Consider the following 53695-nt stretch of genomic DNA (forward strand, 5'->3'; position numbering starts at 1 on the left):
TCTGATTGCCGGCATCGTGGTCGCGGTTTTGGCCGCAGGCAGCATCTGGCTTACCCACAACCACCCGCTGTCGACCACCTGAGGCAAAACGAGCGGGCCCGGAACTCCGGGCCCGCTTCTTTGTTTGCATTGGGCTGGGCGGCATTGAGCTCCCGTCAAATCCAAGGAGCAAACCATGTTCGATATCCTCCAGGGATTTCATAGGATTGCCGCGTCGGTCGTGATCGCCTTTGCAGCAATCCTGCTTACGATAGCGCCGGTCACCGCGCAGACGCCGGAATCCGGCACCGCTTCGGCGTCACCTCCATCTCTGGCGCCGATGCTTGAACAAGTCACGCCGGCCGTCGTCAACATCGCGGTCGTCTCCCGCGCACCGTCGCGAGACAATCCTCTCTTCAGCGATCCCACCTTCCGCCGGTACTTCAGTCTGCCGCAACAGCAACGACGATCGAGGATGAGCGCAGGATCCGGCGTCATCGTCGACGCCGCAAAAGGCTATGTTCTCACCAATCATCACGTCGTCGACGGCGGCAGCGAGATTTCAATAACGCTGAAGGATGGACGAGAGCTTTCGGCCAAATTGATCGGCAGCGACAAGGAAACGGACATCGCTCTGTTGCAGGTCAATGCTGCAAATCTTACCGCTATCCAGATCGGGGATTCCTATGCGCTTAAGGTTGGCGACTATGTCGTGGCGATTGGCAATCCGTTCGGGCTTGGCCAGACTGTTACGTCAGGCATCGTCAGCGCGCTGGGGCGAAGCGGCCTGAATATCGAAGGTTACGAGGACTTCATTCAGACAGATGCCTCAATCAACCCCGGAAACTCAGGTGGTGCCCTGGTGACGCTCGACGGCAAATTGGTCGGCATCAATACCGCAATTCTAAGCCCCGCCGGCGCCAACGTCGGTATCGGCTTTGCCGTGCCGAGCAGTATGGCGGCGACGGTCATGAACCAGTTGATCGCGCACGGCAAGGTGGAGCGCGGTGAGCTCGGCATCGGCATTCAGGATCTGACGCCGGAGTTGGCGGAGGCTCTCGGACTCGGTGACCTCCGCGGCGCATTGATCGCCAACGTCCAGTCGGGCTCGCCGGCTGAACAGGCCGGACTGAAGACCGGAGACGTGGTCACCGCAACCGACGGACGCCCGATCGGTGGTGCGACTGATCTCAGGAACCGCATTGGCCTCATGCCTGCCGGGAGCAAGGTGAGCCTCACAGTGAAGCGCGGCGACGAGGAGAAGGTGATCACGGCTACCATTGCCATGGACGATCGGTCATCCGCAGCTCTCTCCGGCACGCCGCTCGAGGGCGCTATGATGAGGAATGCTTCTGGCGAAGAGGCGCAGCAAGCCGGAGGTCACGGTGTGGTGATCGAAAAGGTGGCTTCCGGCAGCGCGGCTGCCGGTGCTGGCCTCCAAGCAGGTGACATGATCGTCGCGCTCAATAGAGTTCCGGTCGCTTCCGTCACCGAGTTGCAGCGCAGGATTGCCGAAAAACCCGGCGTATTGGCGCTTGAACTGATCCGTGAGGGCGCGCGACTCCTTCTGGTAATCCGGTAGGAGGACCGTCAGGCGCTCCCTCATGCGGGGCGAGCGCCCTCTGTGCGTTCATTGACTGTATCCTTATGCCATGCAGGTCATCACTCGTTATGTTTCTGCATGGGATCGGTGCATCCGGCGCGCAGCCTATGCCGCTCGCCTCCTGGCACGCGAGCCTGCCGATCACCCGCTTCGCAGCACCGGACGCTCCCTTCCCACATCGCTATGGCCATCAGTGGTTCAGCACGGATGGAAACCCGCTCGATCGATCCCGGATCCGAGCAGCTCGCGAAGCACTCGACGGACTGATGGACGACGCCAGGATCGCATCATCGGCCTCTCGCAGGGCGCGATTGTCGCGCTGGATGCGGTAGCGTCCAGACGATAGAGGATCGGCGCGCTGGTTTCCTTCGCCGGACTTCTGCCGCCTCAGCGGATATCCTCCGCGAGTAGGGAAACTCGGGTGCTTCTGGTGCATGGGCAACATGACACGACGATCCCTGCGGCCGCCCTCGACGCTTGCGCTGCCAGCTCGGAGCGGCTGGCATCAAGGTGGATCTGCATATAGAACCAGTAGTCGGTCACACGATATCCTTTTCAGGGCGGAGAAGACGCTCGCGTTTCTGAAGCAGACGATCGCGTAGTTCGGTTGCCTACTTCCGCCGGACCGGGACCGTGCTGCGGCAACCTGCCGCGGCATACATTCATGGAAGCTACTCGGAATGCTTTGATTCCGCCGAGCCGGAAGGCTCCGCCTCAAAAGAGTTGCATTCCGCACCCGGCCAGGTCGTACCCTGCTGCTGTGCGGCCCATCAGGTGTCGCGGCTTTCTCTCCCCTTATTGTTGTTGCGTGTCCGGTTGCGCACAGACGTCGACGGAACGGGAACTGGCGCGAAACAGGAAGGTTCGTTTAGCTGGCATCATACGCAGAAGGAGGCCCGTCAATGGAGACGGTCATCAAAGCTGACCCGCACATCAGATGGGGAGTTCCCGTGTTCGTTCGCATAGGCAATGGCTTCCTTGAGCGTATCGACGGACCTAAGGCCGCACTGGAAGCCTTGACTCATCGTTGGCCATCGCAATCTCAACCGCAATTCGCGGCTGCGAAGTGCAGATGCGCAGACGCCATCATGCACCACGGAAACGCTGAACTCGCTCGCAGGACGTTCATAGATGCTGCTGTCGCAGCCAAGGTGCTATCATGAGCGTTCGTCCGATAGATACCGTTCAATCGGCGATGATCCCGGGATCGCTGGTGTTGGATCGCGGCCGGGGAAGACCACTATGGCGACAGTCTCTCGGGGCCGGCAATAGTTGGCTGGGCTCTCTAACCATAGACCGGCAAGCACTCATCGAATTGACGTCGCACGTAAGCATTGCAGCTGAAGCGACACCTCGCTGTCTTCCGAAAATAGCCTCTACCATCCTCCCACGTTTCGGGTTGGTCAACCGCCGCGTTTAGGGTCGTAATGACACGGCTGATATGACTGCGATCGACCCCAGCATGCCGGCCATTCTTGACGAAAGATCACCTCCCTTAGCTTCCAAGGAAACATTGGAATCCCCGGAGATCGCTCCGAGAGACTCGGAGGGAACCGAGCTTTCGAGCCTTGAGGATGCACGGTTCGACGCCAGGGAGGATGCATCGATGGCCTTTCCACGAGCGTCTTCTTCGTTCCGCGGCTGATCTTCTCTGCACGACGAAAGCCTGGCTTGCCGGGCTGGCTTCGATGGAATGCGATTGTCAGCCGCGTCACTGGGTCGCGGCGTTCGGATCAGGCAGCGGCACCGGCGAATCGGCGAGCGTGCGCAGGTAGAGAATGACGTTGGCGCGGTCCTGATCCTTCGCCAAACCGGCAAAGCCCATGGCGGTACCGGGAACATCCTTTTTGGGCGCCAGCAGGAACTTGTTGAGGTTTTCGAACGTCCACTTCTCGCTGCTGCCCTTGGAGAAATCCTTCATGGGAGCGGAATAGGCGAAGCCTGCATGCGAGGCGATCGGGCGATCTACGACACCAAAGAGGTTGGGACCGACCTTGTTCGGTCCCCCTTTGGTGCCGTCATGACAGGCCTGACACTTCTTGAAGACCGTTTCACCGGCCTTGGCATCCGCAGAAGCGAGCAATTGCGCGATCGGAACGGCAACGGCAGGCGCAGCCTCGCCGCCAGCGGCGGGCGCCTCTTCGACAACGATCGCGAAACCTTCCTTTTCCGGTGCTTCGGAATGGAAGATCCCTTCGGACGCGATGGAGACCGACATCAGAACGAAAATCGTTCCGAGCAGCGCCCCCACGGCCGTATTGACGTATGAATTCATCTGCAATGCTCCCCTTGCAGCCGGCAGACCATAAACCGGACGATCTTCAAATCGCGCGGAAGCGTCAAAAAGAGCCCCGCTTTGCTTGCGGGGCGAGTGAGCGTACATGAAAGGGATCGACGAAGGCCAAAAAACCTTAGATCCGACGCTCGAACGCATCGAAGTCGGAAGAGTTCCCCGAGCCTCCGAAAAACACTAAAACGAGGCGCGGATATATCGTTTTCACCTGGCGAACGAATCAACAGCCTGCTAATCAGCTGTGACTAATGATGGCTCGGGGCGAAGAGGATTTTCTTGCATTCACGAAGGTCAATCGCGGAACGCACTATCGCGCGGGCGCGGGAGCGCGGCATGCCAATTGACGACGACGTGGAGTACATGACCCTGGTTGAGCTCTGGATCGAAGGCGAGATCGATGTCCAGGGCATGCGTCACCGCTATAACGAGCTCGTTGCCCGCCGGTCCGCGGATCGAAGAGCGCGAAAATCCTCCTTCCCAAAGCTTTAAGCCGGTTCCGGTGTTATGCTTCATGTTCCCGCCCTGGGTCTACCCCTTCAGGAGCTGGGCGCTGCCATCCGCTACGGGACTCGATTAAGCGACCGCGTCCGCGAAATTGCAATCCTCTGCGTTGCCGCCGAAACCGACAGCGCCTTTGAACGATATGCCCACGAGCGGGTTGGGCGCGCTGTTGGGGCCATGGTGAAACCGAGCTGAATGACCTGGCCGCAAGCCGCTTTTCGGCACCAAGTTCCTCGCCGGCGAGCTGCCGATGTCTGATGAGGAAGTCGCTGACAAAAGGCATAGGCCGCTGTTTCGACTGGAAAGGGCAAGTATTTCACCGGACGGACGGTTATTACTGGATCACCGGCCGCGTCGACGACGTGCTGAACGTCTCCGGCCACCGGGTCGGCACGGCGGAGGTGTAATCCGCTCTCGTCTCGCACAATCTGGTCTCGGAAGCCGCGGTCGTCGGATCCGATCAAGGGCCAGGGTATTTATTGCTACGTGACGCTGATGGCCGGTCACGAGGGATCGGATATGCTTCGCCAGGATCTGGTGAAACATGTGCGTTGCCGAAATTGACCAGATCGCCGCACCAGACAAGATCCAGTTTGCGCCCCGGCCTGCCGAAGGCCCGCTCCGGCAAGATCCTGCGCCGCATCCTGCGCAAGATTGCCGAAGACGACTTCGGTGCTCTCGGCGACACTTCGACGCTTGCCGATCCGGCAGTCGTCGACGATCTGATCGCCAACCGGCAGAACAAGACAGGTGGCGGCGCGTAACACAGGCGATGGAGCGATGTCGACCGGCTCAATTACATCGCATCGAAGTTCCACAAATACCCCTTACGCCACCGACCAATAGCGGGGTCAATGATTCTGGCAGGGCGAGAGCTTCGAGGCCGGCGTCCGACTTGTTGCTATGGGGTTCACGTTGCAAACCAGGCAGATCGCATAATGGATTGACGGGAACTCACGATCTACTCGTGGTGATCAGGTGCAAGGCAGAATTGCCCCTTGTAACCGCTGCTGCTGACAGCTTGCGATCGAATGTTGCCAGCTGGCGTCAGTTACCTGCCCCGATGTTAGAATTTTCGCGGGAGCGATATCACCTGACCCGACAAGGCTCACATCGTCCGGCCAAAAACTGTGACCGGGGAGCGACCGCAATTTGCGGACAATTTCCGTCACGAGTGACGGTGAACCGGGAGAGTTGGGATATTTGGGGTTGCCGACAATCCGGATGACACCATTTTCGGTAATGGGGCAGGTAGCCCACGCGCTCTGACCTATCGCCGCGAACCATTCGTGCGCATCATCATGGGCTACATGGCCCGGATCGATTAAGGCAATCAGCACATTGACGTCGAGCAGGAAAGTCACGGCAGTTCGTCACGCATGGCGTTCACGATTTCGAGCGTCACTGGCGGCGTATCCGGCCGTGTTGACAAGAGAGGAATGCCATTGCGCTCGCCGCTGCTCGGCGGTCGGCGCAGAGAACGTCTCGCCAGCTCGGAAATGACCTCGCCGACGCTCCGGTGCTGCTGGGTTGCCATCGCTTTTGCGGCGGTCAGCACATCGTCGTCGATTGCCAAGGTCGTTCTCATCTTCGTCTCATCGCGCATCAATCATCACGCATCATATAAAGCAAGTGGTCGGTCTTCTCAAGGTGGGTATCGAAAGAACGCACCACTACGCCAATCTGTTCACCTGCGAAAACGGTTGCAATCAGGTTCTCAAATGCGCGCAAACCACGGGTCTCCGGTTCGAACCTGCTCAAGCCGCCCAACCGCCCGTAGCCGGAACCGTCTCCTTCAGATTCTTCCGGTGTAGGATGAAGAGCCCCGCAACTGAAATGATTGCGGCGCAGATGATGATCCGTGCACCGGGAATATCGTTGAAGAAGAGGTAGCCGAGGACGATCGCCCAGAGCAGCACCGTACATTGCAGCAAGTGGCGAGGCCGTTGACTTCGGGCATCGCCTTGTCTTTCGTCGTCTGGTAGAGAGGCAGCATCACGTGACCTTGGGCTTTTGCTGAAGGCATATCCTCCTCGTCACGGAAGGCGAAGGTTGAGAACGAACGGAGTTTCAACTGTGGTACGGCGCTATTGTGGACTTCCCATCGTTAAAGGCGCTCGCGATCTTCGAGGCATCCGCCCGCCATTCGAGCCTCACCGTGGCGGCAAATGAGCTCGACATCACGCCGGTGGCCGTCAGCCGGCAGGTCAAGGCGATAGAGGACGAACTCGGCGTCCAGCTATTCATTCGCAAGGGACAGTAGTGACGTTAACGACCCATGGGGAGGAGCTATACAATGTGCTGGCAAGCGCCTTTTCCCGGACCTCCGCGTCGTCAAATCGATAAAGCGCGGGGATAGGGCGCGCAACGTGACATTCGCTTGCAGCGACGTCTTCGCCACCAAGTGGCTGATCCCGCGAATGCCCGACTTCTGGCGCAGCCATCAGGAGGTGATGGTAGACCATCTCATTTCGACGACGTGAAGAACTTTCGCCGGGCCGAAGTGGAGTTGAGGGTGCGGTATGGCCTTGGCGCCTGGGTCGACGAGACGGCAGAATTCGTGTTCGATGACTGCGTCTATCCCGTGTGCAGTCCGAATTTCGCTGAACAAAATCGGCAAGCGACGAGAACCGAACTCGGCGAACTGCCGCTACTGAATGTTGACTGGCTCGGCCCCGACTGGGTGGGCTGGGAACAGGCACTTCTTCGAGCCGGTGCTCCTCATCGCGGCCAGGTCGGCCGCAGATTTGGAAAGTTCAATGTGGCGCTGCAAGCGGCAATGGCCGATCAAGGCCTGGTGATAGGTTGGCATCGCTCGTCGGCCACCGGGATCGAGATAGGGCGGCAAAGATCGTCGGGCTGTCGAAGTTCGGCCAGCACATGAAATCGATGGCGCCGTCCTTGGCGACGAGCGCCAGAGTTGCGAGATCGCCGAGCACCCCATGATCGGCAATAGAGCGAGGGATCCCGCCATCTTCAGCCGAAACGCGACTTGAGGCACCAGCTTCCGCCTGCATATTCATAGGATACTCCGTCCTTGGGATTTCGGACACGTAGGGGCAGTCGGCAAGACGCCGCAGCGTTTCCGATCCCGGCATTCCTGTGTGCCTTGCCGCTCGAGCCTCAAGGTCGATGGGCTATTAGTCCTCACGCATCCTGCAAGCTGTTCGCTATTCGCAAGTTCTGCTTAGCCAAATGGTCGTGGGAATGTATCTCGCCGGCAAGCAATTCCGCGTGGGCACGCAGTCTCTCCGATATGAACTCCGTGAAGAGGCGAACACGCTTGGTCTTGCGCGCCTCACCCTGTGTCAGCACCCATAGGGTTCCATGGGGGCCGAGACGTGTGCCTGGAACCCTGACGAACAGCGGCTCAGCGTCTCCCACGAAGCTGGGGAGCGCCGATATCCCCAGTCCCAGGCGCATCGCCTCGAGGTGGGCTGCATCTTCCAGGACACGGAACGGGGCGCCGGTGACTTCGACAACATCGCCGTGAGCCCACTCCGGCACGCCTTCGATGTTCTTCGAGATCCACCTGATGTCGCCAGACGTGCCGGCTTTCCAGGCCGCAAGGAGGTCGCGGGACATATAGACACCGACAGAAAGATCCGGCCCTTTCACGCCGTGGAGGTTCTGCGGCAACGAGTTGCGATTAAACACGACCCTCAAGGCGACATCGGCTTCGCGATTTGTCAGGTTGGCGTTTTCCAGCGAGGAGTGGATCTCCATTTCGATTTCGGGGTGCTGTCGCCCGAAATCTGCAAAGTCAGGCATCAACAGATGTGTCGCCAGTGTGGGCGCCATCGTGACGCGCAGCGGACCCCGCACGGCCTGATCACGACCGGACACGCGGCTGACCAGCAGATTGGACGAAGCCTCCATCTGTTCCGCCAGTTCCTGCACCTGTTCGCCCGCCTCGGTGAGGCGATAACCTGCAGGCAGTTTTTCGAACAGCTGCGAATGGAGCCGGGTCTCAAGCTGCGCGATGCGTCGTAGGATCGTGGTATGATTGACGTCGAGCTGGGCCGCGGCGGCGCGAACCGAACCGTGTCGTGCCACGGCGAGAAAATAACGAACATCATCCCAATCGATTGTCATTGTCGTTTCCTCATCGCAATGCTGATGCCTTCAAGCGGTGCTATAGCACAGAACCTACGCAGTCAGCGGTGCATTTCTGCACCACGGTTGTGCGGCTTTCCCCACTGATAGGCTCGACCGCGAGCCCCTACTTCAACGAAGCGGGTCGAGGCACCGACCCAAAACAATTTTCTGTTTTCCGCTCAACGTAAATGAAGGACGTATTCCATGACCAGACTGAATGGAAAGACCGCCGTGATCACCGGTGGTGCAACGGGTATTGGCCGCGCTGCTGCAAAGCGTTTCGTCGAAGAGGGCGCTTTTGTCTATATCTACGGTCGCCGGCAGGAGGCGCTTGACGCCGCTGTCGCCGAGCTTGGCCCCAACGCCCGCGCGGTGAAGGGCTCGGTCTCCGATGAGGCCGACCTGGATCGGCTGTACGCCACGGTGAAGGCAGAACGCGGAACGCTCGACATCGTCTTCGCCAATGCCGGCGCCGGAACCCCGCTTCCGCTTGGCCAGATCACCGGCAAGCACATCGACGGGACCTTTGAAACCAACGTGAAGGGCACGATCTTCACGGTCCAGAAGGCGCTGCCGCTGATGGGCAAGGGGGGTTCGATTATCCTCACCGGATCAAGTGCCGGCACCACGGGCGCACCAGGATTTACCGCCTATAGCGCAAGCAAGGCCGCCGTGCGCAACCTCGCTCGGACTTGGGCGGAGGATCTGAAAGGCACGGGCATCCGCGTCAACGTGCTATCGCCGGGGGCGACGGCGACCGAACTCGCTAAAGAAGCGCTCGGTGAGGAAGGCCAGAAGGCCTATGGCGCAATGACGCCGCTCCAGCGCATGGCCGATCCGTCGGAAATTGGTGCGGCAGCTGCCTTCCTGGCATCGGACGACAGCAGCTTCATGACTGCCAGCGAAGTCGCCGTCGACGGCGGCCTTGCCCAGCTCTAACCCGCAGCCATCTTCGGTGCCCCATTCAGTCGCGGGCGCGCCGCAGACCGTGATACACCCAAGGAGAATAAACATGAGCTACGCAATCATTGGCTTCGGCAATATCGGCCAGGCACTGGCCAAAGCATTCGCCCGCAAGGGAATCGAAGTGTCCGTTGCAACCACGCGGGACCCGAAAAGCTTTTCGTCCACTGCGGCCGCAATCGGACCAACCATCATTCCCACCACACTGGCGGAGGCCGCCAAGGCGGATGTCTTGTTTTTGGCTGTTCGTTTTGAGGCCGTCCCGGATGTCGCAAAGGCGCTTCCGACCTGGGATGGCAAGACCATCGTCGATGTGACCAATGCCTACGGTGTGCCTCCAGAGGAACTGGGCGGACAACCGTCTTCAAAATTCAACGCGCAGGCCTTCACTGGTGCACGTTTAGTCAAGGGCTTCAACCATCTGGGCGCAGCCTCCCTTGCCCAGGATCCCGCTGTGAAGGGCGGCAGGAGAGCCGTGTTTCTGGCAAGCGACGATGACGCTGCCGCGGCGGCGATTTCCACGCTTGCGGAAAATCTCGGCTTCGCTCCGATCAAGCTTGGCGGGCTTTCGGAAGGCGGGTTGCTCGTGCAGGCGCGTGGAAACACATGGGGCCAGCTGATTTTCAAGGACCTGATCAAGTTCGATTGATCAATCGGGATCGCAGATGAAATGCGGTCCCGCCTCGAGCCCAACGACAGACAGTGAAGGAGAGATACGATGAGCGTCGAAAAGAATGTCCAGATTGTGAAGGATTTCTTCACAGCGATAGGCAGCTACAAAGAGCACGATCTGCTGGCGCTGGTCGCAGACGATATTGAGTGGATCATTCCCGGTCGGAACTGGCCCTTGGCCGGCACACACCGCGGGCATGCGGAATTGGCGGCGGTGCTGAAGAAGGCATCCGAAGAAGTGGAAATGGCCTATCCGAAGCCACCGGAATTCGTGGCCCAGGGTGACCGGGTCATGGTGATCGGCGTCGCTACGGGAAAAATCTACGCAACGGACAAGCCGTACAACGACGATTGGGTCTTCAACATGACCGTGCGAGATGGCAAAATTACGAAGATCCGTGAGTACATCGACACACAGGCACTGGCGCGAGCCTCCGAGACTGATGGCCCCGTTACGTGAGCACCACAAGCCGTCGCGAGACGGGCTTCTTCGTCGGGGCGGTCGGTAAAGCTATCCCAGTATGTTTCGCACGGTCTGCACGAAAATCTTCGACCCAACTGGAATGAGTTCGTCTGGGAAATCGTAGTCGGGATTGTGAAGCCCGGCATAGGTTTCGCCCGCGCCCAGGAACAGCATAGCAGATGGTGCGTAGCGTCCGAACACACCGAAATCCTCCCCCGGTCGCATCGGAAGTATTCCGTCGCCTTCATCGAATGTCACTCCGACGTCGCGCATCGCTCGGCGAAGTTCTGAAACGGGCTCGGGTGCATTGCTGCAATGTTCGAAAATGCCAATACGACGAACGCGGGCTGGCTGGTCGCCGGCATTGCCACCGGAACCTGGGCGGAACTGTTCGGCTATCATTCCGTTTTCGGCCTCTGCGCTGCTCTGAGCTTTTTCGGCGGCACGCTGCTGGTCTCAGGTTCGTTCCTGGGTGCCGAAACGAAATCATCTCGAGCGTGGTGAGGCGTGGCCGACAAGGTATCGCTGGCGAACTACTATTCGGGGGGGTCATGAGCGCGCCCGATGAAGGCAATATGTGCTCGACCAAAGCCGTCGGATTTCCTCCGCAATCCAGTGCCGCAGCGCGGAATGGCAGCGGTCTCGGAACACAATCGATAGACGCGCGAATGAGCCGAAAGATATGCCCAGGCTCAGAATATACAAAAAAGGACGCGTTCAGTTCATCCACGTGAAGGTTGCGAAGCCAGGCTCGCCCCTTTCAACCAAAGTCCCAATTTCGACCCACATTCGAGAGCGCGAGCTAAATGGATCCATTAGAAACACATGGCCCGTTTCGGTTCCACCTCATCAAAACGGCCAAGGACCGGAAACCTGCCCTGCCGACGGCGCTACACGGGACTGTCCTGCCGTTCAGTAGTCCGCGCGTTAGTAACGCTGACTGCTGTCGAGGTGGCTCGCTTCCACGGTCAACACCTCCTGATGTCTGATCGACTCCCGAAGCCGCGCCTCCCGCTCTGCCCGTTCATCGCGACCCCGAGCATGGAGGCGAAGCTTTCAAGGAACGCAACGTCCGATTTGTCGAACTGGCCCTCGCCGGGTGTGTCCACTTTGGAGGACGTCGTAACGCCGCTCCTCGCAGCGGATAATCACGTCGTTTAAAGCGCGCTTGATACCATGTTCCACGTGTAGCGCCGGCGTTCGAAATCTCTCCTCGTTCGAGAGATCACCGCCTTCTCCGTGTGAAAAGCATAACCCGCCGGGCTTTCCATATCGTCGCCAACCCTCGCATGTCCAACCACGCTGGGCTCCCAACCGACGCCTGCGGCTCAACGACAAGCCCGCCGATCGAGCCGGTAGCCATCGCTGCGACGAAAGCGGATATTATAGGCAGGAACATGGGCAATAATAAACATATGTCTCTCTTGCAGCGACCGCGAAAGCGTTCAGTTCCCGCGCATCGGCCTGGAGACGAATCCGGCCGAGCGAAGGTGAGCCTATTGCTATCATCGCCCCGGTCACGAGGTCGACACCACTTTGATGTCGCCCCGGCGGTCGATGACCTCGACGACAACCTGCCGCCCCGACCGGCGCAGCGCGACATCAACCGTGCAGTTCGAAAGCCGCAGGTTCCGCAGCGTGACATCATCAACGAACGACGGCAGGGTGGGCTCGTCAAAGCTGATCTGCCGACCGTTCGGATCAAACTCCAGACCTAGGCATGACTGCAGCAGCAGGAGAGGGGCTGCCGCGGCCCAGGCCTGCGGAGCACAGGCGACAGGGTAGAAGGTCGGACCCTGCGCCCGTTGGCGCGACATGCCGCAAAACAGCTCGGGAAGCCGGCGCAGGTCGATGTAGGTCGACGCTGCAAACAGACCCTCGAAGATCCGCGCTGCTTCAGCGCGATATCCATAACGTGCAAGACCGCTGGCGATCATCGCGTTATCATGCGGCCAGATCGAGCCGTTGTGATAGCTCATCGGATTGTAACGCGCCTCGGTCGAGGGGATCGTGCGAATACCCCAGCCGCAGAAGGATGAGGCGCCCATCAAGGTGTGGGCGACCTGCGCAGCCCTTTCGGGATAGGCGATGCCGGTAAACAATGCATGGCCGGCATTCGAGGAACGGACCCGGCAGGGGCGCTTGTCCCCGTCGAGCGCCAGTGCGTAGGTGCCAATTTCCTCATCAAAGAAACTGATGTCGAAGGCACGGCGGAGCCCTTCCGCCCTTGCCAGGAATTTTGCCGCCCGTTCCGGCCGCTCGAGCCGTCGAAAGATCTCAGCGGCAGCGTTCCAGGCACCATAGACATACGCCTGGACCTCAGCAATCGCGATTGGACCTTTGGCAAGGGTCCCATCGCCATGGAAGACGGAGTCGTGGCTGTCTTTCCAGGCCTGGTTGATCAGCCCTTCTTCGCTCAGTCGCCCATACTCGACGAAACCGTCGCCGTCGCGATCGCCGTGCTCGTCGATCCAGATCAGCGCCGCCTCGATATTCGGCAGGACCGTTTTGATAGTGGTAAGGTCGCCGGTGCGCTTGAGGTATTCGCCGGCCAGCATCACAAACAGGGGCGTCGAATTGATGCTGCCGTAGTAGCGCCGGAAGGGAACCTCGCCAAGTTCTGCCATTTCGCCGTAGCGCACCTCGTGCAGGATCTTGCCGGGCTCGGCATCCGCGGCCGGATTGAACTCCGTCGCCTGGTTGGCAGCCAGATGTCCAAGCACGCCGCGGGCAATCTGCGCATCGAGCCAAAGCGTTTCCAGCGCGGTAATCAGCGCATCACGGCCGAAGACCGTGCTGAACCAGGGGATGCCGGCATAGGGATAAGGTCCTTCTGGCGTATCCGTCATCAGCATGTGGAGGTCGGACACACCGCGTCGCGCCACCTCGTTGAATATCTCGTTGGACGTTACGATCGACGCCGCACGCGAGGCGGACGAGCGCAGTGCGCGGCGGGCGTCGCGAAATGCGAAGAAAAAGGAAAGGTGGTTCGGTGCCCGGGCTTCTGCTTCGTCGCAGCCGATCTCGACAAATAGCGATCGGGTCTCGTGCGGGGCCAGGTGAAGATCATAAACGGCAAGATCGCCTGCCAACCTATCGGGAGTAGGATCGAAGGATAAACGCGTCGACCGCTTTCGATCGTCGAGCCCGAAATACGAAAGGAGGATGCTGTCCGCCTCGATCACTGCTGGAAGAGAGCGTCCTTTCTTTGCCCTGACGGTTCCCCGAACCTCGAAAAGGTCGGCGAAATCGGCCGCAAATGCGATCTCGATGCGGACCTGCTGGGGCCGTTCGTCGTAGTTCTTGACGGTCAGCCGCTCGTAACAGCGCCTATCCCAGAGGAAGCGTGTCCTGCGCAGGTGGACAAGGTCATGCGCGAGCGTAAGCTTGCCCTTTTTATCGAAGAGATCGGGATTGGTGAGGTCACAGGTCAGCGCCGCGTTGTCGTCGCGGAGCGTCGACGACAGCAGCATCGGCCGCGTGCTGTTGATCGTCAAAGAGAGGTGTGAGAGATACCGCGTATCTCGGTGAAACAGGCCTTCGGGGCTGCCGGGCCCGGAAAGCGCGTCGCCATTATGGTCGAAGACAGCGAAGGTGTCGCCGTGCTTCAAGGTGCGCGGCCGCCGTTCCTGCAGCGATGCGGTGGCCGGAATGAAAAACTGGCCCGTAGGCGACAACTGCGTTGACGTTGCCGGCATCCCGTTGCTGTCTGTCAGCGCGCTCGACATGGCTTCTCCTTACGAGGCGACGTTAAGGTCGGGAGCCGTCCCATTGGACCGGCGCATGCGAGCGGTCTCGGTGCGCACTCCCGGCAGACGTCGGTATATATCAAGGTAGTCGGACGCCATGCGGCTTGCGGAAAAGCGTCTCCCGAACGTTTCGCGCACCCTGTGACGATCCATGCGCAGAGCCCAGTCGACGTTTTCCACCGCTTCCGTGACTGTATCGACGATGATGCCAGAGAGCCCGGGGTCGATTAGTTCAGGCACCGAGCCGCGGTTGAAGGCGATAACGGGTGTCCCGCACGCCATGGCTTCGATCATCACCAGCCCGAAAGGCTCCGGCCAGTCGATCGGAAAGAGCAGGGCACCTGCATTGCCGAGAAATTCCGCCTTCTGATGTTCGTTGATCTCTCCGATGAACTCGACGTTGGGATGGCTCTTGACCATCGGTTCGATCACCGTGTCCCAGTAGGCCTGGTCGGCATTGTCGACCTTGGCGGCCATCCTTAGCGGCATCCCGGCTTTCGCCGCGATCTGGATCGCTCGATCGGGACGCTTCTCCGGCGAGATGCGGCCAAGGAAAGCGAGATAATTGCCTTTCGGCTTGGCGGTGAAGGGCAGGCCGTCAGTGGCAAGCCCGTGATAGACTGTTCCGGCCCAATTGACCGGCGGCATGGGATGGCGCTGGTCGTTGGAGATCGACACCAGCGGAATATCGGGGAACGCCTTGTAGAAGGGCCTGAGGTCTGGCAGATCCAGCCGCCCGTGCAGCGTCGTGACGGTAAGATCGGCAAAATCCCGGATCAGCGGGAAATGCAAGAGATCGATGTGGAAGTGTAAGACGTCGAATTCATGCGCCCGGCGGCGGACCTCCTCCAGCATGACGACATGATGCGGCAGGTGGTCCTTGACGGCCGGATTAAGCCGCAGGGCGACGTCAGAGCAGGGCACCAGCCTGGCATCGGTGACGGAATCGCCGCTGGCAAAGAGGGTGACATCGTGACCCCGCCGAACCAGCTCGTCGGTCAGGTATGAAACAATGCGCTCGGTGCCGCCGTACAGCTTGGGCGGGACACTTTCAGCGAGCGGCGCGATCTGGGCGATCTTCATCGGCAAAACCTCCGCAATTGAGCAAAGAGTCGACGGTAAAAATCAGATCCGCATCCTTGCTAAGGCATGCGGCAGATTAAGCCGTTTCTACATCTCGAATGGCTGTCGCAGGCGGTCTCCTCTCCGGAAGCTACACAGGCTGAAGCCGCCCATCCGGCGTGGTTGTGGTCTGCGGCGCTGGCTTCGGTGGATGTTGGCGGCAACGGGTAAACCTTGCTCTCCAGCGCGCGTATCGCCCTCGTCCAGATGTTTCAGCGCTTGGATGATCTCGTCATAAGAGACGGCCTTATCCGAGCCGGGGTAAAGTCGTAGGGCGGGTGCGGATTCGATCGCGAATATATCGGATGCCCACGAAGCGAGAATGGCCCGCTTCTCTTGCTTGCCAATGCCCTCGGCCGCAAGCACGTCCCGCGGGTGATTGAAATGTTTGGCCGGATGCAGGAGATGGGCAGCACTGATGGCCGCGGTGGCTTGCTTTGGAAGAGTATTCTCGATGTCCTTTCTCATAGGTTGGCTCCATTGATGTTGCTCGACGGAACGGCTGGTACGGATATGAAATGTAAGGGAAGGCCCGCTGTGGCGGCCTGCGCGGGCCTTCCCGCAGGCCTTAGAAGTCCATGCCGGCCCCAGCGGGCAGGGCGGGGGCGGCATCCTTCTTCGGCTTTTCGGCGATCATCGCCTCAGTTGTGACCAACAGACCCGCGACCGAGGCCGCATCCTGAAGCGCGGTGCGCACCACCTTCGCAGGGTCGATCACGCCCTGCGCGTATAGATCGCCATATTCGCCGGTCTGGGCGTTCCAGCCGAAGGACAACTCCGACTTTTCGCGCAGCTTGCCGACGACGATCGAACCTTCGGCGCCAGCATTTTCGGCGATCTGACGCACCGGCGCCTCGATCGCCCGACGGACGATGTCGATCCCGACGCGCTGATCGTCGTTGGCCGTCGGAAGACCGTCGAGCGCCTTGACCGCACGCAGCAGGGCGACACCGCCACCGGGCAGAATACCTTCTTCGACGGCAGCACGTGTCGCATGCAGCGCATCGTCGACACGGTCCTTCTTCTCCTTGACCTCGACCTCGGTCGAGCCTCCGACGCGGATGACGGCAACGCCGCCGGCGAGTTTGGCGAGGCGCTCCTGCAGCTTCTCACGGTCGTAGTCGGAGGTGGTTTCCTCGATCTGAGCGCGGATCTGGGCGACCCGTCCATCGATCTCCGCCTTGGAGCCGACGCCATCGATGATGGTGGTGTTTTCCTTCTCGATCGAGACCGTCTTGGCGCGGCCAAGCATGTTGAGTGTCACGTTCTCCAGCTTGATGCCGACGTCTTCGGAGATCACGGTACCGCCCGTGAGGATGGCAATGTCTTCCAACATGGCCTTGCGGCGGTCGCCGAAGCCTGGGGCCTTGACGGCGGCGATCTTCAGACCGCCGCGAAGCTTGTTGACGACGAGGGTCGCAAGGGCTTCGCCTTCCACGTCCTCGGCAATGATCAGCAGAGGCTTGCCGGACTTCACCACGGCTTCCAGGACTGGAAGCATCGCCTGCAGATTGGAGAGCTTCTTCTCGTGAATGAGGATGTAGGGCTCTTCGAGCTCGACCCGCATCTTGTCCTGGTTGGTGACGAAGTACGGGCTGAGATAACCACGGTCGAACTGCATGCCTTCGACGACTTCCAGCTCTGTCTCTGCGGTCTTGGCTTCCTCGACGGTGATCACCCCTTCGTTGCCGACCTTTTCCATCGCTTCGGCGAGATACCTGCCGATTTCCTCGTCGCCATTGGCCGAAATGGTGCCCACTTGGGCGATTTCCGAATTGCTGGTGATCTTGCGGGCGTTCGCCTTCAGTTCCTTGACAACGGCGTCTACGGCAATGTCGATGCCACGCTTCAGGTCCATCGGGTTCATGCCTGAGGCGACAGCCTTTGCACCTTCCTTGACAATGGCCTGGGCAAGGACGGTCGCCGTCGTGGTGCCATCGCCAGCGAGGTCATTGGTCTTCGACGCCACCTCGCGCAGCATCTGGGCGCCCATATTCTCGAACTTGTCTTCCAGCTCGATTTCCTTGGCGACGGATACTCCGTCCTTGGTAATCCGGGGCGCTCCGAACGATTTGTCGATCACGACGTTGCGTCCCTTCGGGCCGAGCGTAACCTTCACGGCGTTTGCCAGAACGTCGACCCCACGCAACATGCGTTCACGGGCATCGGTATTGAATTTGACTTCTTTCGCAGCCATTGTTCACTCCTTCAATAGGCAGCTTTTTGACTGATGAGCGGCGTGTTACGCGGCCTGCTTCTGTTCGGCCTGGGCTTCGATGATGCCCATCACGTCGCTTTCCTTCATGATCAGCAGGTCTTCGCCGTTGATCTTGATCTCAGTGCCTGACCACTTCCCAAACAGGATGCGATCGCCGACCTTGACATCGAGCGCCTGGATCTGACCGGCTTCATTGCGAGCGCCAGAGCCTATGGCGATAACTTCGCCTTCCTGCGGCTTTTCCTTGGCGGTGTCAGGAATGATGATCCCGCCCTTGGTCTTCTCCTCAGAGTCGACGCGGCGGACGAGAATGCGATCATGCAGCGGTCTGAACGACATGTTTTCCTCCATGGACAAACAAGATGACGTTGACCCCGCGCCGAACCAGATGACCGGTCCAGCCGGGTGCGAAGCCTCTTCGAGCGTTTCGCGCGAAAGATTTATTTTCTAGATTTTCCGATTTCAAGAGGGCGCTGCAGAAAAATTAGCACTCTCGCACGTCGGCTGCTAACGTGCTGGAAAGGAACAATAAGGCATGGGTTTCCGTTTGAAAAACAACTGATGACCGGGCGCACTCGCGGCATCCGTCCAACGTTACGAAAAGGAGATGAAGCATGCATTTTTCGTCGGATCTTGAGCGGCAACTCAATGGTTATGGCCTCACTACAGCGCATATCCTGTATCACATCCCCGATTTTGAAACCGTCCTGCAAGCGTACGTCTGGCAGGACTACGATCTGGCGCCGAATTTCCCGGAGATGCAGAAGTTCCTCGATTATTGGCAGGCCAATCTCGACGGGCCTCTCCACTCGGTCCGCTATACACATCAGCGTCTCATCGGCCCGAACGAATGGCGGCGCGTCGACGGCGAGTTCAAGCTGCACTGAATCTTGAATCTGGATTTTTCTCTTCCCAATTCTCCGAGCGATCGAGGCTCCACGAGCTCGGTCGCTATCGAAGGTCTGTTTAGAGTGAGATGATATGGAAGAGCAGATCAGGAATATCGGAGACCTCAGCATCGAGGAACGGGAAGAGGTATTGTCGATGTCGCTACGGCCCTCGAGGGCACGGCACGTGAAGCCTTTGCTGAAGGTAACCTGCACTTTGCAGCGCTTTGGGCCAATGCAAGCAGCTGCCATGATTGCGCAGTTCAACGCGACGCATCCGTATCGTATGGTCAGTCACGCCGTCCATTAGGCGCTGCTTCGTTGATCCGGGCGCAGTCCTGGGCGGTCGCTCAGAAGTGCCAGAGTGCGGCGGCGGTACGAGCTAGAACGAACGGGCATCGAAATCTTTTCCAGGGCGGCACGTAAGCGTCGCTTCACCGCTGGAGCCTCGTTGCCGACAGCCGAGATGAGGTCGCGCATGGCCATGCGAAGACCGTGAAGCTGATCGACGAGATCCATGATGACGTCGATGCCGGCCTCGTTGACGCCCATGCAGCCGGGCGCGGGCGAGATCTGCATCCCAGGAACTGGCGCTGGTCCTCGTGAGTTTGCGGCTGAAGCCAACCTTCCTGGATCCACAGTTCGAGCTCGGTTACTTCGATCTTGAGGCGATGACGGGATTCACGATCGTCCCCCAGCCAGTTAGCGTTTTCACACGGTCGGGGCCATTTTTCTCGCACGGCGGCGGGCCGTTGGGCCGACGGTGCCGTGGAACCGAGACGGCTGTCAAATCTTTTGCCATTGCTTTGATCGAGATAAGGCAGATGAACACGAAGATAAAACCCGAACGCGCCGAAATCCTCCGTCTTCGCGCCCGCATTGTCGCCGTCGAGCGCGCAACCCTCGCAGCACTCGAACTCGTCCTCCTCCTTAAACCAAAAGAGCTCGAAGCTTTCCTCGAAAGCCGAAGGAAAGAATTATCGCAGAACTATTTGGACGAGACGTTCGCGACGGATTTGGTAGATCCGGCTGAACGAGACTTCGTCGCTGAAGAGGTGGAAAGATTGATGCGTGCGCTTCAATCGGAAATGGATTTCAAGGGTGGAGTTTCAACTCCGGAAAGCGGATGATCAACGCCACGGGCCTATAAGCCGCTCGTACTCTGCTTCCGATACACCGTAGCAACCGTTAGACCGTTTGGCCAAGCCAGCACGGTCAATGATCTCGATTGTGCCCCGGCTGGCCTTGATGAGCCGCTCTCCTTCAAGAATGTGGGTTGCATCAGTGACGCTGGGCCGTCTCACGCCCAGCATCAGCGACAGAAAGTCGTGGGTGAGGGAAAGGGGTGACCCCAGACGATCTGCCGACATCAATATCCAGCGGGCGAGCCGTTCTTCAACGTTGTAGCGGGCATTGGCGTAAGCGGTCTGACCGACTTGCAGCTGGAAGACGTGAACATAGCGCAGGAGAAGCTTTCGCAGGGATTCGCTCTCGTCGATCGCTCTCAAAAGGGGTGCGACCGCTATGCGTCTAGCTGGACCGCCAACCTGCATGAATGTCTTGTGTGGCGTTTGCATGGCGCCAAGGATGACCGGCACGCCAATAAGCCCTTCGTAGCCCTGCGCACCGATCTCGGCCGAGCCGTAAACCTCGTCAGGCATTACCGTCGAACCCAAGCCGCCGTCCAGAAAGTATACGTGGGTCAGCGGTCGCTGGCTCTCTATGCACACATCGCCCCTGTTGAGGGCGACGGGCTCGAGGTGATCCCAAAGCAAATCCCCATCCGCTTGCGATAAGGCGCGGAGCAATAGGTTCGATCGGCCAGCGGGCAATGTAGACAGTTGGTTCATGGTAAAATCGTCGAAATAGCTTTTGGGCAGAACGCATGTCAGCCATCAAGAGTTCAGTATAAGATTGAAAATGGTCTTCAGTTTTCAGAGGCAACACGTAGCTGTCGGAGGCGTTCGTTCTTCTCCTCGCGTCGTCTGCGTTCCTCTTCAGCGGCTTCGGCCGCGGCCTTGTTTGTTCGCTCGAATGCTTCCGCGCGTTCCTGCACGGTCAGAGTGCGTCTGATCCTGCTTACCATTGGAATGTTCCTTGAGGGTTTTCTGATATATGGGTGGATTGCCAAGCCGCTTCAACACCTTGAGCGAGTGTCTGTAGCGTGCCGCCCTTGAGCGGGCGCTTGCGAAGGGCGCGATCGGGCCACCCCATAATCGTGAATCTCCCCAGATGTCCGCCGGCGTCCGCCTCGATGCTCGCGCGTCGGGTGAGAAGGCGGCTCCCATTCTCGGGTGAGCCCCCTCGGTCCAGTTCAGCAAGCTACGGAAAATCATGGCCGCTTACGATCACCTCGTCATTTTTCTGCACGGCATCGGGGCGTCTGGCGCTCAGCTCATGCCATTGGCATCATCCTGGCGAGCACAGCTTTATCCTGTGTGCAAAGAGAGATGAATGAACCGGCGTTCCACTTAGTTCATGACGCGCTTGCCTCGCAACCCTACTCGGTCGACATTCGCGTCAACCACTCTCCGGCCTCCGCCGCGAACGTCGCCGGGATGGTTCGGGCGCTCCCCATCGGGTCGAGCGTCCTTTTTTAACCGCTTCCTGGTGACACGCTCTCATCGCCCTTGTCGGGCAATGCTCCGGCGCCGGGCGTCTTGCTTTCGTCCTGCAGGTGCTCCTTGTCATGAGGACCTGCAGCGGGTTGATCCTGACCGTCGACTGGTTTCTTGCGTGTCTCCTCGATTGCCTGCTCGGCTTTGATGTCCTGGACAGAGCCGTTCGGCGGCACTTTGAGGATGCCATCGTTGGAACGGCAGTCTCTCAGAGCAGCCCATTTCCCGACGGCGATGGTCAGGGATGCGGCGTCGTTCGGTGTCCCCGGTGCGAACGACCTTCCAGACCTGCGGAACGAAGCTGCAGACGGAACAGACGGAGGCAATATCCGACAATGAGCGCTATATCCATAATTTCGATCTCCTGACTCCGCCATTCACGGCCGTCGGGAACTATCGCCGCTGATCCGTGTTCCAAAACGCTCCCTCCGCCTCAGGGCGGTTACCGATAATGGATGATGGAATGGATCTAACAAAAAGAGACTGCATCATCGTCGGAGGTGGGCCTGCCGGACTGACGGCGGCGATCTACCTGACGCGCTATCACCTGTCTGTGACGGTTTTTGATGACGGAACCAGCCGGGCAGCCAACATCCCGGTGTCCCATAACCATGCCGGCTTCCCCAGCGGCATCAATGGTGCGGACCTGCTCCGCCGGATGCGCGCTCAAGCCGTCATGTACGGCGCGGAAATCGACGATAAACGAGTGACGGCACTGCGCAAGGCAGAAAAGGATTTCGTCGTCTCTTTCGCCGACGGCTCCTTATCGGCCCGAACGGTTCTCGTCGCCACAGGTGTTGTGAACCGCATGCCGTCGATGCCAAAAGACAAGCACGACGAGGCAGTGAAACGAGGGCTCATCCGCTACTGTCCGGTTTGCGACGGCTTCGAAGTCACCGACAAACGCGTGGCGATCATCGGGCAAGGCTCCCAAGCGTTCAAGGAAGCGGTATTTCTCAGAAGTTATAGCCGTGACATTACTTTGGTGTCACCCTCCGGCGAGCATGAACTCAAGGCGAGCGAGGAGACGCGGCTGCAGCAGCTGGGCATATTGGTGAAGGGTGGCCCTTTCGAAATCGATGTCGAACAAGGCGCGATCGCGATCCGTACAAGCAGGGGCACGCATCGGTTCGACTCCATCTACCCCGCGTTAGGATCGGACGTCAGATCGGAGCTCGCCTTAGGGGTGGGTGCAACGGTTTCGGGGGAAGGATGTATTTGCGTCGACGGTCACCAACGCACAGACGTCCAGGGCCTGTATGCCGCTGGAGACGTGGTGATTGGACTGGATCAAATTAGCCACGCGATGGGCCAGGCTGGTGTCGCGGCCACGACGATCCGGAATGATCTTAGTGATTTGTCAGCATTGATCCGCTGAGCCCAGCGGGCCCGATGCGTATAATTAATTGCTGAGCGACGTTGCATGAGTGTCAAGGAAGTCGCACCTCAGCCATATTAGCGACGAAGGCTGGCCGACGCGTTCCGAGAACGCGGCGGATGGACGTCATTAGGTGCTCCTGACCCGATTCGCGTGGGGTGACAAGTTCTGGCCAGACGTAAAAAAGGGCGCTCGTCGAGCGCCGTTTTCCATTCTGGTTGGGATCGGGCTGCCTTGTTCCCCTTAACATTCGCGGACGCTTCGGCGAGCTGCGTCAGTTTCTGGTCGGTCACTTCTTCCTCGGCAAGGTTGGCTTGCAAGAGCGGTACGGCGTCTTTAAGCCCCAGCTGCTTCGCCCATGCGAACAGCGTGCCGTCGCGGGCGATCTCGTAGTGTTCTACACCCTGTGCAGACGAAATGAGACCAGCGTCGAGGGCCACGGCGCCGTTGTATTCCTCCATGATCTCCTAGACTTCGGCGATAATACCCTGGATGGCTTCGCAGGTCTTGCCACGGGCCGTCCCAGGACGGCATCCCGGAGGGTTGAGGAGTATTATGAAAAATGCTTGAATTACATGGCCGGCCGCAAGGCCGATTAAATATCTCTCGGACGGGAACAATTTGGCTCCGCGGACCGTAAGGAGTCGGGTCGTGGAGAGATTTGATATGGCAGCCACCTTACACTTCAATGTGCGGCCCGCCGCAATCCAAACCTGCCCCGTCTTAACTAAGGCGGGGCTTTTCTTGGCGTTTCGCCGGTCGGCTTCGACATTCCAGGAGGTTGGATGAGCGACACCGACAAGCCGGCGTTCCGCATCGATGGCCGATATCACTGTCAATGATGAGACGCGGACGATGGCGCGTTTACCTGCAGCGAGTGAAGGCTATCAAACTTCATGATCAGCAGCGTGACCAGTTCCTCGCGCGTCCTATGTCCTTCATTATAGAGGTCGACCGCCGCGCTGCAAAGCAGCTGCATTGATTGTTCCGTCGGCGCAGCGTGATTGTGCCGGTACCAAGTCTGGACGGCATCGGAAAGCACGTTTACGTCGTCCATCTGAAGTGAGAGATTGAAGTCCGTCATCTCATGCTCCTTGAGCGTCGCAACAATTCGCCCGGACCGCGATAGGAAAACTGGTACTGCATTAACCTCCCAAGGACAACCATCAGTACGGTTGCGAACGGTTGCCGGGAGCCTCCGCCAAGTCAGCGGCGATCCGCTTCTCCAACGATTTGTACGGAACCGCGCAGGAACCGGTATCGCACGCGCCCGGTTAGAAAGGCGGATCGCGGGAGGGGAAGCCATGTTTCCTTGCACAACGCCCTTTGCACTCTCCGCGATCCACCCTCCCAGGGGATGGCCGCGCGGAGGCAAGGTTGTTTGGTGTTTCCTCTCATCCAATGCCTTCGGGCTCTGCGCGGCCTCCTGATTTAAATCTGCCGACGAAGGAACAAGAGTGGCCGCCGAGAGTAAGGCCGATGGGCCACGCATCCGTTTCCTTTTACGCGGCCTACTCCTCCAAACTTCCCCAACTCGCCCCGCCTTTTACGCGGGGCTTTTTTCTGAGTCTCATGCGGCTAGGTTTGAATGTGGTCGATCGACAGCCCGGGTGGAACAACTTTGCTATCGAGAGGTTCGGCGGGATTCTCGTTGGTGGAGCAAACCATGCCGAAGTATTTTTTCCACATCCGCCGGAACGATGTCTTCGAGGAAGATTTAGAAGGCATCGACTTGGCTTCGCCTGAACAGGCACGGGAGGAAGCGGTCGCGGCCGCTCGCGAAATCGTGGCGGAGGGGATCCGGAGGGGCGATCCGGCAGACGGAGCGACTTTCGAGATCATGACCGAAGAAGGCTCGCTGGTCGCAACCGTTCCTTTCCGGTCGGCTGTCGGCCTGGAATAGCGCCCTCGCGCAAACGGTTTCAATTGTCAAAACCGCACAGAGCCTGAAGCCTTCGAACGAAAGGAGTAGGTTCTCGTTTTACCATTCGACGGATGGTGCGATGTTATGACAGAATTGCTGCAGAGGCGAGTGAATAACAAATTGTTGCGGCGATTTCCGGAGGATGCCTTCGAGCTTCTGGCGCCGTTCCTCGAACCCGTCGATCTTCCTGTCAAACGCCCACTCATGCTGCCGCGCAAACCGATCGAGCATGTCTGCTTTATCGAAAGCGGCCTCGCCTCGATGGTCGCCGAAAGCGCCGAGGGCAGAAGCCTCGAAGTCCGCCACATCGGCCGCGAAGGGATTGCCGGATACCCCGTTATCCTCGGCGTGGATCGGACGCCCAATAAGACCTTCATGCAAGTGTCAGGCCACGGGTTTCAGGTCGCTAAGGAGGATTTTCTTCCGACGCTTGAGAACGCGGATGTGCGGCAACTGCTGCTGCGCTATGTCCACACCTGCGAGCTGCAGCTTGCCCACACCGCGCTGGCTGCGGCGAAATTCAACATGCATCAGCGCCTAGCGCGCTGGCTGCTCATGTGTCACGACCGCATCGAGGGCAATGATCTGCCGCTTACGCATGATTTCCTGGCATTGATGCTGGGTGTCAGGCGAGCCGGCGTCACCGATGAGCTGCACATCCTTGAAGGCATGCACGCCATCAAATCGACACGCGGCAACGTCCGCATCCTGGATCGCGACATGCTGATCGAAATCGCCGGCGGCTGCTATGGTGTGCCGGAGCAGGAATACGAGCGGCTGATTGAGAACTCGCCGCAGCCGTCGGCTCTGCCCGTCCAACTAAACGGCAATCGCCATCATCATACGCTTTGAGCAGCCGCCCCAGGGCCCAAAGCTTGCACCGACCCGCACCGCGCGTAATATAATCCCACGTCGTCCCCGCGCGCGCCATCTCCCAAAACTGACCCAACAGTGAGGGTTCCTTTTTGAGCACTCCCACTAAGGGCATCCCAGGGGTATCGCTAAGGAACCGAGCGTCGGCGGCATAAAGGATCGCACCGACATTCATTGTTCGGCCCTCAGATCGTATCGGTTCGGCATGCGCAAGCATTCCGTCTGGCAACTTCCGCGAACTGGGCACAGGCTTAATAGCCCGGTCCCGGAGAACCTCACCATATGCATGCAACCAGTCTGCGAGTTTGCGATGAAACCAAATCGCAGCAATATATGGCGTCTCATGCGTGCTCCGTGATTAATGAGCGATCGGCAAAGTAACGCGATGGCGTGGTCCCAAGCGCCTTCCTGAACATGACGATGAAGGCTGTCGTGGATTCATACCCCAAGTCTCCTGCTACCCGCTGGACTGTCGCACCGCCGGCAAGTTCCCGCAGCGCGATGACCAGATGTAGCTGACGCCGCCAACGGCCGAAGCTCAATCCTGTCTCTTGGACCATAAGCCTCTTCAACGATCGCTCGCTCACCGCGACATGCTCAGCCCATTCGCCAAGGGTTCGGCGGTCGCTCGGGTCTGCCAAAAGAGCCGCGGCGATCAGGGCGATCTTTGGATGGTCAGATACGGGCAGCTCCAGCCTCTCCCGCGGCATCAGCGCGAGCTCATCGAGCATGACCCGCACGAGGCGATCGACATGAGCGTCGCGGGCGTGATTTTCCGATAGGTCCGCTACCCGGTGTATCATCTCCCGAAGCATCGGCGATACCGAAAGCGTGCAGCATACAGCCGGAAGCATGGCCGCGCCGGGCTCGACAAACAGGTACGTTAGACGAGCATTGGACGTGACCTGATTGCTGTGAGGAACGCCACCTGGTATCCAAACTCCGCAGTCGGGCGGAACGATCCAGACCCCACTTTCCGCTCTGCAGGTCACCGCGCCATGGAGCGCCAGGATCAGTTGACCCTGCGGGTGCTGGTGCTGCACCCCCTCGGCTTCATAGTCGGCGAAGTCCATCCTGATCGCCATCGCAGGCCCATGCAAGAGGCTTAGATCTATCGCGGCACTGCAGGGTGGCTTATTCGAAGGTTGGCCCGATTTCGAGATCATATGGCATTATCTCCACTTTTGCTCGCGGGGCAATCCTTTAGGCTCCTGGTTTAGCAACTCTCAGGAGATCACCCATGCGTATAGCCGTGGTTGGCGCGACCGGCAGGATCGGTGCCAAACTTACCGAGAACCTCTTGGCCAAAGGCCATTCAGTCAAAGCTCTTTCAAGAGGAGGGCCGGCCCTCGATGACCTTGTCGCGAAAGGAGCGGAATCGTTCCTTGGCAGCTTCGATACGGGTGCTGGTGAACTTAACGCGTTCTTCGAAGACGCTGACGCTGCGTTCCTCATGGTTAAAACCATCTGGGGCTCGGAGGACCTCCATGGGCACTACCCTACGGTAGCGCTTCGGTTTTTCGACGCCCTTCGGGATTCCCCTGTGAAATTGGCCGTGAGCCTGACCGGAATGGGATCCGAGGTCAGCGGAAACACCGGCCATTTTCAGGGCTTTCATATCCTGGATCAGATCCTCAACCGACTACGCGACATCAAAGTGGTGCACCTGCAGGGTGGCTGGTTCATGCAGGACCTTGCCGGGTGGACCGACTCCATCGCGCAGCACGATAGGATCGGCTGGTCGCTTGACCCAAACGTGAAAACTCCTTGGATTGCCATTCAGGACATCGCGGATCTCGCGGCGAAAGAGTTCGACACGCCGACTGACCAGCACCGATCCGTAAAGCAACTGGGCATCGATTACACGATGACCGAGATCGCCGCGATTATCAGCCGGGCACTCGCTAGAGAGGTGGACTATCGCTTCATCGATAGGAGCGATCGCGAGGTCGAGGCGGTATTCCGGGAGAGGTTCGGAGCTCTCGGACGGTGGGTCTACGATAACGACACCTTGGCTGCTCTTAACGATGGGCGTGTAAAGTTTCACGATGATCGTCCTGCACTGCGCACCACAATGGAAGAATTCGTCAAAGACACACTCCGGCCGCTGATCGAGAAGGCGCGGACGGATGGCGTCAAACCAGAGACCTTCCTAACGTGGAGCTCACATCGCTAGAGCTTTCGGAGATTCCGCAGCGAGCGGGCAGTGGTGGCTGAGCCAATGACAACGATCAACTTCTCGGCGCGTTTGAGAGCCTGATCGTTGATGAATTGGCGACCGATGAAGCGGCTGGAATCTGCCGATGAAGATCAGGCATTCTCGGTGAGCCGCCGCCCACTTTGGACGTGATTGCGCAGTTTCCATCTACACCGCCGAAGGTTTCTTCCGGATCAACGGCTTCGCTAATAGTAAACACGTCGGCGGTTAGACCCCGTTCAAGGCGGCTGCCATGGACCAGGCCCCAGGTCGTTCCAATCATCGGTGGCAGTAAGGATCTGCATCCAGGCCGCCGCATCCGGCGTCGCGGCCAGCTATACGTTTTGAGGCACGTCCACAGCCTTATCACGGGACGATGTTTTAATCGTCTGACCGATCCTGAGCAGAAAGGCGGCGACATATGGCAGCGAGGCGGGCACCCACATCAACAACCCGGCCAACTGCTGATCTTCGAGGGGCGTGAGACCGTAAAGGTCGGTGGTCAAAAAATGCGGGCTGAACAGAGGGTGTGGAGTGAGCGTCAGAAATGCCCCAAGCATCGTCATCTGCAATATCGTGCCACCGCAGATGGCGAGCGCACTGCCTGAGGCGCGTCGCGGGTAGAGGATTTCACGCCAAAGCCACAGGGCCGACAGAAGGAGAGGGATTTCCATTGCCCAATAGGCAAAATTGCTGGAGAGAGCCCAGGCGTAGGGAAGAGGCAGATGCCAGAGCCAGACCATCACTGTGTGTACGACGAATGCGGCCATGGATGGAAAGCGATCAAGCGTAACAGATGATCCAAAGAAAAAGCGCCAACCGAGCGGCGCAGCAAGCGATACCAAGACAATATGATGGAAGGCCCGTGCCGAGAAGAGGGCGGAGCTGAAGGCACATAGGGGCGAGACAAAGGCGAGGACACAAAGACCCATGAACAGGGCCCACTGACCCACCCGGTCTTCCGCCATAGCTCGGCGCCATGTCCACAGCGCCACTAGAGCGATTGCCGACAGCAGGATTGGGTCGAAGTTCCAGTCCGCCATCAGGGCCTCAGGTGCTGGAGCGTTACCGCAGTAGGGTTCGAGCTGGAAGGTCATGATAAAGCCATCACCGGACAATTGACGAGGAACCAACGCTCGGCCGAATTGTTCCAGGCTTGCCAGTTGCGTCGAGCTGGGAGCTACTATGTGTGACCATGTCAAATCGAAAGAAACCTGCGAAGGCCGCGACTTTACCGGACAAGCTGTTCACTGGCCCGTTCCGGCAACAATATGGCGCTCTCTGTTTTCGGCGGACTGAAGGCGCCGCGATCGAGATACTGGTCATCACTTCGCGCGACAGCGGCAGATGGATCATTCCGAAGGGGTGGCCGATGAAGCGAAAGAAACCATACGAGGCTGCTGCGATCGAAGCCTGGGAAGAGGCAGGCATTCGCGGTGCCGTTCATAAGAAACCCGTCGGCCGTTACACCTATCTCAAGGAACTGGATGACGGAGACGTCGCGCCATGCGTCGTTGAAGTGTTTCAGATCGAGGTCCACGAGCTGAATGCGGACTTCAAGGAACAAGGACAGCGTACGCGTGAATGGGTCAGTCCGGATGAGGCTGCGAGGCGTGTGCGGGAAGTGGAACTGAAGTCAATGCTCGCGGATTTCAGGCCAAGGACAGGGCGAAAGATGCAAGCCGAATGATCGCGACTAGGCCGCACTCAGAACGGAGAGATCTCAACGAAATGTCGCGTCTGCGGGAACCGGCTGCCTAAGAGAGGGTTTTCGCCTCAATGTGGAGGTCTCAACTATGCGCTGGCGTTCCTGGTTGACGGATTTAGGCACATGGACTGCCAGCCCCATCGCTTTTGCCATTGTAATTTTCTATGGGATCTCCTGGCTCATCTTCAGCCCCGAGACGCTGGAATGGCACGGCCTCGCCACGCTGATCACCTGGATGATGACGCTTTTCATCCAGCGGGCGGAACATCGGGATACACAGGCAATCCATGCCAAGCTCGATGAACTGCTACATGTGCATGGCGATGCGAAAAACGAAATCACCCAGATTGACGAGAAGGAGCCAGAGCAGATCGAGCGCTTTCGGGCAACACATACCGAATCGGAGTAATGGGTATAGCTGGAATGTGTCGCTGTGGCATAATTTTAAACCGTCTGTCTATTCGAAGACATCCACTCGGCAGGATGTGGGATAACTCGGGAGCGAAGGACCATCGGTGAAGACGCGAGTTCGGACAATTTTATTGGGGGCCGCTCTTACTGTTGCAATGCTCGCCGCTGGCGCGTGGCTCATCACCAAACCAAATATCCCTTTTGAAGAGAATGATCCGGCGTTCGTGAAGCCGGGCGATCCTGCTCGTGGCGAATTGATATTCGCCGCAGGAGATTGCTCATCGTGCCATGCGACACCTGGGCAAAAGCATCGGTTGCAACTCGGCGGCGGCCTTGCGCTCGCCTCGCCGTTCGGCACGTTCCGGCCTCCCAATATCTCGCAAGATGCGAAGGACGGAATTGGTTCGTGGACCGCCGCCGATCTTGGCAACGCGCTGATCGGGGGCGTCTCTCCCGACGGACAGCATTATTATCCGGTCTTTCCCTATCCAAGCTACACCGGAATGACGGTGGACGATGTTCGGGACCTGTTTGCCTATCTGAAGACTCTACCAGCAGTGTCGGGCGGCGCGCCGCCCCACGACCTCGTCGCACTCTTCCGCATCCGGCGGTTCGTCGGCTTCTGGAAGCTGCTGTTTTTCGACGAGGGAAAGTCCGAAGCCGTGCTGAGTGGCGATCCCATCCATGACCGAGGCGCCTATCTCGCCGAAAGCGTTGCCCATTGTGCCGAGTGCCATTCGTCGCGCAATGTCTTTGGAGCGATCAAGCAGGCGACGCGATATGCCGGGGGTGAGGATCCTGAAGGAACGGGGTTCGTTCCGAACATCACGCCCGCGCGTATTGGCGATTGGTCTCAGGCCGATATTTTCGAGGTTTTGACCAGCGGCAACACCCCGGACCACGGGCGCGTCGGATCCTCCATGGCCGACGTTGTCACTAACACCGCCAAACTCCCCGCAGGTGACCGCGATGCCATTGCAACTTACATTAAGTCGCTGCCAGCACGACCGACACCGCAGCCGTAGTCACTGCCCGTAAAGATAGGCAGCCAAGTCCCGCGCTTCGGCTTCTGAAATACCGGTGTCCGGCATCGCCGTTTTGGCATCGAACGCACTCGGCGCCACAATCCAGTGGACAAGCGCCTCCGCGTCATTATTCGCGACTCCCGCTAGGTAGACGCGCTGGCGTATGTCGACCAGTGGGCCGCCGACCTTGCCGTTGGCTCCCGCGATGCCGGGAATCGTATGGCATCCGGTGCAACCATAACGCCGGAAAATCTCAGGCGCACGGGCGGGATCGCCGCGAGCAAGTAAACTTGCGACTTCTGTCCTCTGGTTGCGATCTCTAACCTGGTACGTGAGGACCCCCGCCGCGAGCCCGAGCATCGTGACCAGTAACAGAACTACGATCTTGACGGGAAACCCTTCGCCGCTCATTTTCTGTCTCCGGCACCGTTTCGGATCAGTGTTGACAAGGGTTTATTATAAAAGTGGCCGCGGCCTGCATCGCCAAGGCAAACGCAAATGCTGATCCCGCGAGAACGCTGATCGTCCTGATGAACGTATCTGACCTCGATTTCAGGCTTCTAGGTGCCGCCAAAGGCGCCAGAACACCGACAACCGCCAAAAGTGCTAGAAGCACCGTGGCCATCACGGACCATGGCCTGCCCATCCGGCAGTCCACATAGGGCATGACTTGGCCAATCTGTGTGCTGACGGCCCAAGCTAGTGGGGCGAAAACCAATCCTCCAGCGACTGCGATGGAATATCTCATAGACGCGGCACCCAATAAAGACAGAGATAGAGCGGAACCCACGTTGCGACAACAAAGTTCCAGTACATGACGTTGTCCTCCACATCGCCATAGCGCCTCGGATTGTCGCCGTGCCGCGTGAACATCAGGCACATCAGAACCAGCGTGTCGATCAGATCGGTCAGGATGTGGGTGGTGTGCAGTCCGAGCAGCACCCAGGTGATCGAACCATAGGCGTTGCTGTCCCACATCACGTGGAGGGCCGGGAACTCAAATACCCGCAGGAAGAGCGGGGCGACGCCGAGCAAAGCCATGACGATCAGGCCGATCCGGACCTTTTTTAGCTCTCTGCGTTCAGCCCAGCGCGCCACCAGCACGTTCGGTATTACGCTGACAGCGAGCACAGCGGTCAAAAGAGTGCCAGGCAGCAGATCAGGCGCCGGCGCGTTGATCGGCCAGACGCTGGCGATGCTCATCAGGTAAAGGTAGACGACTATTCCGAGAGCAAAGCCGGTCCCTTCGATCAACATGAACGCCAGTGTTCCCCACCAGGTCGGGCTGGCGGTGCCGGAGCCGTGCAATGGCAGGTGCGAGACATCGAGAACCAGGCGCTCTTTCATGACTCATCCTCCGGGTCGCCCTTTGGCCAAAACCAGCCGGTCAGGGCGATTGCGATCGGGATTGAACCCCAAACGACCGCCCATGGCGAGAACATCGACCATATCAGCATGATCGACGTCGCGATGGCTGCAATGAGTGGCCAGATCGAATTGGTGGGCGAGGACTCCCGTGCTTCAGGCTCGGCCTCGACGACGCCACTGACGATCAGTTCCCGTCGGTCCAGCCGCATTCCGCTGACCACCGGCAGATCCGACGAGCCTGACCATAACGGTTCACGCTGGCTGACAACCGGGATGCGCCGGAAATTATAGGGGCTGGGAGGTGAGGTCGTTGCCCATTCCAGCGTGGATGCGTTCCATGGGTTCTCTTCGGCAACAGCGCCGGAGCGCGCACTGCGGACAACGTCCATGAAAAACAGGAGAAATCCTACGGCGAGAATAAAAGAGCTGAGGCTGACGAACAGGTTCAGACCGGCCCAAGGCATCTCGGGCTGATAGGTATAGATACGACGCGGCATACCGAAGAGACCGAGAAGATGCATCGGGAAGAACGTCAGGTGGAAACCGGTGAATATCAACCCGAATACCCAGCGGCCGATCCGTTCGCTCATCATCCTTCCGGTGAATTTTGGGAACCAGTAATAGATCGCTCCAAGCAGCGGGAAAACAGAGCCACCAACGAGGACGTAATGGAAATGCGCGACGACGAAGTAGGTGTCGTGCACCTGCGTGTCGAATGGCACCGACGCCACCATGACGCCAGTCATTCCGCCAAGCACGAAGGTGATGATGAAGCCGATAATGAACAGCATTGGTGACTTGAACACCGGTCTTCCATCCCACAGTGTTGCGAGCCAGCAGAAGATCTGAATGCCGGCGGGCACGGCAATAGCCATGCTGGAGGCCGTGAAAAAGCTCTCGCCAAGTCGCGGTAGGCCGACGACGAACATGTGATGCACCCAGAGGCCGAAGGCGAGGACGCCCGTCGAAATCAACGCCATCACCAGGGCCAGGTACCCAAACACCGGCCTGCGGGCGAACGTCGAAATCATCGTCGACACCATTCCCACCGCCGGCAGGAAGATAATGTAGACTTCCGGATGGCCAAAGAACCAGAAAAGATGCTGCCACAACAGGACGTCGCCGCCCTCGGCGGGATTGTAAAAATGGGTACCAACTAGACGGTCGAGAATCAAGGTGCTGCTTGCAAACATGATCGCCGGCATCGCCAGGATCACAAGGAATGAGGTGACCAGCATCGACCAGACGAAGAGCGGAATTCGATCCAGGGACATTCCCGGTGCGCGCTGCTTGAATACGGTAACGACGATCTCGACAGAGACAGCAAGCGCCGAAACCTCCGTGAACGTGATCATCTGCGCCCAAATGTCAGCTCGCTTTCCGGCACCATATTGGGGGCCGGAGAGGGGGACATAGGCAAACCAGCCCACATCGGGACCGACGTCCAGCGCGAATGCGATCCATAACAGCAGGCCGCCGGCTAAAAATATCCAGTAGGAAAAAGCGTTGAGGCGCGGAAAGGCGATGTTGCGGGTGCCGAGCATCAGCGGCACGAGATACACGCCCATGGCCTCCATCACCGGTACGGCAAACAGGAACATCATGTTGGTGCCGTGCATCGTGAAAATCTGATTGTAGCGATCGGGACTGATATAGCGCGCCTCGGGCGTGGCCAGCTGGAGGCGCATCGCCATCGCCAGGATGCCGCCAAGTAGAAGAAACACAAAAGCCGTGACGATGTAGCGCCGGCCGATGATTTTGTGATCGACGGTCGAAAGCGCGCCCCACAAGCCTGTTGGCGTTTTCCAAATCTGATGAAGCCTGAGGTCGATCACCTCGTCGCCAAGATCCACATCGGTCAGCGGGGGAGGATCAGCGCTCATTTGAGACTTTCTAGGTAGGCGGAGACCTGTTTCAACTCTTCCCCGGAGAGCGGCACGAGCGGCATGTTGTTGCCGGGCTTGAGCGTCTGCGGGTCGGCGATCCAAGCAGCGAGGGACCCGCGAGTATTCGGCAAAAGCCCTGCCGCGATCGTCTGCCGGCTTCCAACGTGCGTCAAGTCAGGCCCGGTTACCCCGGCCGCCGATGTGCCGCGAATGGTATGACAGGCGGCACAAGGCTTGCTCATGAACACCGTTTCGCCGGCTGTGACCTGTGGATCTGCCGGCGGGAGCCGTTCACGCTGCTGCCCCTGCACCCATTGCCGATAACTCACCTCGTCTTCAGCAATGACAAGCACCGCCATGTGGCTGTGCTGCAGCCCGCAATATTCCGCACACTGGCCGCGATAGATTCCCGGTCGATCAGCATGCAACGTCAGTTCGTTGATCCGGCCCGGTATTAGATCCAGCTTTCCCGCCAGGCTCGGAACCCAGAAAGAATGAATGACGTCGGCGCTCTCCAACCGTAGTTTCACAGCTTGTCCGACAGGGATGTGCAGCTCGTTGGCCGTCTTGAACTCTCGCCCCGATCCATCATCGGGATAGATGAACTGCCACCACCACTGCTGACCTCGCACGGTGACGGTCAACGCTGTTTCGGAGGCTTCGCCAATCTTGCGCGTCGTATAAAAACTTATGATCGTCAGACCGGCGATGATGAAAGCGGTGGCCGCCACCGCTCCGGCGACAACTTTACGCGCTTTCTGGTCGTTGCCAGCAACCCCGCGTCCGTCACGCGGTCGTAGCAGGGACCATGCCAGCACCAGCATCACCAAAAGCCAGACAACAGCGCAGACCACGACAATGACAACGATGAGCTGTTTCAGGGCGGAAGCCGATGCGCCGGCTGCGTCAAGCGCAGACTGCGACCCCGTACAGCCTGAGAGACAGAGAGACGCAAGGGACGGGCCGATGATCGAAGAGCGCGTCAAGGCGATGGCCCCTGATCAGGGTGCGCGCCGGCGGGCCCCTCGTCGAAGAGAGCCGCGGCCGGTGCGCGGTTCTCGGACGGCCGGGTGTTCTTGTCGTCATTGCGACTGGGCGCGGTCGTTTTTGCCGAATAGGCGCCGATCGTTCTCACATAGCCGGCGAGCTGCCAGATTTCATCGATCGTCATCTTGTCACGAAAGGCAGGCATTCCGTGGGGCCTGCCATCGCGGATGGATGCTACGACCGAGATCATCTCAGGACCGTAAAGCCACCATCCGTCCAGAAAAGATGGGCCGGCCGCACCCCGGCCGTCGCCGTGGCATGCCGGACAGCCAAACCAGGAATAAAGCCGCTTTCCCTGGCTCAAATCGTAAGCGGTACTTTCGTATGGCTTTCCCAGCTTGAAATAGATTTCTGGCGGCGCTCCGCTGATGTCATTCGGCATCAAGCGGATCTTCTCGAACTCGGCCGAAAGCGGCGGATCCAGGCGCAAGGTGCGGCCTTCTCGTGCCCAGCCCACGAGAGCGCCCGCGCCGACGACAACGGCGCCACCAAGTGCGATGGCTATAGCTGACCGACGATTACCTCGAACACTGCCCATGGAAAGCTTCCCGTGCCGGATCAGTCCTTCGGCTGCTGCTGTGACCTGGTGATGAATACCGGGAGCAGCTTGTAGGACGGCGTCTTCGACTGGGCATCGTGGTGTCCCAACGGAAAAAGCGGGTTGCACTCCGGATAGTATGCCGCGCAGCAGCCTTGCGGAATATCGTACTCGACGACCCTAAGCGCGCCTACCTGGCGCGCGGTCGAGTGATCGATGGCCGTGCGCAAATCGACGCTGTCGCCGTTGGCGAAGCCGAGGCGAGCGACGTCATCGCGATTCATGAAAACGACTTTGCGTGTTCCGTTGACGCCGCGAAACCGATCGCTGTAGCCGTAAATGGTCGTGTTGAACTGGTCGTTCGATCGCAGTGTCGACAGATGCAGGACGTCTTCTTGCGCGCCATCGATTGCAAATTCAGGAAACAGCCGGTCCGGCGTCAGGAAGTTCGCCTTGCCCGTCTTGGTAACCCATTTCCGTTCGCGCGCTGGCAGGGGCCGAGCGAACCCACCCGGCTGGAACAGCCGCTTGTTGAAGTCGCTGAACGTTTCGGGATAGGTGCGCTCGATCGCGTCTCTGATCCGGCTATAGTCGTCGATCCATGCATCCCAGGGGACGTCACCACGGTCCAAGGTGGCTTTCGCCAATCCGGCAATGATCGCTGGCTCAGATCTTAGATGGCTACTCGCCGGTGTCGCTTTGCCGCGCGACCCATGGAAGTGTGCGACTGAGCTCTCGATCGATACAGCCTGTGGACCGGTGGCCTGGTTGTCGATCTCCAACCGCCCCAGACAAGGCAGCAGATACGCGATCTCGCCGTGGAGCACATGGCTGCGGTTTGGTTTGGTCGCGATCTGCACCGTCAGGCGCAATTTCCTCCAGGCCGCCTCCATCGCCTCTGTCTCCGGCACGGCACGCAGAAAGTTACCGCCGAGGCCAATGAAGGCACGCGCTTGGCCATCGAGAATTGCTTTGCAGGTGTCCACCGTCGATCGGCCCGTCCAACGCGGCGGTTCGAATTTGTACAGCTCGGACAGCTTGTCCAGGGGCACGAGCCCCGGCTTTTCGGTAATACCGACCGTTCGTTGTCCCTGGACGTTGGAGTGGCCCCGAATGGAGCAGATATTAGCGCCTGGTTTACCGATGTTGCCACGCAGGAGCGCGAGGTTGGCGATCATATGGATGTTGTCGACGCCCATCACGTGCTGCGTGACACCCATCCCATAGGCTATCAAGACTGCCTTGGCTTTTGCATAAGTCTGTGCCGCATGCGTCATCTGCTCCCGTGTGAGACCGGAAACTCGCTCAAGCTCCGCCCAGCTATAGGACCGGGCCGCATCGGCAAACTGTTCGAAACCGGTTGTGTGCTCCTGGATGAAGTCGTGGTCGAGGACATGCTTCTTGTCGGCAGCTGCAATCGACGCGGCAAATGCGATCGTTCCGGCCTCAGATGGGTCATCTGGGATGTCGTCGTTCCCAGAGATTTTACTTGTTCCTGACGCTTTGAGCGCATCGTCGGCCTCGATCAACGCCTTGCACACGCCAAAGAGCGCCGCGATATCGCCACCATTCTTCACCTGATAGTATTCCGACGAGATCAGTGTTTCCTTCGAGGACAACATCTCGGTTGGCGCCTGCGGGTTCTTGAAACGTTCAAGGCCCCGTTCCCGCAGCAAATTGAATGTAACGATCGGAACGCCGCGGTGTACGGCATCCTGCAGGTCATGCAACAGCCGGGGCGAGGACGTCCCGACATTCTGGGCGATATAAAATATGCAGTCGGTGTTCTCAAAGTCCGAGAGGACCGCCGTTCCGACCGATGCTCCGATACTTTCGGGCAAAGCCACCGAGGTGCTCTCGTGACACATGTTGGAACAGTCGGGGAGATTGTTGCTGCCGAACAGTCGTGCGAAAAGTTGATACATATAAGCCGCCTCCAGAGAGGCGCGACCGGACGTATAAAAGTCGACTTGTTGGGGCGTGAGGGCTCGAAGTTCTTTGCCGATTTCGGCGAATGCCACGTCCCACTCGACCGGCTCATACTTATCAGTTTCTGCGTTCCACCGCATCGGCTGCGTCAACCGACCCTGTTCCTCAAGATCATGGTCGCGCCAGGCTTCTAGCTCCCTCAGCGTATGCGCGGCAAAGAAGCCGGCATCCGCCCTGCGGTTTGTTACCTCCCAGGCGGTAGCCTTGGCGCCGTTCTCGCAAAATTCCAGCGGATGCGTCTTGGCGGGCTTCGCCCACGCGCAGCTGACGCACATATAGCCTTCGGGCTTGTTTTGCTTGTCCAGCAAGGCGGCGCCGGTCGCCGGGATATGCTCGCGGAGCAGGATCCCGGCAACTGATTTTGCGGACCCCCATCCACCGGCCGGGCCAGTGTATGGCTTGATCGAGGGTTTGTCTTTCGGATGTGCTGTCATGATCGCTCCCAAACTATCTAAAGCTCTCTGAAAACGACAAGTTCCTTAGTGTGTGCTTTTTTCGCTTCCGGCCGGCTATTTCGCTTGATCCAGCGCTCGGTGTCCGCGCCCGGAAAGGGCGTCAATGTAAGCCCGAACATCTATCGATCAGCCATTCTCGCGCGTAGGCGTTGGTGATTTTAGCGATAGCCGTCGGAAGCCGGTTGAAACCATGCGGCCCGGCCGGAACGATGCTTAACGATGCGTTTCCGTTTGCGTCTTGCCAAGTGCGGAACATCTGAATGCTGTCATCGACGATGGGATCGAGCTCGCCCGCGATGAACAGAGCCGGCGGGAGGCCTTCGAGCTGCGCATGTAACGGCCCATCCCGTTCATTCCAGGGCAAACTGGAACGTAATCTTTGAAGATTTCGAAGAGCAGCGGGAGCGTCCACGATGAGGGAGGCGCTATTGGCGCTCCTGAGGCTGCGCGATCCCTTGAAATCAAACGCGCCGCATGTCGAGATAAATCCCCGGAATGCTTCGACCATTCCCCGGTCCCGCAGACGCAGCAAGGCCTGGGCGGCAAGATGAGCCCCAGATGACTCACCGCCCAGAACAATCCGTCCGACGCCGAGATCTGACAGGTTCCGGACCACCCAGTTCAGAGCGATTTCACAGTCGTCTATGGCAAGGTCGACGCGATCATCGAGGGCGTTACGAAAATCGACAGCGACGGCGATGAGTTGGCACTCTTTAGCGACACGTGACGTGATGCCATCATCGAGGCGGGCATTGCCGAGCACCCACGCGCCACCGTGAAAGTGCAAATAAACACCTCTTGGCGCTCCATCGGGCAGGAGAAACCGCAAGCCGACGCTACGTTCGCCGGCCGCGATGCTTCTGCTGAAAACGCGGCAGTCGTGAAACAGGCGCGATGGAAAGACGGATTGCAGCCCCAAGACTATGGCGTTGGCGACTTTCGCATTCCACCTGCGATCGGTGTAGTATCGTGGAAGTAAATGCAGAAGCGCGTTCAGCCGCTGAGCGCGGGTGACATGTTTTTCTTCAAGGCGGCCGATCAAGTCGCAGGCGCGTGAGCTCATCCGGCTGCGCCTTCTTCATGCATCCGCGGTCCGACTTCGTCGACGTCTACCGGTTGGGGAGGTGGCGCGCCTGCATCGCAGCCTTGGAATTGTACAGCGAGGCTATGGTCGCCAAGGCGGTCCTGCATCATGCCGGCCATCACGTTGAGAGAAGCCTCGACGCCATGCCTGGCCTCGAAACTGCGACACGCTTCCTTGAGTGCTCTGGCATCAGCGTTCATGATCTCATGCCGTCAGGACGACCTTGATGCAGTTGTCCTTCTTGTCCCTGAAAGTCTCGTAGAGAGCCGGGCCGTCTTCGAGCTTCGCCCGATGCGTGATGATAAAGCTCGGATCGATCTCGCCTTCCTCGATGCGGCGAAGCAAATCGAGTGAATAGCGGTTGACATGGGTCTGACCGGTGCGGATCGTCAGTCCCTTGTTCATTGCGGCGCCAAAAGGAATCTTGTCGAGGAAACCGCCATAGACCCCAGGAACCGAGACGATCCCGGCGGGTCGGCAAGCCATGATCGCGGTTCGTAGCGCATGCGGGCGGTCAGTTCCAAGCAGGGTGGCGGCCTTGACCTTGTCGACGACGGCATCAAATGATGCTGTAGCATGGGATTCCGCACCAACAGCGTCGATGCACTTGTCGGCGCCATGACCCCCGGTCATCTCCTTGATGCGGTCCGGGATTGTGCCGTCCACTTCGTCGAAATTGATGATCTCGGCTCCAGCCGACTGCGCCAGCGCCAGACGCTCCGGAACATTGTCGATGGCAATGATCCGCGCGGCACCCTGCATCAGCGCGCTTTTGATGCAAAACTGACCGACCGGACCGCAGCCCCAGACGGCGACGATATCGGTGGGTTCGATCTCGCAGTTGGCTGCGGCCATCCACCCCGTCGGAAAAATGTCGCCTAAAAACAGCGCCTGCTCATCGGTCATTCCATCGGGAATGACGATTGGAGAAACGTCTGCATAGGGAACACGCACATACTCCGCCTGACCGCCGGCGTAGGCGCCCGTCAGATGCGAGTATCCGAACAAGCCGGCGGTTTGATAGCCAAACGCCTTGGTGGCGTTATCGGCATTGCGGTTGGTGCGTTCACAAACCGACCAGTTGCCTCTGAGGCATTGCTGACATTCCCCACAGCAGATGGTGAACGGCACCACCACCCTGTCACCAACCTTCAGCTTCTTGTTGTCACGTCCGACCTCAACGACCTCGCCCATGAATTCGTGGCCGAGCACGTCGCCCTTTTCCATAAAGGGAATGTAGCCATCCATCAGGTGCAGATCTGAGCCGCAGATGGCGCAGGCGGTCATCTTGATGATGGCGTCGCGCCCATCTTCGATCTTGGGATCCGGAACGCTGTCGCAGCGGATGTCGCCCTTGCCATGCCAGCACAGTGCCTTCATCGATAAGCTCCTTGTAAGTTCAATTGATCGCGGCCGTTCCTTCAGCACGGATTTGCGTGGTGATAGCAAGAATGAGCGCAACAACCCCGATTGCGTAGACCGGCCAGCGCGTATCCATGGGAAAGGGAAAAAGCCAGGGTGAGAGCAGCATTGCTACGCCAAAGATGGCATCAAGCAACGAACGGATCCGTAGGAACCGCACAGCGTCAATTTCATGGTCGGTCAGGAGCCTGTAGAGCACCATAATGATGCCGAGCGCGATAAGCACCATTCGAGGAGTGCCATTGAGTTCGAGAAAAAACGGCAGGCCGATCACAAAGGACCCGACGGCATAGTCAGCAATTCCATGAAGCATGGTCGGCACGAAGCGCATTGTTCCCCCTATCCTTTCCGGCCTTCAAACTTCCAAATGAGGCGCTGGTTCCCGTTTTTCAGGGAGCTTACGGATCCGCAAAAACTCAGCTACGCGTGGTCCCCCGATGGCGGGAAGTGGCTTGGGCAGTTTTTGTAGGATTGTAATCTGCTGTCCACCATGATCGTATATCACCTTGCAGCGACGGCTCCTGACGCGGTGGTTTCACCGAGCGCCGAAATTACGGCGGCCCTTGCACGCGAGATACGGCTTTTGATCGTGCCGAGTTCGCACCCGCACACCCCTGCGATATCCTCGTAGCTGTCGCCATTTGCCGCCATCAGCAACACCTGGCGCTTGTCGGCGTCGAGAGCTGAAATGGCTTTATCGACTTCCCCCGTGCGCAAAGACCATTCCTGGGTCGATTGTACCGCCTGCCCGGATGTAGCGACTTCCATGTCCGCACAGAGGGTAAATCTCTGGCGGATCTTGTATTTCGTGCAATAGGTGTTGCGGGCAATCGTGAACAGCCAGGATTTTACGTTGGTCCCGGGCCGAAATTGATCAATGTGAGCGAGCGCCTTGAGCATGGTATCCTGCGTGAGATCGTCCGCATCTGTCACAGATCGTTCGAACCGCATCGCGAACCGGTGCACCGCCGGCATTAACGCAACGATTTCCTTTTTGATCTCCACACCCGTTCCACCCAGTCCGCTCATGTTCTCTCTCCTCGTGGCCGAAGAAGAATGAGGATGGAAGCTACGCGTTCCCGCTCGTTCGGGAACAGTGCGGAACCGTACGGGCGATTCTAGCGGCGGGAAGGCGTAACGTTTCACCACGACCTAGACTATTGCTGGGCCGCGTCGAACATCATCCTGAGGATGGCGAAGACACAGAGTAGACAGACCAGCCAGGTGAAGGCCGAGTTCAGAAACAGAAGGACGAGCTTTCTCATGTGTCCATGGACGTAGTCGTCGATGATCGTCCGCATGCCGATATCCATGTGGACGGCGCTGAGAAGAATGAACGCGAGGAGGGCGGGGCCAATCCAGAAGCTGCCGATCGAAGCAACGACAAAGTCGCGATCTCTTCCAAGCAGATAGATCCCGATCCCGATCAAATAAGGGGTCAAGATGCCCAATGCCAAACCCGATGCTTGTTTGAGAACGTAAGGCCGGGTGCCTCCCTTCGCTGATCCCAAACCCCGAACGCGTCCGAGCGGTGTCGTCATCGTGGTCCTCCCAACTCGCAAGCGTCCTCTTGCGTCGGCTCGCTGTTGAACCAATTCACCTTTCAAGCAAAGCGAACTTACTTGACCGAAGGCCTTCGCCGTATTCGCTCACCTGCCTTGCTCACGAAGGTCGCGGCCCCTGTTTTAACGACCTGAAGGTCGGGCCGGTCTTCAGGATGAGCAATGGCATGCTCATCAAACTCTAGCTCGCGCTGGCTATCACCATGGTCAGAAATGACTGGGGGTGCAGCTAAGGTTTCAGAGGGTCCCGCGCTGGGCCGTTCCTCCGCCGCCCGACAGTGCTCAGACTGCTTTCCGGCCGGTCGGCCCGCTGCTCCCCGGATCCGATTAGCGCGTCGGCCGATGACATCATCTTGACTTGCCATTCCTTCTTTCTCCCCTGGTCGATCATCAACGTGAGACTATCGGTCTACCGGTAGGCGTCGTTTCCGCTCTTGCCAGGCTTTGCCGGGTCGAGCGCATACGGTCGTCCGTCAGGCACGGCAATTGCTGAAAAATTCGCGGCAAGCTCGTGGAGACGCGCACGCATGTGTTCGCCCCGAACCGGCTGGCCGTGCCCCGTGATGACCAGTTCCGGTTCCAGACTAGCCAGCATGACGACCGAGCGTTCGGCCTCGTCCCAATCGGGTGTCAGGTAGCGCGGTGGCCCGTGCATCTCCGGTTTTTGCGTCAGGACCTCGTAGACGGATTCCTGGCCTGTCGTGACGATCGCGTCGCCGGCTATCAAGGTGCGGTCACTTTCACGCCACAACGAGATGTGACCCGGCGTGTGCCCTGGCGTATGCAGCCACTTCCATCCCGGCATGGCTGGTACACTCCGATCCGGCGGCAGCATCTTCAGCCACCGACCCACATCGACGGGGGAGCGTGGAAAGAGAGGCGACAACAGCGCCATGGCGCCACCGCCGACAAAGGCATCGGCCGGCGGATAAGAAGCTTGTCCGTTTAAATATGGAAACTCGAGAGGATGCGCGTAGACTGGAACGTCCCAATGCTCCGCGAGCCCCTCCAGGGAGCCGGCGTGGTCGAAATGGGCATGCGTCATGACGATCGCAGACGGGCGTGTATTTCGTCCGAACCGGGCTTCCGCCGTCTCGACGATTGTATTCTTCGACGTCGGCAGACCGGTGTCGATCAACACCCAGTCATTACCCTTTGCAGGGTCGCCGTGGAAAATCACATTGACGATCGACATCAGGCGGTATGCCAGATCAGGTGCAAAGACCCGTGCTCCAGACGCGCTTTCCGCAGTCGGCGCAATATCGTCGGTCTCAAGTGAAAGCTGAACAACCATCAAAATCTCCTTCGTGAGCGCAACGAACTCCGCTCCGAGGGAGAAGTTCCCTCTGCTCATTCTTCGGAAGGCGCAGACAGGAGGGAACCTGATCGGCTGTCGCTTGTTTGCGGGCTTCACAACGAAGGAGAGCTCCATGTTCGACACTGACGGTAAGCTGCAATATCCTGTGGCAGACGCCGGCGGATTGCCGGCGTCTGTCATTGGAGAGCGATGAGCAACGCGGCACCTCCGCGCTCGTTTGGTGGGCACTAAGCGTCAAGCGCGGGAACTCGCAAGCCCGACAGAGGTTCGTGGGGAAAATATACATGAGGTCTCCCATGAATGAGATTATTGACGCCGATTTCTGCGTCACCTGGCAATCGCCTGTCTTCGTCCGGATCGGTAACGGCATGCGGGAACGTCTCGACAGCCCCGATGCGGCATTGGCGGCGCTTCTCCATCGCTGGCCATCAAGCTATGGTTCCGAATACGAAGTTGCTAAGCGCCGATGTGTCGATGCGATTGCAAGTCACGGCAGCCCGGAGCTTGCCCGCAGAGCGTTCGTAGAAGCGGCGGTCGCTGCCAAGTTGCTCGCATGACGGGCTTGGAGAGGCGACCCACGCGAAGCTTCCCTCTGTCCGCTGGCCTGCTTCTGGGCTTGGGACTCGGAGGTTTCTTTGATGGAATTGTCCTCCACCAGCTTCTGCAATGGCATCATATGCTCAGCTCATGGTATCCAATCACCACGATCGAGAACCTCGAACTGAACACCTTCTGGGACGGCGTCTTCCATTCCGGTACATACGTCTTCGTGCTCGCCGGACTTTTTATTTTGTGGCGGTGCGGCCGCCTCAGCCATTTCCGCTGGTCGACGGGCGATCTTGTCGCCACCATGCTCATCGGCTTCGGAGCGTTCAACCTCATCGAAGGCGTCATCGACCACCATGTCCTCGGCCTGCATCACGTCAATGAGATGGCTCCCCGCGGGCAGTGGCTATTCTGGGACCTCGGTTTCCTTGCCTGGGGTGGGGCGATGATAGGCGTTGGGTTGTTGATCATGAGGCGGCTCCATGACTGAGATGCTGCGCGAACTCCGCACAGCGGCGATCTGGGCGGCCTTCGGTCTTGGCCTCCTCTTCGCGACGCGACCAGTGTGGTCGTTTCTCCTGTTCGGCCCCCTGATTACCCTGGAAGACCTGCTTTCATTGCGCTGCCTCGGGCTCCCAACATAAAGAGTCGGTTGAATAAGCGATATCGGCGAAGCAGTCGAAAATTTTTTCGATGAACGTAAATGAAGATCGAGCTACCATCGGTGCAGAATGCCGCTCCTCCCGCCGTGTCGTCATCATCGGCGGCGGTTTCGGCGGTCTCGCGTGCGCAACCGAACTCGGTGCCGCTGGGGATATCAAGGTCACGCTCGTTGACCGACGCAACCATAATCTCTTTCAGCCGCTCCTTTATCAGATCGCCACTGCAGCCTTGTCGCCGGCCGACATCGCCGAGCCCATTCCTAAGACGCTCGCGCGTCTCAAAAACTTCAACAAGATCATGGCTGAGGTGTCGGCTCCATCCTCGCGTAGCGTATCACTGTCCGATGGCGACTCGCTCTCCTATAATAAGCTCGTCCTTGCGACAGGTTCTGACTAGAACTATTTTGGACACGATGTTTGGCGGACGTTCGCGCCCAGCCTCAAGAGCATCCATGAGGCGCGCCAGATCCGCCATCGGCTGCTTCTGGCTTTCGAGCGAGCGGAGCGGGCGAAGAGCGAGGCTGAGAAGCAGGCCAGTTATTGGCGGGGGACCCACAGGCGTCCAAATGGCGGTCGCGATTTTTGAGCTCGCTCACTTCATGATCAGCCGCGACTTCCAAAACTTGCAGCCCGACGATATGCGAGTGATCCTGGTTGGGGCCGGACCACGTTTGACGAAACGGCAGGGGAGACCGGCGCCGGCCATCATCTCGCAGCGGCTGATGGCGCTAGCAACAGGCCAGTTGATCGCGTACGACCATAATCTTAATATTCGCCGAGTCTAAGTTCGCGATCCGCGATGTTGAGGGCGCATACCGGGCGATGGCCGCGGGGTGTGCTGATGCAAAGCGAGCGGAGCTCGCTGGCGAGGCTATTCCCATCATCGCAGCGCTTTATGAGGTCGAGGCCACTTTGATATCCCCCCGGCGATCAATGACGTCGACGACTTGCCGCCCCGACCGGCGCAGCGCGACATCGACCGAGCAATTCGAAAGCCGCAGGTTCCGCGGCGTGATGCGCCGACCTTTTTCGGAAACTTCAGTTTTTGCCATGACGGGCTCCTTTCGAGCGGGAGACTCCAGCAACGCACCTCAAGTTCCTGCGCTAAGTTCAATGGTAGCTAAACTGCTGTCGGTTCCGCTTAAAACCCACGCATTTCATAACCAGGTCGCTCGCCGGCTGCATCGCCGAAGAACTTCTGGGGGCCACGCCAGCCAGAGCCGATATCATGATAGAGCACTACTGCTCATTTAGCGAAATCGCTTGCCGGACGTAGGGCGATTTAATGACGCGTTGCCCGATGCAAACCGCTAAGACATGCGTTGAAGCACTCGTTCGGGCAACGCTGATCCGGAAGGGGATCAAGCAGCATTATGCAAATTTTTGTAACTGGACGGCAGCGCATGATGCCTCCGAGGATGTAAAGCGGTGGAAATGCCGCTTTCAAGGAGCATTTATGGTGATCCTGGCGAGAGAGCAGCGGCATTTCCTGTCGCGAGAGACATCAGCAAGCGTTGGCCGCACCGGATTGCGCCGAGCTGGTGGGAGCAGGATTACCGGTGCCAGTTCCCGCTGCGCGCTGGCAGTCATTCGGATCGCCGCCGGAGGCACCTGAATTGCTGGTACTGTCCGTGGGATTGCCAGCGTCGGCTCCAGTGCCAGTAGAATTGCCGCCGCTGTTGTCGCTCCCGGATGCGGCGCCGCCAGACGACGAGCTATTGCCCGAGATCCCGCCGTTAGCAGCCCCGGAGTTTCCTGAGCTTCCCGAGCTTCCCGACGACTGGGCGATGGCGGATGTCGCGAGTGTGAGTGCGAGCGCCGACGTTGCGAGGATCTTTATGATCATGAGTATCACCTTTGGGTTAGGACATCGTTACTATGGTCCAACCTCAAAAACACGACCGGGTTCCTGCGAGAGAGCCCGCGTTTCGGATATGTCCGTCAACGTACAGAGGAAGGCACGATCAGGCTTTTATCGGCGGGTGGTGATAGGCAGCCATTGATCTGACTTCAGGATGAAAACTGGCCAACGCCACTCATGCGCTTTGGCCGCCGCGCTGGCCAAATTTGGCCGAATGGAGGAAGCAAGAGTGGCCGCAGCTCGCGTGCTCCAGCTTTCGTTTCGACCGCCAATTTGTCGGTGTAAACTAAGGCTCCAGCTCTGACATCGGTTTTCTGTAGCGTCCCGCGGAACGAAGAATGCCGGAATAAGCCGCCGTTGCCCTTGGCGATAATCAACGCATCGCAAGCTAGCACACTGTGGATCGTTTGCGGATCGCGCGCTTCTGCAATGCCATCAGCATTCTTAGAGCACGTTTACTTGCGTAGGTCAGCTGCCTTTTGATCCAAACCGACGGCGGCGCGCGAGAAAGTTCGGCAGGATGTCGTGGCTGCCAGTTTGCCCGGAAATATTGGTCGGACTTGTTTCGTCGGTGAGGTCAGCATGCCAAGCGGCGGAACTTCCATATTTCGTCTATGTTTTATGGACATGAGCAACACAGCGCAAAGAGCCACGAAAGGCATGGTCAAACTCGGTCTGACTATCTTTGTCGTCGCGGTAATTATTGCGGTGGCGTATTTGGCTTTCTTCACGCCGGGAAAAGTCTAGTCCGACGCTGCGACAGCGGCCAACAACAGCAGCACTGACCCGGCGCCGGCGGAAATGGATTTGCCCCCTACTGGAGCAGGCGAGATGAGCGATAACTTCAGCGCGAAAGAGACCTTGGCCATATATGGCGCGTGCGCGACCACGATCACATTCGTCCGGGATGGCTTTTTCACCGAGGAAAAGACGCCGACAATGCAAGATGCAATCGACTACCTTGAGGCATTGGACGCTGCCCCACTTGGCGTCGTTCTCCACATCCGCGTCCACGGGCGCAACATCCCATTCGGCCGGGATAACGTATCGAAGCTGATGGGGGAGCTTTGAGTAGATGCCGGTCCTTTTTCCGATAGGACATGATCCGGGGTGGCTGCCTTGCGCAACTCGTTTCGCTGCTTAACTGTTGAAGGCGGGGTTCGGCTTCACGCGCTCTTTCTCGTGCGGTCCACCACTCCGAAGACGAGGAATGCAAGCTCGCTGCCAGCCAAAATAGCTGAAATCGCGACGGCGAAATCTACTCGCCGATCGCATCTGCGAGATCTCCGTTGCGCTGCTAATCCGCCCTAGCTCGACTTCCGCGACTGGAACGATGGACGTCCGACAGAATTCGCCCTGCTAGCGACGTCTATTCCACCTGGAGTCCCGCGAGAGCCCGGTCACTACTGGTTTCGGTACGGTTTTGGACCGTGCGGTTGGGTTTTGGAACGCAGTCACCATTCGGTTGTTGAGTTCAACGCTACATGGAGATCCTCATGTCTCAATCTGATCACCCACGCAGCCCAATGAACTTCCAGTATCCTGGTGAGCAGACCCGCGGCGATCCTACCATGGGCATGATCAATGCCGAACTGGCCGACAAAGGCTTTCTCGTCACTAGTACGGATGAGTTGATCACCTGGGCCAGAACCGGCTCGTTGATGTGGATGACGTTCGGCCTTGCATGCTGCGCCATCGAGATGATGCAAATGTCAATGCCGCGCTACGACGTCGAGAGGTTTGGAGTTGCTCCGCGCGGCAGCCCCAGGCAGTCCGATTTGATGATCGTTGCGGGGACGCTCTGCAACAAGATGGCACCAGCGCTTCGCAAGGTTTACGATCAGATGCCCGAGCCGCGATACGTAATCTCGATGGGCTCTTGTGCCAATGGCGGCGGATACTATCACTACTCCTATTCCGTAGTGCGTGGCTGCGACCGTGTCGTTCCCGTGGATATCTACGTTCCAGGCTGCCCACCAACGGCTGAAGCATTGCTCTATGGCATCTTGCTCCTGCAGAGGAAAATCAGGCGTAACGGCACGATCGAGCGATAGATACGACCGTTCCTATTGCCGCACCTCTCGGTTTGCCGCGGCGGCCGAGGCCGACCCGAAACTACTCCAAATTCGAAGTCATTCGCTTTCCAGCTCTGGGCGACTTTCAACGAGTTCGCGGTCGAGGATCTGGAAGAATTCTGAGCAGGGAGGAATGCAAGACTCGCCGCCGCCGGCGTCTCCTGGACTTGGCGAGTCCCAATTGTACCAGCACAGCCGGGATCGACACCTTCGACAACGGGCCGCCCTTCGACATCCTCAAGACGGTCGAGGATGAATGCCACGTCGAAATGGCGGTGCGGGATTCCCCCAGGACGAACTGACGATGACGCAGGAGCAGAACCTGCTCGTGGTCGCGGGAAGCAAGGCGGACAGCGATGACGACGCGCAATATCTTCATCGTAGCGTCGCTCGGCTAAGCTTCCAGCGCCGCTTTGAGCTTGCCAACCACATCAAGGCGGATTCGAACATCATCATCAGGATTGCAAACGCACACAGTAGGCAACCGACCAGCTGAACGCAGCATTCAAAAACAGCAAGGCCAGCTTTCTCATGGGACTGTCAACGTAGTCCTCAATGATGATCCTCATCCCGATGTCCATGTAATGGCGCTCAGGATAACGAAAGCCAGCGGGGGCGCGCCCCAAAAGCTCCCGGCGGCATCACGGTCGCGACCGAGCAATATATCCCAAGGGCAACCAGGTAGGGCGTGTCAGAATGCCTAGCGCGATGCCAGATACCTGCTTTCGAACATAAGATCTCGTCCCCCCTTTGGCTGACCCAAGGCCACGAACTCGTCCCAACGGTGTAGCCATAACTTCTCCAAATATAGGCTGTTCGGCATCATCAGTCGATTGTTACGTACCGTCGGTCAACCGGACCGGCAGCAGGGACAAGCCGCGCCCGGTTGCTCGTGGTGGAGCGTGTCCAGGGAACCGGACAAAGCTACGGAGCTGGCAAACCGATTTGGTTTATTTTCATCGCGGGGACCCAGCAATGACCAGTAGGCGTTTGGGCTCGAATGCGAGTCGTAAGTTTGGGTAAGACGCCGGCGATATCGCCGACGTCTGTCATCCTCAGAGCTGCTCCGTCTGCGCACCGCTGTTCGGTTTTGCCGGACCGAGCACCGGTTTCTGTCCAAGCGCTGCCGTCATAGGCATGGAGGTGAATTCGCCCTTTCCATCAACAGAGGAACCCTGTGACCACCGGCCGGGGACCGGATCGCTGGCGTCGGCTTGAAAGCCGAGGAAGGTATAGCTGAATTCCTGCTTTTCCTGCTCTTGCGGAAAGCTGTTTGGGATTGGGAATACACCCGATGTCCCGCCCAATTCCTCGAGAGCGGCTAGCCACTGGTTCTGGTGCATGGTATCGCGGGCGATCAGAAAGGATAACATATCCTTCATGCCAGGATCGTTCGTCATGTTGAACAGGCGGACAGCTAGCACCCGCCCGGTCGATTCGGCAGTTACGTTCGCGGTCATATCCGCGGCAATGTTTCCGCTTGCATAGATATGCGACATGTCGAATGGCACGCCGTCGGAATCGACGGGCATCGCCGAAAGTCCGGCAGAAAGCAGGTTCTTGAGGTTGATGCCGCCAAGGACGGCTCCCCCGATCGGATCGGCGGCAATTTGCTCTTTGAGTTTGAGCGGCGCGCCCTCGAGGTTCATGGCAACCGCGGTCGCGAGCATTTCGATATGTCCGAGTTCTTCCGCAGCGGTGTTCATCAACAGGTCGCGGAACTTAGGGTCCCCGCGAGCGCCGCATGCCTGAAAGAAATATTGCATCGCCACGCGGATCTCGCCCTCGACGCCGCCGATCGCCTGCTGCAAGGCGCGCGCGAACAGGGGATCGGGGTTCTCAACCCGGACAGGATATTGCAGCTTACCGTCGGTATAAAACATGGAGGCTCTCCTCTGATGTGAAGCCACACGAACAACTCATGGCGGTTTCGGTTCCATGCCACCCACGAATTTCACCAGTTGAAGGCTGCAGGCGTGTCGTTCGAGCCAAAATCTCGCTGACGATCAAAGCTGCATCGGAAAAATTCCCGTACGTTACCGCGCGGTTCTCGAACCGTTCGGAACGCGCAGACGCCATGCCCATTCCTGTTCCAGCACAGTAGGAGAGGGATATGAGTGGACCGGGTTCAGCAGGTGCCGAAATGGAAAGGGAAATTGTTCGTTGATGCCGACAGTGCGCCGGTTTGTAAAGCAGCTCGAGCGATCTGCACAGATGCAGACGGATATTGTTGGAAGGAGGTGTATGAAGGAACGGAAACTGGCGCTGATTGCAAAACCTAGGCTGAAACAGCTTTGGCTGAAAAGGGATTTCACCTCGGCGGCGCGGTGGGCAAGACCAAACGCACCGGCTGCGAGTCAAGAGAGATCGGTAAGACGCGGTTCAAGGAAGGGTTCGCCAAGAAGTGGAACCGAAACGGAGGAACGACGGGCTCATGACCTATTGACGAAAGCCGGCGTTCCGCATCGATGGCCGATATCACTGTCAATGATGAGACGCGGACGATGGCGCGTTTACCTGCAGCGAGTGAAGGCTACCAAACTTCATGATCAGCAGCGTGACCAGTTCCTCGCGCGTCCTATGTCCTTCATTATAGAGGTCGACCGCCGCGCTGCAAAGCAGCTGCATTGATTGTTCCGTCGGCGCAGCGTGATTGTGCCGGTACCAAGTCTGGACGGCATCGGAAAGCACGTTTACGTCGTCCATCTGAAGTGAGAGATTGAAGTCCGTCATCTCATGCTCCTTGAGCGTCGCAACAATTCGCCCGGACCGCGATAGGAAATCTGGTACTGCATTAACCTCCCAAGGACAACCATCAGTACGGTTGCGAACGGTTGCCGCGAGCCTCCGCCAAGTCACCGCGATCCGCTTCTCTAACGATTTGTACGGAACCGCACAGGAACCGGTATCGCACGCGCCCGGTTAGAAAGGCGGATCGCGGGAGGGGAAGCCATGTTTCCTTGCACAACGCCCTTGCACTCTCCGCGATCCACCATCCCAGGGGATGGCCGCGCGGAGGCAGGGTTGTTTGGTGTTTCCATCCAATGCCTTCGGTAACGCTCTGCGCGGCCTCCTGATTTAAATCTGCCGACGAAGGAACAAGAGTGGCCGCCGAGAGTAAGGCCGATGGGCCACGCATCCGTTTCCTTTTACGCGGCCTACTCCTCCAAACTTCCCCAACTAGCCCCGCCTTTTACGCGGGGCTTTTTTCTGAGTCTCATGCGGCTAGGTTTGAATGTGGTCAATCGACAGCCCGGGTGGAACAACTTTGCTATCGAGAGGTTCGGTGGGATTCTCGTTGGTGGAGCAAACCATGCCGAAGTATTTTTTCCACATCCGCCGGAACGATGTCTTCGAGGAAGATTTAGAAGGCATCGACTTGGCTTCGCCTGAACAGGCACGGGAGGAAGCGGTCGCGGCCGCTCGTGAAATAGTGGCGGAGGGGATCCGGAGGGGCGATCCGGCAGACGGAGCGACTTTCGAGATCATGACCGAAGAAGGCTCGCTGGTCGCAACCGTTCCTTTCCGGTCGGCTGTCGGCCTGGAATAGCGCCCTCGCGGAAGCCGGGCTTAGCTCTCCACCGTTCAAAGATGGATGGATTGACGGCGTTGTTTGGAACTGTGGCATCTCCAGTGCGTGAGCGTTCGACATTTCTATCCTTCATCTTTGCAGCCAATAAGTTCGCATTTTGGCTTCCGGCCCCTGCTCACGAAGTTTTTTATTCGCAAGGCTACCACTGAACGCACTTCCCGCAATCACTCTCCGTCAACGTAACTGTCAGCAGGCGACGCGAATTTGCTGAGGGCTTTTGCAATGGCAAGCACCAGTCCTGCGGCCGCTTCTGTCCGTCCTTCCTCAGTTGTTGCGTTGACGAGCACGAAGCCGTGCCGGCGAACAATCCCTAGTGCTTGGTCCACAGCCCAGGAAGGAAGAGTGTGGGCGGGACGGGACATGCCGCCAGCCCCTTCATTTGCGCGCATCATCATGAGTATGGTGGCTGTCGCGTTCGCCACCTCCTCCCGATACGCCGCTTCGCGCTTTGTTATCCGATACCGCCGGGGGCTTTTTTACCTCCAGCGGCGCTCTGCTGCTTTCGTGCGACGCACCAGGGCCGCCCTGACGAACTGTGGATGGATGCTTCGATGATGTCGACATGGCTCCTCGCTTTATCGATCCTGCTGGTAACCCTGATGGGTCGTGTTGACCTTGCTGTTGCCTTGCTGTCCGACCTTGTCTGGGTTCTTGGCGGCAGCTACCAGCCTGCCGTCATTATCCGCGTGGGAAGTTTCGCCGGAACCCTTGTCGGAACGGTTGGCCTCCGGCGTCGGCGGCACTTTGCTGCTCATGATATCCTCCTAATCTGGCTCTCTGTTGGCGGCATGGTCTTGATACTGCTCTGTCTGCACGGTTTTGCCATCGAGACCGCGCTCGCGTGAGTGCTGCGCCTTGTCTCTGTTGGACAGGACCATGTTGGGCGGCAGAGTGTCCGGGTCGAGATCAGTCATTGCGCCTGACCCGTCACCTTTGCCTTTGGCGCCGGCGCCGATGTGCTTTCGATCCGCATTGGGCATGAAGCTCCTCCTTCTTGGCTTGCTTCGTGGGCTCTCAACAACGAAAGGCTCCTGAAGTTCCCGACGGAGTGATTATTGGAAATCAGAGCTTACTTCGAAGGGCTCAACCGATTTTGCCGCACGAAGCTTCGAGACGGATGTGCTGGAATAGTGGTCCTCATGTCGAGGAGCCGGTGATTGCCGAAAGCACCCCTTGGTGGTTTAAGCCTCGGCTCATTGAGCCGACCCAAACCTGGATCCACGACGTGCCGCCAGCGGAGGACAAACTAAAAAATCATTGGCATAGTCCGCTGCAGATGGAACTTGACCAATGCTGCTCGGTTCGCGGGTCACAGGAGGCAACACATGTCAAACAAAGCGGATAACGGAAGCAAGCCATTGGCAGCACCGATGGTGGCCAAGATAGAGCCGGAGGATCAGCGGTCGCTCAACCTGGAGGACGTCGACATGAGCCGGGCGTGCGTCCAAGGAGACGTGCTGGTTCCAAAGGCCAGTCGAGCACCTTCGTCTCGAAGCTCAGAAAGCCGAAGGATGGCTGACGCAGCTTACATTCCTGAAGCCGGCTTCTTCCACTCGTTGCAGGTCAGCGCAGCTTGAATTGGACCGTGAATACTGTCGACCGTTGGAC

The 53695-nt window shown here is 58.6% G+C and carries 62 protein-coding genes and 6 pseudogenes (1 of these 68 running past the window's edge); 29 read left to right on the forward strand and 39 right to left on the reverse strand.

The features are described 5' to 3' along the window. The 3 genes from AC25BC_RS31085 to AC25BC_RS31095 all read left to right on the forward strand — a co-directional run. Positions 1-82, forward strand: partial view of an SPW repeat protein gene (locus AC25BC_RS31085; protein WP_017997431.1) — the 3' portion only. It extends 284 nt beyond the left edge of the window; the window shows 82 of its 366 coding nt (coding positions 285-366); the start codon falls outside the window, past its left edge; it ends in the stop codon at positions 80-82. Between the two features lie 93 nt (positions 83-175). Continuing rightward, on the forward strand, positions 176-1561 hold the full coding sequence (locus AC25BC_RS31090) for a Do family serine endopeptidase (protein ID WP_128439488.1): 1386 nt from the start codon (positions 176-178) through the stop codon (positions 1559-1561). Between the two features lie 923 nt (positions 1562-2484). Then, complete coding sequence (locus tag AC25BC_RS31095) at positions 2485-2745, forward strand: DUF982 domain-containing protein (RefSeq protein WP_017997428.1); 261 nt, start codon at positions 2485-2487, stop codon at positions 2743-2745. Positions 2746-3293: 548 nt separating this feature from the next. On the opposite strand, the gene AC25BC_RS31100 is transcribed toward AC25BC_RS31095, so the two are convergent. Continuing rightward, a complete protein-coding gene (locus AC25BC_RS31100; RefSeq protein WP_128439489.1) occupies positions 3294-3857 on the reverse strand; it encodes a c-type cytochrome in 564 nt (187 codons plus the stop codon). Positions 3858-4208: 351 nt separating this feature from the next. Between AC25BC_RS31100 and AC25BC_RS31105 the strand changes: the two genes are divergently transcribed. The 3 genes and pseudogenes from AC25BC_RS31105 to AC25BC_RS31115 form a co-directional block, all read left to right on the forward strand. Beyond that, positions 4209-4364 (forward strand): hypothetical protein, encoded by a 156-nt coding sequence (locus AC25BC_RS31105; protein WP_222005611.1) that lies wholly within the window; start codon positions 4209-4211, stop codon positions 4362-4364. A 9-nt stretch (positions 4365-4373) separates the two neighbouring features. After that, positions 4374-4550, forward strand: a pseudogene (locus AC25BC_RS31110) (carboxymuconolactone decarboxylase family protein); the annotation flags it as partial. 120 nt (positions 4551-4670) lie between these two features. After that, positions 4671-5140, forward strand: a pseudogene (locus AC25BC_RS31115) (AMP-binding enzyme); the annotation flags it as partial. 190 nt (positions 5141-5330) lie between these two features. Here AC25BC_RS31115 and AC25BC_RS31120 read toward each other — a convergent pair. From AC25BC_RS31120 to AC25BC_RS31135, 4 genes and pseudogenes are all read right to left on the reverse strand, one after another. After that, a pseudogene (locus tag AC25BC_RS31120) lies at positions 5331-5740 on the reverse strand (TA system VapC family ribonuclease toxin). Then, positions 5737-5964: a hypothetical protein gene (locus tag AC25BC_RS31125; protein WP_003555338.1), complete on the reverse strand. Its 228-nt coding sequence runs from the start codon at positions 5962-5964 to the stop codon at positions 5737-5739. The pseudogene AC25BC_RS31120 and the gene AC25BC_RS31125 overlap by 4 nt, the downstream one beginning before the upstream one ends. 17 nt (positions 5965-5981) lie before the next feature. Then, positions 5982-6137 (reverse strand): hypothetical protein, encoded by a 156-nt coding sequence (locus tag AC25BC_RS31130; RefSeq protein WP_164903011.1) that lies wholly within the window; start codon positions 6135-6137, stop codon positions 5982-5984. Then, positions 6134-6310: a hypothetical protein gene (locus tag AC25BC_RS31135; protein ID WP_164902435.1), complete on the reverse strand. Its 177-nt coding sequence runs from the start codon at positions 6308-6310 to the stop codon at positions 6134-6136. Before AC25BC_RS31135 ends, AC25BC_RS31130 begins: the two co-directional genes overlap by 4 nt. A gap of 158 nt (positions 6311-6468) precedes the next feature. Between AC25BC_RS31135 and AC25BC_RS31140 the strand changes: the two genes are divergently transcribed. Then, positions 6469-6639: a LysR family transcriptional regulator gene (locus AC25BC_RS31140; protein WP_245459843.1), complete on the forward strand. Its 171-nt coding sequence runs from the start codon at positions 6469-6471 to the stop codon at positions 6637-6639. 574 nt (positions 6640-7213) lie between these two features. On the opposite strand, the pseudogene AC25BC_RS31145 reads toward AC25BC_RS31140, so the two are convergent. Both AC25BC_RS31145 and AC25BC_RS31150 read right to left on the reverse strand, forming a co-directional pair. Continuing rightward, a pseudogene (locus AC25BC_RS31145) lies at positions 7214-7393 on the reverse strand (hypothetical protein); the annotation flags it as partial. Between the two features lie 130 nt (positions 7394-7523). Beyond that, positions 7524-8471: a LysR family transcriptional regulator gene (locus tag AC25BC_RS31150; protein WP_128439490.1), complete on the reverse strand. Its 948-nt coding sequence runs from the start codon at positions 8469-8471 to the stop codon at positions 7524-7526. Between the two features lie 207 nt (positions 8472-8678). On the opposite strand from AC25BC_RS31150, the gene AC25BC_RS31155 reads away from it, so the two are divergent. The 3 genes from AC25BC_RS31155 to AC25BC_RS31165 all read left to right on the forward strand — a co-directional run bounded on the left by AC25BC_RS31155 (position 8679) and on the right by AC25BC_RS31165 (position 10569). Continuing rightward, the gene (locus AC25BC_RS31155) at positions 8679-9413 is read left to right on the forward strand and encodes an SDR family NAD(P)-dependent oxidoreductase (protein WP_012760491.1); all 735 of its coding nucleotides are present in this window, start codon (positions 8679-8681) and stop codon (positions 9411-9413) included. Between the two features lie 73 nt (positions 9414-9486). Further along, positions 9487-10086: an NADPH-dependent F420 reductase gene (locus AC25BC_RS31160; RefSeq protein WP_128439491.1), complete on the forward strand. Its 600-nt coding sequence runs from the start codon at positions 9487-9489 to the stop codon at positions 10084-10086. A gap of 69 nt (positions 10087-10155) precedes the next feature. Further along, positions 10156-10569 (forward strand): nuclear transport factor 2 family protein, encoded by a 414-nt coding sequence (locus AC25BC_RS31165; protein ID WP_128439492.1) that lies wholly within the window; start codon positions 10156-10158, stop codon positions 10567-10569. Between the two features lie 51 nt (positions 10570-10620). On the opposite strand, the gene AC25BC_RS31170 is transcribed toward AC25BC_RS31165, so the two are convergent. The 6 genes from AC25BC_RS31170 to groES form a co-directional block, all read right to left on the reverse strand. After that, positions 10621-10974 carry a M20/M25/M40 family metallo-hydrolase gene (locus AC25BC_RS31170; RefSeq protein ID WP_017997417.1) on the reverse strand — a complete coding sequence of 118 codons (354 nt, stop codon included), beginning with the start codon at positions 10972-10974 and terminating at the stop codon, positions 10621-10623. A gap of 1115 nt (positions 10975-12089) precedes the next feature. Next, positions 12090-14300 carry an amylo-alpha-1,6-glucosidase gene (locus tag AC25BC_RS31175; protein ID WP_487778586.1) on the reverse strand — a complete coding sequence of 737 codons (2211 nt, stop codon included), beginning with the start codon at positions 14298-14300 and terminating at the stop codon, positions 12090-12092. A 9-nt stretch (positions 14301-14309) separates the two neighbouring features. Continuing rightward, positions 14310-15404 (reverse strand): glycosyltransferase family 4 protein, encoded by a 1095-nt coding sequence (locus AC25BC_RS31180; RefSeq protein WP_128439494.1) that lies wholly within the window; start codon positions 15402-15404, stop codon positions 14310-14312. An 87-nt stretch (positions 15405-15491) separates the two neighbouring features. Then, positions 15492-15911, reverse strand: a complete 420-nt coding sequence (locus AC25BC_RS31185) for a hypothetical protein (RefSeq protein ID WP_128439495.1) — start codon at positions 15909-15911, stop codon at positions 15492-15494. A 100-nt stretch (positions 15912-16011) separates the two neighbouring features. Beyond that, positions 16012-17640 carry a chaperonin GroEL gene (groL, locus tag AC25BC_RS31190; RefSeq protein ID WP_003555343.1) on the reverse strand — a complete coding sequence of 543 codons (1629 nt, stop codon included), beginning with the start codon at positions 17638-17640 and terminating at the stop codon, positions 16012-16014. Between the two features lie 45 nt (positions 17641-17685). Then, a complete protein-coding gene (groES, locus tag AC25BC_RS31195) occupies positions 17686-18000 on the reverse strand; it encodes a co-chaperone GroES (RefSeq protein WP_128408227.1) in 315 nt (104 codons plus the stop codon). 275 nt (positions 18001-18275) lie between these two features. On the opposite strand from groES, the gene AC25BC_RS31200 reads away from it, so the two are divergent. After that, a complete protein-coding gene (locus AC25BC_RS31200; RefSeq protein WP_128439496.1) occupies positions 18276-18548 on the forward strand; it encodes an usg protein in 273 nt (90 codons plus the stop codon). A gap of 402 nt (positions 18549-18950) precedes the next feature. Here AC25BC_RS31200 and AC25BC_RS31205 read toward each other — a convergent pair. Beyond that, positions 18951-19246, reverse strand: a pseudogene (locus AC25BC_RS31205) (chaperone modulator CbpM); the annotation flags it as partial. Between AC25BC_RS31205 and AC25BC_RS31210 the strand changes: the two are divergent. Then, entirely contained in the window at positions 19151-19678 is a 528-nt protein-coding gene (locus tag AC25BC_RS31210; RefSeq protein ID WP_244432318.1) for a hypothetical protein, read from the forward strand. The pseudogene AC25BC_RS31205 and the gene AC25BC_RS31210 overlap by 96 nt on opposite strands. Here the strand turns inward: AC25BC_RS31210 and AC25BC_RS31215 are convergent, their stop codons facing one another. Together AC25BC_RS31215 and AC25BC_RS31220 are read right to left on the reverse strand one after the other, a co-directional pair. Then, positions 19679-20398, reverse strand: coding sequence for a Crp/Fnr family transcriptional regulator (locus tag AC25BC_RS31215; protein ID WP_050563564.1), 720 nt, complete (start codon positions 20396-20398; stop codon positions 19679-19681). Between the two features lie 746 nt (positions 20399-21144). Further along, complete coding sequence (locus AC25BC_RS31220; protein WP_128439497.1) at positions 21145-21342, reverse strand: hypothetical protein; 198 nt, start codon at positions 21340-21342, stop codon at positions 21145-21147. Between the two features lie 287 nt (positions 21343-21629). Here AC25BC_RS31220 and AC25BC_RS31225 point away from each other — a divergent pair, with 287 nt between their 5' ends. Continuing rightward, positions 21630-22544 carry an NAD(P)/FAD-dependent oxidoreductase gene (locus AC25BC_RS31225; RefSeq protein ID WP_128439498.1) on the forward strand — a complete coding sequence of 305 codons (915 nt, stop codon included), beginning with the start codon at positions 21630-21632 and terminating at the stop codon, positions 22542-22544. A 227-nt stretch (positions 22545-22771) separates the two neighbouring features. Here AC25BC_RS31225 and AC25BC_RS31230 read toward each other — a convergent pair. Continuing rightward, a pseudogene (locus tag AC25BC_RS31230) lies at positions 22772-23062 on the reverse strand (YciE/YciF ferroxidase family protein); the annotation flags it as partial. Between the two features lie 317 nt (positions 23063-23379). After that, positions 23380-23628: a hypothetical protein gene (locus AC25BC_RS31235; protein WP_003555407.1), complete on the reverse strand. Its 249-nt coding sequence runs from the start codon at positions 23626-23628 to the stop codon at positions 23380-23382. 504 nt (positions 23629-24132) lie between these two features. On the opposite strand from AC25BC_RS31235, the gene AC25BC_RS31240 reads away from it, so the two are divergent. Together AC25BC_RS31240 and AC25BC_RS31245 are read left to right on the forward strand one after the other, a co-directional pair. Continuing rightward, positions 24133-24447 carry a DUF6894 family protein gene (locus tag AC25BC_RS31240; RefSeq protein ID WP_409566046.1) on the forward strand — a complete coding sequence of 105 codons (315 nt, stop codon included), beginning with the start codon at positions 24133-24135 and terminating at the stop codon, positions 24445-24447. Positions 24448-24552: 105 nt separating this feature from the next. After that, on the forward strand, positions 24553-25320 hold the full coding sequence (locus tag AC25BC_RS31245) for a Crp/Fnr family transcriptional regulator (RefSeq protein ID WP_128439499.1): 768 nt from the start codon (positions 24553-24555) through the stop codon (positions 25318-25320). 362 nt (positions 25321-25682) lie between these two features. On the opposite strand, the gene AC25BC_RS31250 is transcribed toward AC25BC_RS31245, so the two are convergent. Beyond that, the gene (locus AC25BC_RS31250; protein ID WP_012760476.1) at positions 25683-26507 is read right to left on the reverse strand and encodes an AraC family transcriptional regulator; all 825 of its coding nucleotides are present in this window, start codon (positions 26505-26507) and stop codon (positions 25683-25685) included. A 74-nt stretch (positions 26508-26581) separates the two neighbouring features. On the opposite strand from AC25BC_RS31250, the gene AC25BC_RS31255 reads away from it, so the two are divergent. Next, positions 26582-27517 carry an NmrA family NAD(P)-binding protein gene (locus tag AC25BC_RS31255; RefSeq protein WP_017997409.1) on the forward strand — a complete coding sequence of 312 codons (936 nt, stop codon included), beginning with the start codon at positions 26582-26584 and terminating at the stop codon, positions 27515-27517. Positions 27518-27873: 356 nt separating this feature from the next. On the opposite strand, the gene AC25BC_RS31260 is transcribed toward AC25BC_RS31255, so the two are convergent. Continuing rightward, entirely contained in the window at positions 27874-28635 is a 762-nt protein-coding gene (locus AC25BC_RS31260; RefSeq protein ID WP_032997101.1) for a cytochrome c oxidase assembly protein, read from the reverse strand. A 98-nt stretch (positions 28636-28733) separates the two neighbouring features. On the opposite strand from AC25BC_RS31260, the gene AC25BC_RS31265 reads away from it, so the two are divergent. The 3 genes from AC25BC_RS31265 (at position 28734) to AC25BC_RS31275 (ending at position 30682) form a co-directional block, all read left to right on the forward strand. Next, complete coding sequence (locus tag AC25BC_RS31265; RefSeq protein WP_003555358.1) at positions 28734-29228, forward strand: NUDIX hydrolase; 495 nt, start codon at positions 28734-28736, stop codon at positions 29226-29228. Positions 29229-29334: 106 nt separating this feature from the next. Continuing rightward, a complete protein-coding gene (locus AC25BC_RS31270) occupies positions 29335-29655 on the forward strand; it encodes a low affinity iron permease family protein (RefSeq protein ID WP_003555359.1) in 321 nt (106 codons plus the stop codon). A 157-nt stretch (positions 29656-29812) separates the two neighbouring features. Continuing rightward, positions 29813-30682, forward strand: a complete 870-nt coding sequence (locus AC25BC_RS31275) for a c-type cytochrome (RefSeq protein ID WP_041935877.1) — start codon at positions 29813-29815, stop codon at positions 30680-30682. On the opposite strand, the gene AC25BC_RS31280 is transcribed toward AC25BC_RS31275, so the two are convergent. The 13 genes from AC25BC_RS31280 to AC25BC_RS31340 all read right to left on the reverse strand — a co-directional run bounded on the left by AC25BC_RS31280 (position 30683) and on the right by AC25BC_RS31340 (position 43327). Beyond that, a complete protein-coding gene (locus AC25BC_RS31280; RefSeq protein WP_003555361.1) occupies positions 30683-31093 on the reverse strand; it encodes a c-type cytochrome in 411 nt (136 codons plus the stop codon). Positions 31094-31426: 333 nt separating this feature from the next. Further along, complete coding sequence (locus AC25BC_RS31285; RefSeq protein WP_003555362.1) at positions 31427-32029, reverse strand: cytochrome c oxidase subunit 3; 603 nt, start codon at positions 32027-32029, stop codon at positions 31427-31429. Next, on the reverse strand, positions 32026-33933 hold the full coding sequence (ctaD, locus tag AC25BC_RS31290; RefSeq protein ID WP_128439500.1) for a cytochrome c oxidase subunit I: 1908 nt from the start codon (positions 33931-33933) through the stop codon (positions 32026-32028). Before ctaD ends, AC25BC_RS31285 begins: the two co-directional genes overlap by 4 nt. Beyond that, complete coding sequence (coxB, locus tag AC25BC_RS31295) at positions 33930-34922, reverse strand: cytochrome c oxidase subunit II (protein ID WP_003555365.1); 993 nt, start codon at positions 34920-34922, stop codon at positions 33930-33932. Before coxB ends, ctaD begins: the two co-directional genes overlap by 4 nt. Next, the gene (locus tag AC25BC_RS31300) at positions 34919-35521 is read right to left on the reverse strand and encodes a c-type cytochrome (RefSeq protein ID WP_012760471.1); all 603 of its coding nucleotides are present in this window, start codon (positions 35519-35521) and stop codon (positions 34919-34921) included. Before AC25BC_RS31300 ends, coxB begins: the two co-directional genes overlap by 4 nt. A 20-nt stretch (positions 35522-35541) precedes the next feature. Continuing rightward, entirely contained in the window at positions 35542-37944 is a 2403-nt protein-coding gene (locus AC25BC_RS31305) for an FdhF/YdeP family oxidoreductase (protein ID WP_012760470.1), read from the reverse strand. Positions 37945-38065: 121 nt separating this feature from the next. Further along, positions 38066-39028 carry an alpha/beta hydrolase gene (locus AC25BC_RS31310; protein ID WP_128439501.1) on the reverse strand — a complete coding sequence of 321 codons (963 nt, stop codon included), beginning with the start codon at positions 39026-39028 and terminating at the stop codon, positions 38066-38068. Continuing rightward, on the reverse strand, positions 39025-39249 hold the full coding sequence (locus tag AC25BC_RS31315; RefSeq protein WP_128439502.1) for a permease: 225 nt from the start codon (positions 39247-39249) through the stop codon (positions 39025-39027). The genes AC25BC_RS31310 and AC25BC_RS31315 overlap by 4 nt, the downstream gene beginning before the upstream one ends. A 4-nt stretch (positions 39250-39253) precedes the next feature. After that, positions 39254-40429 carry a zinc-dependent alcohol dehydrogenase gene (locus AC25BC_RS31320; protein ID WP_012760468.1) on the reverse strand — a complete coding sequence of 392 codons (1176 nt, stop codon included), beginning with the start codon at positions 40427-40429 and terminating at the stop codon, positions 39254-39256. 19 nt (positions 40430-40448) lie between these two features. Then, the gene (locus AC25BC_RS31325) at positions 40449-40802 is read right to left on the reverse strand and encodes an SPW repeat domain-containing protein (RefSeq protein ID WP_128439503.1); all 354 of its coding nucleotides are present in this window, start codon (positions 40800-40802) and stop codon (positions 40449-40451) included. Between the two features lie 170 nt (positions 40803-40972). Then, complete coding sequence (locus tag AC25BC_RS31330) at positions 40973-41500, reverse strand: sigma-70 family RNA polymerase sigma factor (RefSeq protein WP_128439504.1); 528 nt, start codon at positions 41498-41500, stop codon at positions 40973-40975. A 128-nt stretch (positions 41501-41628) separates the two neighbouring features. After that, complete coding sequence (gene sdhD, locus AC25BC_RS31335; protein ID WP_128439505.1) at positions 41629-42012, reverse strand: succinate dehydrogenase, hydrophobic membrane anchor protein; 384 nt, start codon at positions 42010-42012, stop codon at positions 41629-41631. A 430-nt stretch (positions 42013-42442) separates the two neighbouring features. Continuing rightward, positions 42443-43327 carry an MBL fold metallo-hydrolase gene (locus tag AC25BC_RS31340; protein WP_128439506.1) on the reverse strand — a complete coding sequence of 295 codons (885 nt, stop codon included), beginning with the start codon at positions 43325-43327 and terminating at the stop codon, positions 42443-42445. Between the two features lie 320 nt (positions 43328-43647). Here AC25BC_RS31340 and AC25BC_RS31345 point away from each other — a divergent pair, with 320 nt between their 5' ends. The 5 genes from AC25BC_RS31345 to AC25BC_RS31365 all read left to right on the forward strand — a co-directional run bounded on the left by AC25BC_RS31345 (position 43648) and on the right by AC25BC_RS31365 (position 45344). Further along, the gene (locus AC25BC_RS31345) at positions 43648-43908 is read left to right on the forward strand and encodes a DUF982 domain-containing protein (protein WP_003555376.1); all 261 of its coding nucleotides are present in this window, start codon (positions 43648-43650) and stop codon (positions 43906-43908) included. After that, positions 43905-44387: a DUF2243 domain-containing protein gene (locus AC25BC_RS31350; protein ID WP_003555378.1), complete on the forward strand. Its 483-nt coding sequence runs from the start codon at positions 43905-43907 to the stop codon at positions 44385-44387. The genes AC25BC_RS31345 and AC25BC_RS31350 overlap by 4 nt, the downstream gene beginning before the upstream one ends. Further along, positions 44380-44541, forward strand: coding sequence for a hypothetical protein (locus tag AC25BC_RS31355; RefSeq protein ID WP_003555379.1), 162 nt, complete (start codon positions 44380-44382; stop codon positions 44539-44541). Before AC25BC_RS31350 ends, AC25BC_RS31355 begins: the two co-directional genes overlap by 8 nt. Before the next feature lie 49 nt (positions 44542-44590). Further along, positions 44591-44956: an FAD-dependent oxidoreductase gene (locus AC25BC_RS31360; RefSeq protein ID WP_244432296.1), complete on the forward strand. Its 366-nt coding sequence runs from the start codon at positions 44591-44593 to the stop codon at positions 44954-44956. Positions 44957-45125: 169 nt separating this feature from the next. After that, positions 45126-45344 carry a hypothetical protein gene (locus tag AC25BC_RS31365; RefSeq protein WP_244432295.1) on the forward strand — a complete coding sequence of 73 codons (219 nt, stop codon included), beginning with the start codon at positions 45126-45128 and terminating at the stop codon, positions 45342-45344. Between the two features lie 108 nt (positions 45345-45452). On the opposite strand, the gene AC25BC_RS31370 is transcribed toward AC25BC_RS31365, so the two are convergent. Continuing rightward, positions 45453-45611, reverse strand: coding sequence for a hypothetical protein (locus AC25BC_RS31370; protein WP_164903018.1), 159 nt, complete (start codon positions 45609-45611; stop codon positions 45453-45455). A 1640-nt stretch (positions 45612-47251) separates the two neighbouring features. Here AC25BC_RS31370 and AC25BC_RS31375 point away from each other — a divergent pair. The 3 genes from AC25BC_RS31375 (at position 47252) to AC25BC_RS31385 (ending at position 48991) form a co-directional block, all read left to right on the forward strand. Beyond that, positions 47252-47491 (forward strand): phospholipase D-like domain-containing protein, encoded by a 240-nt coding sequence (locus AC25BC_RS31375; protein WP_128439509.1) that lies wholly within the window; start codon positions 47252-47254, stop codon positions 47489-47491. 455 nt (positions 47492-47946) lie between these two features. Continuing rightward, on the forward strand, positions 47947-48474 hold the full coding sequence (locus AC25BC_RS31380; RefSeq protein ID WP_017997391.1) for a NuoB/complex I 20 kDa subunit family protein: 528 nt from the start codon (positions 47947-47949) through the stop codon (positions 48472-48474). A gap of 325 nt (positions 48475-48799) precedes the next feature. Then, positions 48800-48991, forward strand: a complete 192-nt coding sequence (locus tag AC25BC_RS31385) for an alpha-crystallin domain-containing protein (protein WP_245459845.1) — start codon at positions 48800-48802, stop codon at positions 48989-48991. A gap of 559 nt (positions 48992-49550) precedes the next feature. Here AC25BC_RS31385 and AC25BC_RS31390 read toward each other — a convergent pair. Both AC25BC_RS31390 and AC25BC_RS31395 read right to left on the reverse strand, forming a co-directional pair. Further along, positions 49551-50378, reverse strand: a complete 828-nt coding sequence (locus AC25BC_RS31390) for a manganese catalase family protein (protein WP_012760461.1) — start codon at positions 50376-50378, stop codon at positions 49551-49553. Between the two features lie 601 nt (positions 50379-50979). Then, the gene (locus AC25BC_RS31395) at positions 50980-51228 is read right to left on the reverse strand and encodes a hypothetical protein (RefSeq protein WP_128439511.1); all 249 of its coding nucleotides are present in this window, start codon (positions 51226-51228) and stop codon (positions 50980-50982) included. Between the two features lie 580 nt (positions 51229-51808). On the opposite strand from AC25BC_RS31395, the gene AC25BC_RS31400 reads away from it, so the two are divergent. Then, positions 51809-52045: a DUF6894 family protein gene (locus AC25BC_RS31400; protein ID WP_003555408.1), complete on the forward strand. Its 237-nt coding sequence runs from the start codon at positions 51809-51811 to the stop codon at positions 52043-52045. A gap of 417 nt (positions 52046-52462) precedes the next feature. Here AC25BC_RS31400 and AC25BC_RS31405 read toward each other — a convergent pair whose 3' ends face one another. The 3 genes from AC25BC_RS31405 to AC25BC_RS31415 are packed head-to-tail and all read right to left on the reverse strand — an operon-like array spanning position 52463 to position 53067. After that, the gene (locus AC25BC_RS31405) at positions 52463-52651 is read right to left on the reverse strand and encodes a hypothetical protein (protein WP_003555410.1); all 189 of its coding nucleotides are present in this window, start codon (positions 52649-52651) and stop codon (positions 52463-52465) included. Between the two features lie 11 nt (positions 52652-52662). After that, entirely contained in the window at positions 52663-52842 is a 180-nt protein-coding gene (locus tag AC25BC_RS31410) for a hypothetical protein (protein ID WP_003555411.1), read from the reverse strand. A 9-nt stretch (positions 52843-52851) separates the two neighbouring features. Then, on the reverse strand, positions 52852-53067 hold the full coding sequence (locus tag AC25BC_RS31415) for a hypothetical protein (protein WP_003555412.1): 216 nt from the start codon (positions 53065-53067) through the stop codon (positions 52852-52854). A gap of 345 nt (positions 53068-53412) precedes the next feature. Here AC25BC_RS31415 and AC25BC_RS31420 point away from each other — a divergent pair, with 345 nt between their 5' ends. After that, positions 53413-53664 (forward strand): hypothetical protein, encoded by a 252-nt coding sequence (locus AC25BC_RS31420; protein WP_245459846.1) that lies wholly within the window; start codon positions 53413-53415, stop codon positions 53662-53664. The last annotated feature ends 31 nt before the right edge of the window (positions 53665-53695 follow it).

The organism is Rhizobium sp. WSM409, assembly GCF_057653825.1.

Bases quoted from the DNA above. Each gene is read 5' to 3' on its own strand.
- AC25BC_RS31380 (WP_017997391.1), top strand. From the start codon at position 47,947: ATGAACTTCCAGTATCCTGGTGAGCAGACCCGCGGCGATCCTACCATG.
- AC25BC_RS31325 (WP_128439503.1), bottom strand. From the start codon at position 40,802: ATGCGCTTCGTGCCGACCATGCTTCATGGAATTGCTGACTATGCCGTC.
- AC25BC_RS31340 (WP_128439506.1), bottom strand. From the start codon at position 43,327: ATGGTTGTTCAGCTTTCACTTGAGACCGACGATATTGCGCCGACTGCG.
- AC25BC_RS31155 (WP_012760491.1), top strand. From the start codon at position 8,679: ATGACCAGACTGAATGGAAAGACCGCCGTGATCACCGGTGGTGCAACG.
- AC25BC_RS31215 (WP_050563564.1), bottom strand. From the start codon at position 20,398: ATGAACCAACTGTCTACATTGCCCGCTGGCCGATCGAACCTATTGCTC.
- AC25BC_RS31285 (WP_003555362.1), bottom strand. From the start codon at position 32,029: ATGAAAGAGCGCCTGGTTCTCGATGTCTCGCACCTGCCATTGCACGGC.
- AC25BC_RS31385 (WP_245459845.1), top strand. From the start codon at position 48,800: ATGACGCAGGAGCAGAACCTGCTCGTGGTCGCGGGAAGCAAGGCGGAC.
- AC25BC_RS31225 (WP_128439498.1), top strand. From the start codon at position 21,630: ATGGATCTAACAAAAAGAGACTGCATCATCGTCGGAGGTGGGCCTGCC.
- AC25BC_RS31105 (WP_222005611.1), top strand. From the start codon at position 4,209: ATGCCAATTGACGACGACGTGGAGTACATGACCCTGGTTGAGCTCTGG.
- groL (WP_003555343.1), bottom strand. From the start codon at position 17,640: ATGGCTGCGAAAGAAGTCAAATTCAATACCGATGCCCGTGAACGCATG.
- AC25BC_RS31280 (WP_003555361.1), bottom strand. From the start codon at position 31,093: ATGAGCGGCGAAGGGTTTCCCGTCAAGATCGTAGTTCTGTTACTGGTC.
- AC25BC_RS31370 (WP_164903018.1), bottom strand. From the start codon at position 45,611: ATGGCAAAAACTGAAGTTTCCGAAAAAGGTCGGCGCATCACGCCGCGG.
- groES (WP_128408227.1), bottom strand. From the start codon at position 18,000: ATGTCGTTCAGACCGCTGCATGATCGCATTCTCGTCCGCCGCGTCGAC.
- AC25BC_RS31360 (WP_244432296.1), top strand. From the start codon at position 44,591: ATGAACGTAAATGAAGATCGAGCTACCATCGGTGCAGAATGCCGCTCC.
- AC25BC_RS31090 (WP_128439488.1), top strand. From the start codon at position 176: ATGTTCGATATCCTCCAGGGATTTCATAGGATTGCCGCGTCGGTCGTG.
- AC25BC_RS31355 (WP_003555379.1), top strand. From the start codon at position 44,380: ATGACTGAGATGCTGCGCGAACTCCGCACAGCGGCGATCTGGGCGGCC.
- AC25BC_RS31175 (WP_487778586.1), bottom strand. From the start codon at position 14,300: ATGTCGAGCGCGCTGACAGACAGCAACGGGATGCCGGCAACGTCAACG.
- AC25BC_RS31265 (WP_003555358.1), top strand. From the start codon at position 28,734: ATGTCAAATCGAAAGAAACCTGCGAAGGCCGCGACTTTACCGGACAAG.
- AC25BC_RS31255 (WP_017997409.1), top strand. From the start codon at position 26,582: ATGCGTATAGCCGTGGTTGGCGCGACCGGCAGGATCGGTGCCAAACTT.
- AC25BC_RS31260 (WP_032997101.1), bottom strand. From the start codon at position 28,635: ATGACCTTCCAGCTCGAACCCTACTGCGGTAACGCTCCAGCACCTGAG.
- AC25BC_RS31185 (WP_128439495.1), bottom strand. From the start codon at position 15,911: ATGAGAAAGGACATCGAGAATACTCTTCCAAAGCAAGCCACCGCGGCC.
- AC25BC_RS31315 (WP_128439502.1), bottom strand. From the start codon at position 39,249: ATGAACGCTGATGCCAGAGCACTCAAGGAAGCGTGTCGCAGTTTCGAG.
- AC25BC_RS31390 (WP_012760461.1), bottom strand. From the start codon at position 50,378: ATGTTTTATACCGACGGTAAGCTGCAATATCCTGTCCGGGTTGAGAAC.
- AC25BC_RS31235 (WP_003555407.1), bottom strand. From the start codon at position 23,628: ATGACGGACTTCAATCTCTCACTTCAGATGGACGACGTAAACGTGCTT.
- AC25BC_RS31160 (WP_128439491.1), top strand. From the start codon at position 9,487: ATGAGCTACGCAATCATTGGCTTCGGCAATATCGGCCAGGCACTGGCC.
- AC25BC_RS31300 (WP_012760471.1), bottom strand. From the start codon at position 35,521: ATGGGCAGTGTTCGAGGTAATCGTCGGTCAGCTATAGCCATCGCACTT.
- AC25BC_RS31415 (WP_003555412.1), bottom strand. From the start codon at position 53,067: ATGCCCAATGCGGATCGAAAGCACATCGGCGCCGGCGCCAAAGGCAAA.
- AC25BC_RS31270 (WP_003555359.1), top strand. From the start codon at position 29,335: ATGCGCTGGCGTTCCTGGTTGACGGATTTAGGCACATGGACTGCCAGC.
- AC25BC_RS31250 (WP_012760476.1), bottom strand. From the start codon at position 26,507: ATGATCTCGAAATCGGGCCAACCTTCGAATAAGCCACCCTGCAGTGCC.
- AC25BC_RS31245 (WP_128439499.1), top strand. From the start codon at position 24,553: ATGACAGAATTGCTGCAGAGGCGAGTGAATAACAAATTGTTGCGGCGA.
- AC25BC_RS31405 (WP_003555410.1), bottom strand. From the start codon at position 52,651: ATGTCGACATCATCGAAGCATCCATCCACAGTTCGTCAGGGCGGCCCT.
- AC25BC_RS31180 (WP_128439494.1), bottom strand. From the start codon at position 15,404: ATGAAGATCGCCCAGATCGCGCCGCTCGCTGAAAGTGTCCCGCCCAAG.
- AC25BC_RS31350 (WP_003555378.1), top strand. From the start codon at position 43,905: ATGACGGGCTTGGAGAGGCGACCCACGCGAAGCTTCCCTCTGTCCGCT.
- AC25BC_RS31375 (WP_128439509.1), top strand. From the start codon at position 47,252: ATGAGCGATAACTTCAGCGCGAAAGAGACCTTGGCCATATATGGCGCG.
- ctaD (WP_128439500.1), bottom strand. From the start codon at position 33,933: ATGAGCGCTGATCCTCCCCCGCTGACCGATGTGGATCTTGGCGACGAG.
- AC25BC_RS31150 (WP_128439490.1), bottom strand. From the start codon at position 8,471: ATGACAATCGATTGGGATGATGTTCGTTATTTTCTCGCCGTGGCACGA.
- AC25BC_RS31125 (WP_003555338.1), bottom strand. From the start codon at position 5,964: ATGAGAACGACCTTGGCAATCGACGACGATGTGCTGACCGCCGCAAAA.
- AC25BC_RS31170 (WP_017997417.1), bottom strand. From the start codon at position 10,974: ATGATAGCCGAACAGTTCCGCCCAGGTTCCGGTGGCAATGCCGGCGAC.
- AC25BC_RS31100 (WP_128439489.1), bottom strand. From the start codon at position 3,857: ATGAATTCATACGTCAATACGGCCGTGGGGGCGCTGCTCGGAACGATT.
- AC25BC_RS31240 (WP_409566046.1), top strand. From the start codon at position 24,133: ATGTGGTCGATCGACAGCCCGGGTGGAACAACTTTGCTATCGAGAGGT.
- AC25BC_RS31345 (WP_003555376.1), top strand. From the start codon at position 43,648: ATGAATGAGATTATTGACGCCGATTTCTGCGTCACCTGGCAATCGCCT.
- AC25BC_RS31305 (WP_012760470.1), bottom strand. From the start codon at position 37,944: ATGACAGCACATCCGAAAGACAAACCCTCGATCAAGCCATACACTGGC.
- AC25BC_RS31420 (WP_245459846.1), top strand. From the start codon at position 53,413: ATGTCAAACAAAGCGGATAACGGAAGCAAGCCATTGGCAGCACCGATG.
- AC25BC_RS31330 (WP_128439504.1), bottom strand. From the start codon at position 41,500: ATGAGCGGACTGGGTGGAACGGGTGTGGAGATCAAAAAGGAAATCGTT.
- AC25BC_RS31310 (WP_128439501.1), bottom strand. From the start codon at position 39,028: ATGAGCTCACGCGCCTGCGACTTGATCGGCCGCCTTGAAGAAAAACAT.
- AC25BC_RS31165 (WP_128439492.1), top strand. From the start codon at position 10,156: ATGAGCGTCGAAAAGAATGTCCAGATTGTGAAGGATTTCTTCACAGCG.
- AC25BC_RS31200 (WP_128439496.1), top strand. From the start codon at position 18,276: ATGCATTTTTCGTCGGATCTTGAGCGGCAACTCAATGGTTATGGCCTC.
- AC25BC_RS31400 (WP_003555408.1), top strand. From the start codon at position 51,809: ATGCCGAAGTATTTTTTCCACATCCGCCGGAACGATGTCTTCGAGGAA.
- AC25BC_RS31395 (WP_128439511.1), bottom strand. From the start codon at position 51,228: ATGACGGACTTCAATCTCTCACTTCAGATGGACGACGTAAACGTGCTT.
- sdhD (WP_128439505.1), bottom strand. From the start codon at position 42,012: ATGACGACACCGCTCGGACGCGTTCGGGGTTTGGGATCAGCGAAGGGA.
- AC25BC_RS31275 (WP_041935877.1), top strand. From the start codon at position 29,813: ATGCTCGCCGCTGGCGCGTGGCTCATCACCAAACCAAATATCCCTTTT.
- AC25BC_RS31365 (WP_244432295.1), top strand. From the start codon at position 45,126: ATGGCGGTCGCGATTTTTGAGCTCGCTCACTTCATGATCAGCCGCGAC.
- AC25BC_RS31410 (WP_003555411.1), bottom strand. From the start codon at position 52,842: ATGAGCAGCAAAGTGCCGCCGACGCCGGAGGCCAACCGTTCCGACAAG.
- AC25BC_RS31095 (WP_017997428.1), top strand. From the start codon at position 2,485: ATGGAGACGGTCATCAAAGCTGACCCGCACATCAGATGGGGAGTTCCC.
- AC25BC_RS31320 (WP_012760468.1), bottom strand. From the start codon at position 40,429: ATGAAGGCACTGTGCTGGCATGGCAAGGGCGACATCCGCTGCGACAGC.